At 32.2% G+C, this 57,671-nt stretch carries 47 protein-coding genes and 1 pseudogene (1 of these 48 running past the window's edge); 18 read left to right on the forward strand and 30 right to left on the reverse strand.

Annotated elements, in window-relative coordinates; genetic code table 11:
• Nucleotides 1–733: 733 nt before the first annotated feature.
• Nucleotides 734–1,060, forward strand: a complete 327-nt coding sequence (locus tag H277_RS0115740; protein ID WP_146810475.1) for a hypothetical protein — start codon at nt 734–736, stop codon at nt 1,058–1,060.
• Nucleotides 1,061–1,619: 559 nt separating this feature from the next.
• On the opposite strand, the gene H277_RS0115745 is transcribed toward H277_RS0115740, so the two are convergent.
• The 12 genes and pseudogenes from H277_RS0115745 to H277_RS0115805 all read right to left on the reverse strand — a co-directional run bounded on the left by H277_RS0115745 (nt 1,620) and on the right by H277_RS0115805 (nt 16,109).
• Nucleotides 1,620–2,201, reverse strand: a complete 582-nt coding sequence (locus H277_RS0115745) for an NAD(P)H-dependent oxidoreductase (protein WP_019976579.1) — start codon at nt 2,199–2,201, stop codon at nt 1,620–1,622.
• Between the two features lie 434 nt (nt 2,202–2,635).
• Nucleotides 2,636–3,853: pseudogene (locus H277_RS19510) on the reverse strand (TCR/Tet family MFS transporter).
• A 107-nt stretch (nt 3,854–3,960) separates the two neighbouring features.
• A complete protein-coding gene (locus H277_RS0115755) occupies nt 3,961–4,836 on the reverse strand; it encodes a helix-turn-helix domain-containing protein (protein WP_019976582.1) in 876 nt (291 codons plus the stop codon).
• An 85-nt stretch (nt 4,837–4,921) separates the two neighbouring features.
• Nucleotides 4,922–5,755, reverse strand: coding sequence for a beta/alpha barrel domain-containing protein (locus H277_RS0115760; protein WP_019976583.1), 834 nt, complete (start codon nt 5,753–5,755; stop codon nt 4,922–4,924).
• 243 nt (nt 5,756–5,998) lie between these two features.
• The gene (locus tag H277_RS0115765; protein ID WP_019976584.1) at nt 5,999–7,093 is read right to left on the reverse strand and encodes a hypothetical protein; all 1,095 of its coding nucleotides are present in this window, start codon (nt 7,091–7,093) and stop codon (nt 5,999–6,001) included.
• A gap of 328 nt (nt 7,094–7,421) precedes the next feature.
• Nucleotides 7,422–8,564, reverse strand: a complete 1,143-nt coding sequence (locus H277_RS19300) for a M20/M25/M40 family metallo-hydrolase (protein ID WP_019976586.1) — start codon at nt 8,562–8,564, stop codon at nt 7,422–7,424.
• A 39-nt stretch (nt 8,565–8,603) separates the two neighbouring features.
• On the reverse strand, nt 8,604–9,284 hold the full coding sequence (locus tag H277_RS0115780) for an SIR2 family NAD-dependent protein deacylase (RefSeq protein WP_019976587.1): 681 nt from the start codon (nt 9,282–9,284) through the stop codon (nt 8,604–8,606).
• Nucleotides 9,285–9,777: 493 nt separating this feature from the next.
• Nucleotides 9,778–11,580 (reverse strand): acyl-CoA dehydrogenase family protein, encoded by a 1,803-nt coding sequence (locus H277_RS0115785; protein WP_019976588.1) that lies wholly within the window; start codon nt 11,578–11,580, stop codon nt 9,778–9,780.
• 81 nt (nt 11,581–11,661) lie between these two features.
• A complete protein-coding gene (locus H277_RS0115790; RefSeq protein ID WP_019976589.1) occupies nt 11,662–12,843 on the reverse strand; it encodes a thiolase family protein in 1,182 nt (393 codons plus the stop codon).
• Between the two features lie 25 nt (nt 12,844–12,868).
• Nucleotides 12,869–13,228: a four helix bundle protein gene (locus tag H277_RS0115795; protein WP_019976590.1), complete on the reverse strand. Its 360-nt coding sequence runs from the start codon at nt 13,226–13,228 to the stop codon at nt 12,869–12,871.
• Between the two features lie 36 nt (nt 13,229–13,264).
• Nucleotides 13,265–15,664, reverse strand: coding sequence for a 3-hydroxyacyl-CoA dehydrogenase/enoyl-CoA hydratase family protein (locus H277_RS0115800; RefSeq protein WP_019976591.1), 2,400 nt, complete (start codon nt 15,662–15,664; stop codon nt 13,265–13,267).
• Complete coding sequence (locus H277_RS0115805; RefSeq protein ID WP_019976592.1) at nt 15,648–16,109, reverse strand: MarR family winged helix-turn-helix transcriptional regulator; 462 nt, start codon at nt 16,107–16,109, stop codon at nt 15,648–15,650. Before H277_RS0115805 ends, H277_RS0115800 begins: the two co-directional genes overlap by 17 nt.
• Nucleotides 16,110–16,433: 324 nt before the next feature.
• On the opposite strand from H277_RS0115805, the gene H277_RS0115810 reads away from it, so the two are divergent.
• Together H277_RS0115810 and H277_RS0115815 are read left to right on the forward strand one after the other, a co-directional pair.
• The gene (locus H277_RS0115810) at nt 16,434–18,383 is read left to right on the forward strand and encodes a KUP/HAK/KT family potassium transporter (RefSeq protein WP_019976593.1); all 1,950 of its coding nucleotides are present in this window, start codon (nt 16,434–16,436) and stop codon (nt 18,381–18,383) included.
• Nucleotides 18,384–18,501: 118 nt separating this feature from the next.
• The gene (locus H277_RS0115815) at nt 18,502–18,828 is read left to right on the forward strand and encodes a YegP family protein (RefSeq protein ID WP_019976594.1); all 327 of its coding nucleotides are present in this window, start codon (nt 18,502–18,504) and stop codon (nt 18,826–18,828) included.
• Nucleotides 18,829–18,937: 109 nt separating this feature from the next.
• Here the strand turns inward: H277_RS0115815 and H277_RS0115820 are convergent, their stop codons facing one another.
• Nucleotides 18,938–19,402, reverse strand: a complete 465-nt coding sequence (locus H277_RS0115820; protein ID WP_019976595.1) for a Dps family protein — start codon at nt 19,400–19,402, stop codon at nt 18,938–18,940.
• A 253-nt stretch (nt 19,403–19,655) separates the two neighbouring features.
• Here H277_RS0115820 and H277_RS0115825 point away from each other — a divergent pair, with 253 nt between their 5' ends.
• Nucleotides 19,656–20,192: a hypothetical protein gene (locus tag H277_RS0115825; RefSeq protein ID WP_019976596.1), complete on the forward strand. Its 537-nt coding sequence runs from the start codon at nt 19,656–19,658 to the stop codon at nt 20,190–20,192.
• Nucleotides 20,193–20,231: 39 nt separating this feature from the next.
• On the opposite strand, the gene uvrA is transcribed toward H277_RS0115825, so the two are convergent.
• Together uvrA and H277_RS0115835 are read right to left on the reverse strand one after the other, a co-directional pair.
• Nucleotides 20,232–23,063 carry an excinuclease ABC subunit UvrA gene (gene uvrA / locus H277_RS0115830; RefSeq protein WP_026357663.1) on the reverse strand — a complete coding sequence of 944 codons (2,832 nt, stop codon included), beginning with the start codon at nt 23,061–23,063 and terminating at the stop codon, nt 20,232–20,234.
• Between the two features lie 84 nt (nt 23,064–23,147).
• Complete coding sequence (locus tag H277_RS0115835) at nt 23,148–24,182, reverse strand: GyrI-like domain-containing protein (RefSeq protein ID WP_019976598.1); 1,035 nt, start codon at nt 24,180–24,182, stop codon at nt 23,148–23,150.
• A 106-nt stretch (nt 24,183–24,288) separates the two neighbouring features.
• On the opposite strand from H277_RS0115835, the gene H277_RS0115840 reads away from it, so the two are divergent.
• On the forward strand, nt 24,289–24,879 hold the full coding sequence (locus tag H277_RS0115840; protein ID WP_019976599.1) for a DUF937 domain-containing protein: 591 nt from the start codon (nt 24,289–24,291) through the stop codon (nt 24,877–24,879).
• A gap of 301 nt (nt 24,880–25,180) precedes the next feature.
• On the opposite strand, the gene H277_RS0115845 is transcribed toward H277_RS0115840, so the two are convergent.
• Both H277_RS0115845 and H277_RS0115850 read right to left on the reverse strand, forming a co-directional pair.
• Nucleotides 25,181–25,861 carry a response regulator transcription factor gene (locus H277_RS0115845; protein WP_019976600.1) on the reverse strand — a complete coding sequence of 227 codons (681 nt, stop codon included), beginning with the start codon at nt 25,859–25,861 and terminating at the stop codon, nt 25,181–25,183.
• Nucleotides 25,851–27,173 (reverse strand): sensor histidine kinase, encoded by a 1,323-nt coding sequence (locus tag H277_RS0115850; RefSeq protein WP_019976601.1) that lies wholly within the window; start codon nt 27,171–27,173, stop codon nt 25,851–25,853. Before H277_RS0115850 ends, H277_RS0115845 begins: the two co-directional genes overlap by 11 nt.
• 121 nt (nt 27,174–27,294) lie before the next feature.
• Here H277_RS0115850 and H277_RS0115855 point away from each other — a divergent pair, with 121 nt between their 5' ends.
• On the forward strand, nt 27,295–29,661 hold the full coding sequence (locus H277_RS0115855; protein ID WP_019976602.1) for an outer membrane beta-barrel family protein: 2,367 nt from the start codon (nt 27,295–27,297) through the stop codon (nt 29,659–29,661).
• 48 nt (nt 29,662–29,709) lie between these two features.
• Entirely contained in the window at nt 29,710–30,165 is a 456-nt protein-coding gene (locus tag H277_RS0115860; protein WP_019976603.1) for a GNAT family N-acetyltransferase, read from the forward strand.
• Between the two features lie 40 nt (nt 30,166–30,205).
• Here H277_RS0115860 and H277_RS0115865 read toward each other — a convergent pair whose 3' ends face one another.
• The 7 genes from H277_RS0115865 to H277_RS0115895 all read right to left on the reverse strand — a co-directional run bounded on the left by H277_RS0115865 (nt 30,206) and on the right by H277_RS0115895 (nt 36,549).
• Nucleotides 30,206–30,682, reverse strand: coding sequence for a DUF4252 domain-containing protein (locus H277_RS0115865; RefSeq protein ID WP_019976604.1), 477 nt, complete (start codon nt 30,680–30,682; stop codon nt 30,206–30,208).
• A 12-nt stretch (nt 30,683–30,694) separates the two neighbouring features.
• On the reverse strand, nt 30,695–31,384 hold the full coding sequence (locus H277_RS0115870; RefSeq protein ID WP_019976605.1) for a hypothetical protein: 690 nt from the start codon (nt 31,382–31,384) through the stop codon (nt 30,695–30,697).
• Complete coding sequence (locus tag H277_RS0115875; protein WP_019976606.1) at nt 31,356–31,865, reverse strand: RNA polymerase sigma factor; 510 nt, start codon at nt 31,863–31,865, stop codon at nt 31,356–31,358. The genes H277_RS0115870 and H277_RS0115875 overlap by 29 nt, the downstream gene beginning before the upstream one ends.
• Nucleotides 31,866–31,996: 131 nt before the next feature.
• The gene (locus tag H277_RS0115880) at nt 31,997–32,746 is read right to left on the reverse strand and encodes an SDR family NAD(P)-dependent oxidoreductase (protein ID WP_019976607.1); all 750 of its coding nucleotides are present in this window, start codon (nt 32,744–32,746) and stop codon (nt 31,997–31,999) included.
• Between the two features lie 5 nt (nt 32,747–32,751).
• A complete protein-coding gene (locus H277_RS0115885; RefSeq protein WP_019976608.1) occupies nt 32,752–35,577 on the reverse strand; it encodes a DUF748 domain-containing protein in 2,826 nt (941 codons plus the stop codon).
• Between the two features lie 61 nt (nt 35,578–35,638).
• A complete protein-coding gene (locus tag H277_RS0115890; RefSeq protein ID WP_019976609.1) occupies nt 35,639–36,265 on the reverse strand; it encodes a carbonic anhydrase in 627 nt (208 codons plus the stop codon).
• 5 nt (nt 36,266–36,270) lie between these two features.
• Nucleotides 36,271–36,549 carry a GNAT family N-acetyltransferase gene (locus H277_RS0115895; protein WP_019976610.1) on the reverse strand — a complete coding sequence of 93 codons (279 nt, stop codon included), beginning with the start codon at nt 36,547–36,549 and terminating at the stop codon, nt 36,271–36,273.
• 270 nt (nt 36,550–36,819) lie between these two features.
• Here H277_RS0115895 and dnaN point away from each other — a divergent pair, with 270 nt between their 5' ends.
• Genes dnaN through H277_RS19850 form a run of 3 tightly spaced genes read left to right on the forward strand, consistent with a single transcriptional unit; the run spans nt 36,820 to nt 40,852 of the window.
• Nucleotides 36,820–37,938: a DNA polymerase III subunit beta gene (dnaN, locus tag H277_RS0115900; RefSeq protein ID WP_019976611.1), complete on the forward strand. Its 1,119-nt coding sequence runs from the start codon at nt 36,820–36,822 to the stop codon at nt 37,936–37,938.
• Nucleotides 37,939–37,975: 37 nt separating this feature from the next.
• Nucleotides 37,976–40,405, forward strand: coding sequence for a phenylalanine--tRNA ligase subunit beta (pheT, locus tag H277_RS0115905; RefSeq protein ID WP_019976612.1), 2,430 nt, complete (start codon nt 37,976–37,978; stop codon nt 40,403–40,405).
• 12 nt (nt 40,406–40,417) lie between these two features.
• A complete protein-coding gene (locus tag H277_RS19850) occupies nt 40,418–40,852 on the forward strand; it encodes an META domain-containing protein (RefSeq protein WP_081623244.1) in 435 nt (144 codons plus the stop codon).
• 39 nt (nt 40,853–40,891) lie between these two features.
• Here the strand turns inward: H277_RS19850 and H277_RS0115915 are convergent, their stop codons facing one another.
• Nucleotides 40,892–41,287: a protease inhibitor I42 family protein gene (locus H277_RS0115915; RefSeq protein WP_019976614.1), complete on the reverse strand. Its 396-nt coding sequence runs from the start codon at nt 41,285–41,287 to the stop codon at nt 40,892–40,894.
• Between the two features lie 99 nt (nt 41,288–41,386).
• Between H277_RS0115915 and H277_RS0115920 the strand changes: the two genes are divergently transcribed.
• Together H277_RS0115920 and H277_RS0115925 are read left to right on the forward strand one after the other, a co-directional pair.
• Nucleotides 41,387–42,955 (forward strand): NAD(P)/FAD-dependent oxidoreductase, encoded by a 1,569-nt coding sequence (locus H277_RS0115920; protein WP_019976615.1) that lies wholly within the window; start codon nt 41,387–41,389, stop codon nt 42,953–42,955.
• A 358-nt stretch (nt 42,956–43,313) separates the two neighbouring features.
• The gene (locus tag H277_RS0115925; protein ID WP_019976616.1) at nt 43,314–46,226 is read left to right on the forward strand and encodes a M16 family metallopeptidase; all 2,913 of its coding nucleotides are present in this window, start codon (nt 43,314–43,316) and stop codon (nt 46,224–46,226) included.
• 73 nt (nt 46,227–46,299) lie between these two features.
• Here H277_RS0115925 and H277_RS19310 read toward each other — a convergent pair whose 3' ends face one another.
• Nucleotides 46,300–47,478: a ComEA family DNA-binding protein gene (locus tag H277_RS19310; RefSeq protein WP_019976617.1), complete on the reverse strand. Its 1,179-nt coding sequence runs from the start codon at nt 47,476–47,478 to the stop codon at nt 46,300–46,302.
• Nucleotides 47,479–47,685: 207 nt separating this feature from the next.
• Between H277_RS19310 and H277_RS0115935 the strand changes: the two genes are divergently transcribed.
• Nucleotides 47,686–48,447, forward strand: coding sequence for a GLPGLI family protein (locus tag H277_RS0115935; RefSeq protein ID WP_019976618.1), 762 nt, complete (start codon nt 47,686–47,688; stop codon nt 48,445–48,447).
• Nucleotides 48,448–48,471: 24 nt separating this feature from the next.
• Here H277_RS0115935 and H277_RS0115940 read toward each other — a convergent pair whose 3' ends face one another.
• Nucleotides 48,472–48,693 (reverse strand): PspC family transcriptional regulator, encoded by a 222-nt coding sequence (locus H277_RS0115940; RefSeq protein WP_019976619.1) that lies wholly within the window; start codon nt 48,691–48,693, stop codon nt 48,472–48,474.
• A complete protein-coding gene (locus H277_RS0115945) occupies nt 48,694–49,965 on the reverse strand; it encodes a DUF2851 family protein (RefSeq protein ID WP_019976620.1) in 1,272 nt (423 codons plus the stop codon).
• Nucleotides 49,966–50,070: 105 nt separating this feature from the next.
• Here H277_RS0115945 and H277_RS0115950 point away from each other — a divergent pair, with 105 nt between their 5' ends.
• The 5 genes from H277_RS0115950 to H277_RS0115970 all read left to right on the forward strand — a co-directional run bounded on the left by H277_RS0115950 (nt 50,071) and on the right by H277_RS0115970 (nt 56,229).
• Nucleotides 50,071–50,700, forward strand: coding sequence for a TetR/AcrR family transcriptional regulator (locus H277_RS0115950; protein ID WP_019976621.1), 630 nt, complete (start codon nt 50,071–50,073; stop codon nt 50,698–50,700).
• Nucleotides 50,690–51,985: a TolC family protein gene (locus H277_RS0115955; RefSeq protein ID WP_019976622.1), complete on the forward strand. Its 1,296-nt coding sequence runs from the start codon at nt 50,690–50,692 to the stop codon at nt 51,983–51,985. The genes H277_RS0115950 and H277_RS0115955 overlap by 11 nt, the downstream gene beginning before the upstream one ends.
• Before the next feature lie 12 nt (nt 51,986–51,997).
• A complete protein-coding gene (locus tag H277_RS0115960; protein WP_019976623.1) occupies nt 51,998–53,191 on the forward strand; it encodes an HlyD family secretion protein in 1,194 nt (397 codons plus the stop codon).
• Between the two features lie 21 nt (nt 53,192–53,212).
• Nucleotides 53,213–54,784 (forward strand): DHA2 family efflux MFS transporter permease subunit, encoded by a 1,572-nt coding sequence (locus H277_RS0115965; RefSeq protein ID WP_019976624.1) that lies wholly within the window; start codon nt 53,213–53,215, stop codon nt 54,782–54,784.
• 134 nt (nt 54,785–54,918) lie between these two features.
• A complete protein-coding gene (locus H277_RS0115970) occupies nt 54,919–56,229 on the forward strand; it encodes a DUF2268 domain-containing putative Zn-dependent protease (protein WP_033422768.1) in 1,311 nt (436 codons plus the stop codon).
• Nucleotides 56,230–56,289: 60 nt separating this feature from the next.
• Here H277_RS0115970 and H277_RS0115975 read toward each other — a convergent pair whose 3' ends face one another.
• Both H277_RS0115975 and prfA read right to left on the reverse strand, forming a co-directional pair.
• Entirely contained in the window at nt 56,290–56,940 is a 651-nt protein-coding gene (locus H277_RS0115975) for a phosphoribosylanthranilate isomerase (protein WP_019976626.1), read from the reverse strand.
• A gap of 86 nt (nt 56,941–57,026) precedes the next feature.
• Nucleotides 57,027–57,671, reverse strand: the 3' portion of a protein-coding gene (gene prfA, locus H277_RS0115980) for a peptide chain release factor 1 (RefSeq protein ID WP_019976627.1). It continues 447 nt past the right edge of the window; 645 of the gene's 1,092 nt are visible here — the last part of the coding sequence; its start codon lies off the right edge, out of view — the gene reads right to left on this strand; it ends in the stop codon at nt 57,027–57,029.

A 57,671-nucleotide genomic window follows, 5' to 3' on the forward strand; every position in this document is an offset into this window, starting at 1 on the left:
CGGTATTTATAAGTCCCTATGTCAACTACAATACTACTCGTCTTTCGTATTGGGATTGCAAATATACAACCCATTTTTCCGAAACTCCAAACGAAATTTACATTTATTTTACACAAAAGCCCTAACTCATTGTTATATCGCAAAATATTTTTTAAAAAATCATAAATTAAAACCGAAAAGTGGCCGGATCCCTGCTAAAACAAGCGCGAAATCTATAGAGGGTAAAACCAAAAAATGTCTAGCGATTTGTGATTATTCAACGAAAAGAGAGGAGAAACGGAGAAATTCGGGTTATTGAATCGTGGAAAATAAGTAGAAAGCAAGGTATTCGTTCTAAAAAAACCTCAAAGACCTGCTTAATGTCAATACATGGTATTTAAAATTGCCATGTTTTTTTTGATTTAAAGAGCTTTTAGTGTATATAATGTTTATATTTCTTGCTAGAGGTACAACAAAGTTGTTACAAATATTGAACTGACAATATTCTCTCAACAATCTTATAAGAGATAGCTGTTAAAATTTGTAGTTTTGGTATTGGAGTCTATTTAATAATTAGAACGTTTTCATGAAAATAAAGATTTTAAGTCAAAATTATTTAATGTATTCTTGTGTCATTTTTGGACCAATTGTGCTATTCGCTATGATGCTCATGTTTATCCTAGCTGAAGGAGATTTTATTTTGTTGCTATACCTAGCCATGTTTTGCATAATTTCTGTATCCCTTCTATCCATTATGGGATATTTTCGCTTAAAAAAGAACATTCATTTACACAAGGTTGTATTAGAAGAGCAGGGACTTAAGATTGATGATGTCTTATATCATGCGGATCAGATTGAACAGATAACGAGTATCGGACTTCGCAACGCAATCAATAAATACAATCTATACCTTATTGAGATCAAAATGAGCAATGGAGAATATCACTATTTCTTAGACAGACCCATGAGTTGGACATTTAAATCCCCTAGCATAAGATTATTGAAGAAGCATACATTGTTATCTTCAAAGGTAAATAATAAAGAAATAGAAAAAGATGGGTTCTCAAGTTTATATCAATAACATATTTAACATTCTATCGAAATAATTTAAGAAAAATGTCTCTTATTTTGGATGAATAATTAAAAATAAATCCCTTAAAATTAATGAAATAGTGGTGTATTTTAACTTGTAGTAACTAAATTTTGTTTGTAATCTAATTATTTATTATGAACACAACCATACTATTTATTACAACAATAATTGATACTATTATAATAGTATGTGTTTGTTGATCTTTAGATTTATCATTATTACACCAATGACACACTTTTCTATTAGATGGCGTTTGCTTTACACAATTGCTACATCTCATTTTGAATTTTTAATTATATAATATGTTATTTCTTAAGCGCAAGTTCTATTAAACTAACTGCCATATTTTTTGCTATTACTAAAATGACGTAAAACAAAACCGAAAGTTCTATTTAGACGACACATAGCAAAACCAATTTCGATTTTTACTCAATTATGAAAAAAGAAAATCCAAAGGACTTGTGCGAGAAAAAAGAAGAAACTAATCATTACACCCTTTTGCCTCGCTTTTTCGCCAACCTTTGTGAGCAATTCGTTATTTATGGAGCTATTTTTGTTTTCTTCCTAATGCAACAACTTTTTCTATCCACTTATTTCTTATTTCCGGTGTAGCTATTTTTACGACACCAATGTACGTTACTTTTACTGGTTTTATTCCACAAAATTCCAATGTTGATTTTTTTAGTTGGTTTACACTTGGTCGCCCATACACTAACCAATAGTACCAACTCGGCTGGTCAAGTGTAGTAATAATACGTGCCGTTTTACCTTTTAGTAATTTGTCCCACCAAACAGAGTTCTCTTTGTATTGAAAGGCAAACCCTGGTAAAAAAAGTCGGTCTATAAAACCTTTGGTTACGGCGGGAAGTCCGCCCCACCAAACTGGATGTACCCAAACCAAATGTTCTGCCCATTTAATTTTTTCCCAAGCCTCTATTAAATCAGGTTCTAATTCTGTCCTTTTTTGGTAACCGAATTGGAGATTTGGATTGAATTGTAAATCTCCAATTACAATTTCTTTTACTTCTGCTCCTGTATTTTCTGCTCCTGTTTTATATGCTATAGCAATTCCGTTATTGAAGGCATTTTTATTGGGATGCCCATTGATAATTAAAATTTTCTTACCCATTTCTTTTTCTAATTAAAGTACAAATATCTTCATTGGATATTTACTTATATAGGACATTTGTCTAAAAAGAAATTTCTTGTCCGACACAATTTAAATATCCTTGTGGAACACCTAAATAAAAAACCAACACACTAACGATCAGTTATTAACCTTAAAAACCAGCCAATTGAGACTTTGATTTGCTAAAAAGTCAATTATAATTTTTAGGAATCATTATCAATTCCACATTAGTAATAGTCTGAATATTTTCTTCGGTATATTACCCTGTGATAAATGAAGAATATTCTGTCATGAAATTTTCGGAAAAGTGATGCAATACGTTATTTCTTCTTTATCAAGATGTGTTTCTCTTCTTCATTAATCCTTTTAAGGATATTATAAATCACGTATACTACACAATATCCTTTTGTAAATATTCCATCCTAGATAAACATTTAGTTTTTATGTTTTTTAAAACGATAATAAATAAACACTGCACTTATAAACATCAATATAGCCGCTAATAAAAATGGAGCACCCGAAAATTCAAAAGGTGTACTTTCATGCGTAAAATAATAGAATAAATTAGTCATAATAAGTGGCCCTATAATAGAAGTAACACTTACTAAACTTGTTAATGCTCCCTGTAATTCTCCTTGCTGATCGGGGAGAATACTTTTACTAATTAAAGACTGGAGAGAAGGTCCACAAATCCCTCCTAAAGAATAGGGTATTAAAAGAACGAACATCATCCATCCCTCATTCGCAAAAGCAAACAATAAAAGTCCTAACGCATAAAACAATAATCCTAAATAGATGCTTTTTTGCTCTCCTAATTTAGGAGCACTCCATCGAATCAATACACCTTGTACCAATCCAATGCATAGCCCCAAAATTCCTAAAGAAATCCCTACTAGTCTTTCTGTCCAATTAAACGTATACATCGTAAAAAAATGTCAATTACTTTGAACGGCATGAAGTCCAATATAAACGAACACTAAAGCGAAAACCAAATTAGAAATTTTAGGATGTTTAAATAAAAACCTCAAAGAACCTATCGGATTAGCACGTTCCCACTCAAACGGTCTTCTTTTACTTTTATCTAAACTCTCAGGAAGCATAAAATACCCATACAAGAAATTCAGTAGACATAATACTGCCGCGACATAAAAAGGCACTCTCACTCCATAATATCCTAATAAACCTCCCAAAACAGGACCTATTATAAACCCTGAACCAAATGCAACTCCAATTAACCCAAAGTTCTTTGTTCTGTTTTCATCCGTAGATATGTCAGCAATATAAGCACTTGCTGTAGAAATACTAGCTCCGGTTAATCCTGCAATAACACGGCCTAGAAATAACCAGCCAATAGAAGGTGCAAGAGCTAACAAAATATAATCGATAGAAAAACCAAAAAGAGAGATCAATAAGATAGGACGTCTACCATACTTATCACTAAGATTACCAACTATAGGTGAAAATACAAATTGTGTAAATGCATAGGCAAAACCAAGCCAACCTCCATAGGTTGCTGCTTTGCTAATATCACTATGAATAAGTTCCCCTATCAGTTTCGGAACGACAGGAAGTATGATCCCCCACCCTATTATATCTAGCAATAGTGTAATAAATATAAATCTAACTGCCGCTTTTTTATCTGCTTTTTTCATGTGATAAAAGTAGACAGCGTTGCCAAATAGATTATTGACGATTTACTAGGTTTTAGGTAGTATTTCTAAACTATCTTTTATCCATGTACACACTCACACACCTTACACTACTCCTCCTCTCTATATAATTTGGGAGACCTACCTGTATTGCGTTTAAAATATCGACAAAATACGCTAGTATCTGTGAATTCTAATTCATGGCTAATTTCTTTTATTGATAAGCTTGAGGATTTAAGCAATGTTTTAGCATGCAATACTAGTACATGATCAATCCACTGTAAAGTAGATTTCCCTGTATTTTGTTTCAAAAAAGAAGAAAGATACTGCGTACTTAAGTGTAGTTCATCTGCATAAAACTGTACACTTCGTTGCTTGTGCGCATATTTAGAAACCAACGAATAAAAGTTATCGATAATTTCATGTGTTCGGTTTTTTGCTTGGCTTTTATGAGAAGGTGCATTCTGATATTTTTCAGTAATCAAATGAATCAATCCCATCACAAGATGCTTGAGCATTTCTGTTTTATGACTGCTTTGTTTCTTGTTGTATACTTTCTCAATAAGCCGGATGAATTCTTTTTGTAAAAGAAATTCATCTTGCTCCAATCTAATAATCGGCTGCCAACGAATCTGATCGTTCATGACAAATTCTCTTAAGATTGGAAATGTTGAAATAAAATCTAGAGAAAGACCTATCGTAACGATTTCTGCATCTTCGCTTAAAGACTTTGTTTCTATCATAACCTGTGGGGGCACAACAGCTATATCACCTTCTTTTACTTCATATTCAGAAAAATGAATTTGGGTTTTCATTGCACCTTTTAATACAACACCCAATAACAAGCCTTCAAATAGACGACTATGCTTCTTATAATTCTGATTTTCCTTATTGTGTTGATGAAAAACAACAATACCCTCTATTTTCTTTGTAGAATCAAGATCATATAAACTATAAACATTATCAAGCGTTATAAATAAAGCCATATTTTACACCTATTTTTAAATTTTATAAAGAAGTATTTCATTCTTTTCAATTTCGTGCTCGATTCAGTATTTTTACAAACTCCTTTTAACAGTTTATGACTTTTTTATTACTTCGCCCACGATATAAAATCAGTAATTTGTTTAAACCTCTCATATCTATATCGTAATCGTCAATTTGCAAATATTCTCTTCCGTCTCGATAATTATAAGTCAAGTAATAATGAATATGCTTTCCCGAAACCTTACTTATGACTTCTTCGTTTTCAATGTCATTCCAACTATAAAAGTCTGTTGATATAGTTTTAATTCCTTTGTCATTAATTATGATTTGAGGGTCTGTATTTGTCGATTCTTTGTACTCCTTGTAACCAAAATATGAACCAACTATTGAAAGAATTAAACCAATGATATAACTATCAGTTTTGAGAAGTAAATAGACACCAATACCTAAACAGCAAAACATAATCACCATTTCAACAGAATTTTTACCTTTTGAATAGTAAATAACAGTTTCATTTGCTACAGTTAAGTCGTCTTGAAAAAGGTCGTCTTGCTTGAATTTGTTTGATAAAGTATTTAATTTCTCTTTGTCTGTTACAGTACGAATCTCTGTCTTTTCAAAAACACTATTGTCTACCCAAATTAATTTTTCTTGAATAGCTCGTTTTTTTAGTTCGTGAACATTTCTAACATTTTCAAAAGCCCAAAGTCGCCACTTAGTAATCATAAAACTCCACCATAACCAAGCAAAAACAAGTGCAAGGACAAATCCAATTAGAAAACTCCAAGTAGGAATGAGTTTTTGAGCACCTAAATAAAGCGTAAGCCCAATGGTTCCACACATAATTATCATAACTGGATAACTGACCATTTTATGTCCTTTTGAAATCGCTTCGTCAACTGTTACTGTTTCGGTCATATTTTTTTATCTTTTATAAGGCTCGTTTTATAATAACCGCTAACATTTGAGTGATTTGCGGAGGAGCGGATAATCGAAGATGAAAGTTTCGATTTAGACGACACGTAGTAAAAGCCATTTGTCTTTTCTAATTTAATAAAAAAGTCCATGCAATTGGCTTTTTGCTACATAAGAAACCAAAAGCTTCCTATTTTATATTTAATCCGCCATTTTACAAAATCTTTGTTAGCGGAAGTATCTTTTTTAAGTTGTTCTGTTCATTTCGTTGTTTTCTTGAATTCCATTAATGGCTTCAAAAACTTCATTTTGATTTTGTTCGTTCGTCCAGCCTAAAAACGCTAGTTCTGTTCTAACTTGATGCTCATCTTTTCCTTTCACAAAATGAAAAAATGTAAAATCAATAACTTCTGTTGGTATTCTTTTTATGACATATGAAATTAAAAATCTTGTCAAGTTTAAGTAACCAAATACAAACGTTAGTCCTAATTGAATAATCCAACTAATTATTAATCCAACACTTCCAACATTTAAACTTTTGATTGTTAAACCTTGTTGAAGTCTAAGTTTCAAAAATTCAAAAAATCCAATTCTTTCAAAATTACTTTCAGTCAAGATGATATTATATTGAAATATTTGATTTCCAATAAAAACAATCAATATTGAACAAATCAAAATGTTTATTAATTTATTGAAGTTGGTAAAATTCCCTAACTTAATTCCAAGTTTTAAAGAAAACGCCAAAGCTAAACCAACAAGAAATTCAAATAAGACAATTATATATCTCCCTGTTAAGGATATTTTAGCTAATATAAATGCCAATATTATAGAAGAAACAATTGCAATTAGAATAGGAAAGATTATGTTAGGTTTTCGTATAGCTTTTGGCTTTGGTAATTCTGTTGGAATTTTATAATCATCCCAATTATCTTTTGATTCTTGTTCCTTTTCAAGCTGTCTTAATTCTTCTCGATTATAATTCCTTTCTATGTCTTGAATTACTTGTATGAAAAGATGAACTCTTTTTGAATTTCGCCCATTGTCCCACATTTCATTACCTAAAGATTCACTTTTTACAGCTACATTTCCATAATTGTAAGATACAATTATGGATTCTGTATATTGAGTCATTCCTAAACTTTTTGTCTTTCGCTTAGCCTCAATTGAATGTTCATCAACATAAATAATATCCCATTCTAATTTTTCAAAAGCTTGATTTGTAATAGCAAAAAAAGCTTTCCCAGAAAGTTGAGTGTGAAATTCAGTTTTATATTTTGGAGTAAAAGCAAATTTATGAGTTTTTTTAATTTGCTTTTCTATTTCTTTTAGTTCTGGATTCATTATTAAGATTAAGCACTGGTTGGGGAATATTTCCTCCAACGGTTCGGAGTTTGTCAATAGTAGCGGAAATAGAAGCATAAACTTTCAATTTAGCACCACAATAGCAAACCATTTACTATTTGCTAAATTACAAAAAAGGAAATAAAAAACGGCGTTAAAACTCTCAAGTTAAGAACATGTTTGAATGAAACGTTAACAAGGTTTATGTTCAAAAAGTTTTTCAAATCTTTAGTGATATGAAAACATTTTTAGTAAAGAAATTGACTGCTAAGCATTTTACATCAACATACCTAATTATGCTAGTCTATAAAATTTACACCAAAGAAGACTATTTTTTTAATATCTTAAAATTATAATGTTGATTCGAATTGATCGTAACGAAATAAACTCCGGGAACAAGATATTCTAAATTGATTTGAGACACACTTGTCTGAAATTTTTTATAAAAAACCTGCTTTCCAGATTCATCATATATAATAATTGTCGGCTGCTGTAAATTCTGAGAAAAATGAAGGGTTTCAACGACAGGATTTGGATAAACTTGTAAAGTAGAAATTGAATTTTCAATCGTATTCAACTTTTCTTGTGCAAATGAAAAATGCAATAAAGTCGCCAAAGCTCCTTTCACCACTTCTGTAAGATACTTTACATCCATACGATCAATTGTATCTTGAGGAGTATGCGCATAAGGCGTTTCATTTTTCTCGAAAAGCCCTGTTATAGGATAACCAACTGCTTGAAAAGGCATATAGTCAGAACTATACGCTCTCGAAATTTCAGTTTTTAAAGAAGTGTACAATGGAAAAATACGAGCCATTTGATTTGTCAATTCAGATGAAGCTGCATTATTAGAAATTGGATTACTTTCGTCTTGCTCACAAACAATTGTTGTATTCATCTTGTTTGCAACTCCCCCAACCTCATCAATATTAAGAACTGCTTTTATTTTTAGATTTTGAGGAACGGCAATTTTATTCACATATTCCTGACTTCCTATCAAACCACGTTCTTCTCCTGTAAAATGAATAAACTTTATCGAATAATCTGTTTCGACATCTGCTATTAATCTTGCTATTTCCAGTAACGTAACTGTTCCTGAACCATTGTCATTTGCTCCAGGACCATTTAACGTATCATAATGTCCATCGATAATAATAAATTCATCCGGATACTTTTTTCCAATTTTTGTAACAATTAAATTATATCCAATCTTCCCGAAAACACTCACAGATTGTTGTTCTATATTCGAATAACCATAGTTTGTATAATACAACTTCAACCAACTAAATACATTGTCATGTGCAGAAGATCCGACAGTTTTAATTCCGAAGTCTTGAAATTTTTGTAATTTCTGTTGAACCGAATCGAATTTCACTTGCGTAACAATCGATTGATAAAACGGATTAAATTCTTGAGCCTTTATACCAATTGAGACAATAAAAATAATTACCGGTAAATAGATATACTTCATCACATGAAAATTAATTTAACAAAATTAAAACGTAAAAGATTAAAAATTATTCAAAATAGTTTTTAATTCTTCAATACTTTCTGTTGCTTTTTTCTTAATGTGTGTAATTGAGGAATCTACAAAAGTCTCTGATGGATCTATATAGACAACAGGTACATTTGATTTTGCATAATCTTTAAGTGAAGCTGCAGGATAAACTTGCATTGATGTTCCGATTATAATCAACATATCCGCAGTCAGAACCTCATCGATTGCATTTTCTATTTCCGGAACCATTTCGCCAAACCACACAATATGAGGACGAAGTTGATTTCCATCTTCAGCTAAATCTCCAAGATTTATATTTTTATTCCATTCTATAATCAGGTTTTCATTTTTTTCACTTCTTGCTTTTCTTAATTCACCGTGCAAATGAATCACCTTTGAAGAATTTGCACGTTCGTGTAAATCATCTACGTTTTGAGTAATAATAGATACATCAAAATCGCTCTCTAACTCTTTTAAAAAAAGGTGTGCCGCATTTGGTTCCACTTCGAACAATTGTTGCCTGCGCTGATTATAGAATTCTTGTACCAATTCCGGATTTTTCAAGTAACCTTCGATAGAAGCGACTTCCATAATATCATGATTCTCCCACAAACCATTCGCATCTCTGAAAGTAGAAATCCCACTTTCAGCACTAATTCCTGCTCCTGTTAAAACCACTAATTTCTTTCTCATTTTTACATTTCGTTTCTGAAGTAAATATAGCGTTATAAATACAAAAACTCCATTTGTACAAATGGAGCTTCACGTTATTTCAATTTTTTAAATTCGTTTAATTTGACCAGACACATCACACTGAACGTCACGAACATCGTTACTGTTAAAATAGCTGCATTAATCATCATATTTTTCGTTTTTAGAATTAATATTTTTATTTAAAGTTACAACGATTCATTTCTTTACACTTGTATTTCAAAAAGAAAAACAAGTGTAACTCGCTTATTTTTAATGAATAAACTTTACTATACGACATGAAAAAACCTCAATTGGGAACAACTGAGGCTTTTCTCTACTAAAACTTAAGTACCATGAAAACTCAACTAACTTATATAAAGACTAGTACTTGAGCGAGATTAATCAAATGATATACCAAATTAAATATCAATATGTTAAAATAAAAAAAGCAGTCAATAATTGACTGCTTTTTTTTAGTTTAACTAAACGACCACTAGAAAGTGTATTTATTTTCTTTAATTAATAAATCTGCAATCTCAGTTTTTAGATTTACGACATTCGGATATTCATTGTAACGTGTAAATCTTCTTAATCCTGACAACATCATGCGTTGCTCGTCACCTTCTGTAAAAGAAATAATACCACGAGTCGCTTCTGTTTTGATAATTTCCACAGATTTGAACAATTGTAACTGAACTAATTTTACGGCATTTTTAGCAGCATCAGCACCTTTCGTCGTTGCAATTTTTTCTGCACGCAACATCGCTGATTCTACCATATAAATTTCTTGCATGATACGAGAAGCCGCAATAATTAATTGTTGATGTTGTTCCAACTCAGCTCCAAATTTTTGCAATGCTGATCCTGCTACCATAAAGAATGCTTTCTTTAGATTTGCAAGAATCTCTTTTTCTTGTGCAAATAATTCAGAATAATCCGGAATATCAAAAGAAGGAATCGACATTAATTCATTTGCCACATTCATGGCCGGCGACATTAAATCTAATTTTCCTTTGAATGCACGTTTTACTAACATCGAAACACATAACAATGTATTGATTTCGTTTGTACCTTCATAAATTCTAGAAATACGTGCATCTCTCCAAGCTGCTTCCATAGGCATTTCTTTTGAATATCCCATTCCTCCATAAATCTGAATTCCTTCATCTGCCGCATCCTGTGCAGCATCAGAAATCCAAACTTTCAAGATAGAAGCTTCGATTGCATATTCTTCAATCCCTTTCAATTCAGCTTCATTGTGCGGCATTCCTTTTGCTACATTATCTTCGATTGCATCTTGAACATCTTTCGCAGCACGATAAGCTCCCGCTTCTGAAGTAAACGCAGCAACAGCCATATCCGCTAGCTTTTCTTTGATAGCTCCAAAAGTATTAATCGATGTATTGAACTGTTTACGTTCTGAAGAATATTGTAGCGAATAATCTAAAATACGACGTTGAGCATCTAAACAAGCCGCACCTAATTTGATACGACCAACATTTAAAGCATTCATCGCAATTTTAAATCCTCCGTTTCTTTCTCCTAAAAGATTTTCTACCGGAACACGAACTTCGTTAAAGAAAACCTGACGAGTTGATGAAGAAACAATTCCTAATTTATCTTCTTCTTCTCCCAAAGAGAACCCTTCTCCTGCTTTATCTTTTTCAACAATGAAACCCGTAATATTTTTATCGTCATCAATACGAGCAAATACGATAAACAAATCTGCAAAACCTGCATTTGTTATCCACATTTTTTGACCAGTGATGATGTATTCTTTTCCATCTTCTGATAAAACAGCTTTTGTTTTTCCTGAATTTGCATCAGAACCTGCTTCAGGTTCAGTCAAACAATAAGAAGCAAACCATTCTCCTGTTGCTAATTTTGGTAAGTATTCTTGTTTTTGCTCTTCTGTTCCATATAGTAAGATTGGCATTGTACCAATTCCTGTGTGAGCTCCGAAAGCTGTAGCCAACGAACCTGTTGCGCCAGAAATATAGTCACAAACTAACATGGTTGTTACGAATCCCATTCCTAAACCTCCGTATTCTTCCGGAACAGAAATTCCTAACAATCCTAATTCACCAATTTTACGCATTAACTCCTCGATTAAAGCATAATCTTTTTTCTCTATTTGGTGTTTATTAGGAACAACTTCCTTATCGATAAATTCTTTTGCAGATTGCAAAATCATTTGCTGTTCTTCTGATAAATCTTCGTAAGTAAAGATATCATTGTAAGAGGCATCTTTGATTAGATATTGTCCTCCGATTAATCTATTTGGATTTGTAGACATTCTTGTAATTGTTTTATGGTTGTTATTTTGTAAAAAGAAGAGCCGGATCAGAAAGAAATCATTACCAACTCTCCTACCGCATTATTTTAAATATTCGAAAATTGAAGCCGCTCCCTGTCCGGTACCCACACACATTGTTACCATTCCATATTTCGCTTTACGCGCTTCCATTTCATGTAACAATTGAACTGTTAATTTCGTTCCTGAACATCCAAGCGGATGCCCTAAGGCAATCGCACCTCCATTTACATTCACAATATCCGGATTCAAATTCAGTTCACGCATAATTGCAACAGACTGAGAAGCAAATGCTTCATTTAATTCAATCAATTGGATATCCTCTAACTTCATTCCAGCTTGTTCTAACGCTTTAGGAATTGCAAACAAAGGTCCCATTCCCATAATACGAGGCTCTAAACCTACTGTTGAATAAGCGACTAAACGAGCAACCGGCTCAAGTCCCAGTTCTTTCACCATATCTTCTGACATCACCATTACAAAAGCAGCTCCATCAGACATTTGAGATGAATTACCGGCTGTAACTGTTCCGCCTTGTGCAAAAACCGGACGTAATTTTGCTAAACCTTCAACTGAAGTATCTGCACGTGGTCCTTCATCAACTTTGAAATCTATTTTCTTGGTTTGAACTTTTTCTTTGTCATCCAAAAAACTGTATTCAACATCAATCGGAACAATTTGAGATGCAAATTTTCCTTCCGCATTTGCTTTCAACGCTTTTTGATGCGAATTAAACGCAAACAAATCTTGGTCTTCACGAGAAACTTTAAATTCTTTTGCGACTTCTTCTGCCGTCAACCCCATTCCCCAATAATAATCTGGGTGATCTTTGGCTAAATCTGTTTCCGGAATTGGCTTGTATCCTCCCATTGGAATATACGACATCGATTCTGCACCTCCTGCAATAATACATTCTGCCATTCCTGTTCTGATTTTAGCAGCTGCCAACGCAATTGCTTCTGAACCTGATGCACAGTAGCGATTTACTGTAACACCTGGCACTTTATCTGTATCCAACCCCATTAATGAGATAAGACGTGCCATATTTAATCCTTGCTCTGCTTCCGGCATTGCACACCCAACAATTAAATCGTCAATACGCGCCGGATCTAAAGTTGGATAATCTTGCATTAAGCGTTTGATTACTGTAGCAGCCATCTCATCAGGACGCGTAAAGCGTAATGTCCCTTTTGGCGCTTTCCCTACAGCTGTTCTATATCCTGTAACTATATATGCTTGTTTCATTTTTTAAAAATTTAGATGTTAGATTCTAGATTCTAGATTTTAGTTTTTGTTGAAATACATAATTCATTTTCTGAATTTCATTTAATAATAAAATAATATGTTCTGTTTTATCTTTCTTGAATAATTGTAATTCTATCCCTAAAATTAATTGAGTCATTAATTCATAAGAAGATCCATTTGCAATTGATAAAAAATGAACAAATTCTTTATTTGAGTTTCTTCCAGCTCCTTCTGCAATATTTGAAGGAATTGAAATTGCAGCTCTTTTAATTTGACTATTCAGACCAAACTTTTCGTCTTGAGGTAATTCTAAACAAATCAAATAAACTTGTTTTGTAAGCTCAATTGCTTTTTTCCAAATTATTAAATCCTCAAGTTTATGCATCTCAATACTAATATCTAAAATCCCAATACTATAATTTTAATTACGCAAAGGTTTACCTGTTTTCAACATATGCTGGATTCGCTCTAATGTTTTTCTTTCTCCACAAAGCGATAAGAAAGTTTCGCGTTCTAAGTCTAACAAATATTGTTCTGAAACATAAGTAGATTCAGATAAATTACCACCTGTCATGACATATCCTAATTTATTCGCAATTAAACGATCGTGATCAGAAGCATAACGTCCGGCTACCATAGAATCAGTTCCTACATAGAACATACCCATCGCTTCTTTCCCTAACACCTCTACTCTACGTTGAATAGGTTGCGTATATCCTGCTTCTGCCATAATAATTGCATGTTTCTTTGCTTCTGCAATTTGACGTTCTGCATTTACCACGACAACATCTTGTTCACGAATAATTCCCATATTTTTCGCTTCATAAGCTGATGTCGCTACTTTGGCTGTTGCAATATTCATGAAGTTATCACGTAAATGATTTACTTTCACATCATCTTTTAATGCAAACTCAGTTGCGCGGCGAGCAAATTCTTTCGAACCTCCACCACCTGGAATTAATCCTACTCCAACTTCAACTAAACCAATGTAAGTTTCTGCAGCTGCAACAATTTTATCTGCATGCATCGACATTTCACATCCTCCACCAAGTGTCATTCCATGTGGAGCAACAACTACCGGAATAGATGAATAACGAACACGCATCATCGTATCCTGGAACATTTTGATTGCCATGTTTAATTCCCACCAATCTTGCTCAGCAGCCATCATCATAATCATTGCTAAATTTGCTCCAACAGAGAAATTATCACCTTGGTTACCTATCACAACTCCACGATAATCTTTTTCAGCAAGTTCAATCCCTTTATTAATTCCTTGTAAAACTCCACCTCCAAGCGAATTCATTTTTGATCGGAATTCAATGTTAATAATTCCATCACCTAAATCTTGGATAGAAGTTTCTTGATTAGACCAAACTTCATTTGTTTTACGGATATTATCTAAAATGATAAATGCATCTTGTCCCGGAATTAATTCGAATTGTTTTGAATCCTGGTTATAGAAAAGTTTTTTGCCATTCTCTATTTTATAAAAAGAATCTGCACCAGTTGCTGCTAACTCTTTTACCCAATCAGCCACTTTGAATCCTTCAGATTCTACTAACTGAATTCCGTTTTTCACCCCAACTAAGTCCCATGTTTCAAATGGACCATATTTCCAAGCATACCCTGTTTTTAAAGCATCATCTATTGGATACAACACATCTGTAATTTCCGGGATACGTTGCGAAACATACGCAAATAATGATGCAAAATGTTTACGGATTAATTCTCCTGCTTTACCAGAATCTTTCAATAGAACGCCTAATTTATTACGCATAGAGCCTGCATTTTTCGCAGTTTCAACAGCAGTAACTTTAGCACGTGCCATAGGACGATAGTCTAATGTATCAAGGTTTAATGCAAAACGTTTTGTATTTCCGTCTTTATCAATTTCTTTGTAATAGAAACCTTTTCTCGTTTTATCACCTAAGAATTTATTTTCAATCAAGAAGTTCAAAAACTTTGAATCTCTCAAACCTTGAATCATCTCGTCGTTTGGTGCATTTTGCTGTAACCCTTTCGTTACATTGTACGCTGTATCCAAACCAACCAAATCCCCTAATTTGAAAGTTCCTGTTTTTGGGCGACCAAGAATAGATCCTGTTAATGTATCGACCTCTTCAATTGTTAATCCTATTTCCTGTGCCAATTCCATCACTTTCGCCATCGAGTAGACTCCTACTCTATTCCCTATAAAACCTGGTGTATCTTTACATAAAACCGGTGTTTTACCTAGAAATAACGACGCATAGTTTTGGAAAAATTCAACGACAGATTGATCTGTTTGAGGAGTTGGAATGATTTCGAATAATTTTAAGTAACGTGGTGGATTAAAAAAGTGCGTTCCACAAAAATGTTTTTGAAAATCTTCTGAACGACCTTCTGCCATCAAATGAATTGGAATACCAGAAGTATTCGACGTTACTAAAGTTCCTGGTTTGCGGAAATTGTCTACACGTTCGAAAATTGATTGTTTAATATCTAATCGTTCGATTACTACTTCTATTACCCAATCCGAGTTTTTAATTTTCTCGAAATCATCATCAAAATTACCAACAGTTATACGAGAAGCAAATGCTTTGTCATAAATTGGTGAAGGGTTGCTTTTTAAAGCAGCATCTAAGTGAGTTTGAGCAGTTCTGTTACGAACTACTTTACTCTCTAAAGTAAGTCCTTTCGCTTGCTCTTGTGGTGTAAGCTCGCGAGGAACCATATCCAGCATCAAGACTTCGACTCCGATATTTGCAAAATGACATGCAATACCAGAACCCATTACTCCTGATCCTAATACAGTTACGTGTTTAACGTGTCTTCTCATAATTGTTTTTAAATATTTTTTTGTCCGATATTAATTGATTAATCTTATAAATCACTTCTAAGAAAATCTGCATTTTCTCAGGTTCGATATGATTATTAATTGATTCGTTGAACTGTAAAACAAAATGTTTCGAAATATCTCTCATCCGTAAACCTTCTTCTGTTAACGTAATTAAAACGCTTCTCCCATCTTCCGGATTTGGTTTTCGTACAATAAAATTTCTTGCTTCTAAGTTTTTTAAAGTTCTAGACAAACTTGTCGGTTCAATTCCCATTTTTGGTCCCAATGAAGTACTTGGTGTACCTCCTTTCGGGTCAATCGATAATAATGTAAATGCATACACCATTGTGGAATCGTAAGCTCCTGCTTGCTCATTATACATTTTCTGCACAGAAAGCCATGTTGAACGCAATAAATAATCTATCGTTAAATCTTCTCTTAACATATTTTAGTGTATGTCTAACAAATATAATCTTTTTTTATTATGCAAGCATAATAACATTTTAAAATTTAATATCTCTTAACATAATTTGATACAATATACTATTTATCAAAAACATATAAGATTAAATTAATCTTAAAGAAATAAATATGATGAATAAATAATAGTTAATTTTATTCAATTAAATCCAAAACAGAAAAAGTAGTGTATAAATACGCCATATTAAAATCGAAAATAAATATAAAGTAGCTTTATGATTATAAATAAATAAGATTGTTTAATCTCTTTTCAACGGCATACATTCGTAGAAATTTTAAAATAGTGCTTATGGAATCAAAGCATACGATGAATAAAGTAACGGCAGCAACCCTCTTAATCGCATTTGGAATCATTTACGGTGATATTGGAACAAGTCCATTATATGTAATGAAAGCGATAATCGGAGAAAATCGTGTAATTGAAGAGAGCATTGTTTATGGAGGCGTATCGTGTGTATTTTGGACTTTATGTTTTCAAACTTCTATTAAATATGTATGGTTGACACTAAAAGCAGATAATGATGGTGAAGGAGGTATTTTTTCGTTGTATTCACTCATCAAGAAAAAAGGAAAAAATCTTATTATCCCAACCATTATTGGAGCATCCGCCTTATTAGCAGATGGAATTATTACTCCTCCCGTTTCGGTTTCTTCCGCCGTAGAAGGTCTACGAATGTTAAACGGACTGGAAAACCTCCCTACTATACCAATTGTCATTTTTATTCTTTCTGCATTATTCTTTTTTCAACGATTCGGAACAAACAAAGTCGGTAAAATATTTGGTCCTTTTATGGTCTTATGGTTTACTATGCTTTTAGGATTAGGAATTTACCACATTGTTCATCATCCAAGTATTATCAAGGCTTTAAATCCATATTACGCCTACAATCTTTTGATGAATTACCCACATGGATTTTGGATATTAGGAGCTGTTTTCCTTTGTACAACAGGTGCGGAAGCATTGTATTCAGATTTGGGGCATTGTGGACGAAAAAACATCCGTATCAGTTGGATCTATGTTAAAATTTGTTTAGTTACAAACTATTTAGGGCAAGCTGCTTGGTTAATGCATCAAGATGATCCAATATTAGACGGTAGAAATCCATTTTACGAAATGATGCCTGACTGGTTTTTAATTCCGGGAATATGCATTGCGACAGGAGCTGCAATTATCGCATCTCAAGCGTTAATTACCGGTTCTTTTACATTAATCAATGAAGCAATCAATTTAGGTTTCTGGCCCAGAACATTGATTATTCAACCAAACGAACATAAAAGCCAGGTGTACATCCCTACCATCAATTTCATGCTATGGGCCGGGTGTGTATTTATTGTTTTATACTTTAGAGATTCTTCTCATATGGAGGCGGCATATGGACTTGCAATTACCGTCACCATGTTAATGACCACTTTTTTATTATCCTATTACCTCAACTATTATACAAAATTCAACAAAGTATTTATTGTTGCAATTCTATCTGTTTTTGTTGCAATCGAATCATCATTCTTTGTTGCAAACGTTGTCAAATTCATAGACGGAGGTTATTTAGCCCTACTAATGGGGTGGTTGTTCTTCATCATCATGTACTGTAGTTTTTATGGGAAAATTCTTAATTCACGAAACCTGGAGTTTGTAAAAATTAAACGTTATGCAAATATTTTAACAGAATTAAGTGAAGATAAAACAGTAAACAAATACTCGACATTCTTATTTTATTTAACGAAGTCGACAAATCCAAAAACGATAGAAAAATACAGTATTCAATCTATTTTATCAAAACGACCTAAACGTGCAGATGTGTATTGGTTCGTCAACATTAGCCGAGACAGTGAGCCGTATACATTGAATTATAAAATTTTGCCAATTGTAGACCAAAAGATTTATCGAATTACATTCAACATTGGATTCAGGGTTCAACCAAAAACAGAACAATATATTAAAAAGGTAATTAATGATATGTATGCAGATGGAGAATTACAACTCAAGTATTTAAGTCCTTGTCTGAAAAAATACAACCAAGATCCGGATATGAAATTCGTTTTAATTGAGAAATTCCCTTCTATTGAAACTAAATTAAGTATGAAAGAGTTCTTCACTTTGAAAGTATATTACATTTTAAAGAAGATAGAATTCAATATTCCAAAATCATTTGGTCTTGAAAAAAATGATGTTGTCGTAGAACACATCCCTTTATATGTACACAAAGACAATGTCGACGATTTAAAAAGAATTCAATAAAATTTAAAATCCTGAAAGTTTTTCAGGATTTTTTTATGAATCTAACTTCTTAATTCACAACTATCAAATAATTTTTATAAATTTATATTCATCATAAACTATTAAAATTCTATTCATTATGTTTGAAATTTATCAAGACAAAGCAGGAGAATATCGTTTTCGTTTGAAAGCTAAAAACGGGCAAAACATTTTAGCAAGCGAAGGATATAAACAAAAAGCAAGTTGTGAAAACGGAATCGAATCCGTGCGCAAGAATTCGCAGGATGATGCTAAATTCGAATTAAAAGAAGGTGCTTCCGGGAAATGGCATTTCAATCTGAAAGCTTCAAATGGACAAATTATCGGAACAAGCCAATCGTATGAAACAGAATCTGGTGCTAGAAACGGAATTGCTTCTGTCAAAACAAACGCTTTAGAAGCAAGTGTAAAAGAAGTTGAGGGATAAAACACAAACCTCTATAAAAAGCTGAAGCCTTGGAAAATCCAAGGCTCAACCTAATTAACACTAATATGAATTAACACTAAAAACTTATGAAGTAAAATAATGTTCAACTTTATTTTAGATGCGATCTAAGCATCCAAGCAGTTTTTTGATGTTGTTCTAACAATCCAACTAAGAAATCCGAAGTTGAAATATCATTGAACTTTTCAATTTCTACTACAGCTTCTGCCAAAAAATTAATAATAATTTCGTGGTCGTGTAGCAAATCAGCAATAAAACTTAAACTATCTTTGTTTTCCGTTTTTCTTGCTTCTGACAAATGAGCTAACTGCAAATACTCTGCCATTGTTGCTGGTGCATAAACATCTTTTTGACGAATTTTTTCCGCAACATCGTCTATGACAATTTGTAACTCGTTGTATAACGATTCAAAATACACATGTATAGTCTGAAAATCTGGACCTTCAACATTCCAATGTGCATTTCTTGTTTTTAAATATAAAATGTGTTCGTCTGCTAATAATTTAATTAAAATATCAGCAATCTTTTGTTTCTTTTCTGGCGATAATAATTTCATTTGTTTAAATTTTTATATTGTCTATTTTGATTAACTTTACTACTGCAAAGATAAAACCAGAAAGGGTAGATGGTATAGATTTTTTAAATCTTATTTCTATTCCTTTATAATTAAAAACTATGAACGACTCTTTACAACCAAAACGTGATAAGATGTTTTTATTAAAACAGAATTATTAGTTTTGTTGGGACAAATTTATAGTGGTTTTTTCAATTAAAGCCACTTTTAAAAGTTAAAAATTAATTAAATTTCTATGAAAAATTTTCTTTTATTTATCATTTCTTTAACCCTAGGTACTACTGCTTTTTCGCAAATTAATCAAAATCAAACCCTTACTAACAATTGGAGATTTGGAGGTGGAATTGGTCTGTCTTTTGGAAACAACAGTTACTTTGGTTTTAACGTATCTCCAAGTGTTGGTTATATGGTTTCGAATAATGTAGAGTTAGGCGCAACAGCTGGTTATCAATATGCAAAAAACGATTATTCTAAATTAAATTTATTTAATGTTGGTCCTTATATCAATTTTTTCCCAATCGAGAATATATTCCTGAGAGCGAATTATATGTATTATACAGGAAAACAAGAATACAATGATCGTACTCCTTATTACAATACTATGTATGAAGCTAATTTAGATGAATCTGCTTTATGGCTTGGAGCCGGATACCAATCCGGAGGACCGGTTAGATTTCAGGCAGGTGTCATGTACAATGTTTTATACAAGGAAAATGAAAGTATATTTTCATCAGGTTTTCAACCATTTATGGGTGTTTCTATCGGTTTATAACATAAAAAAAGCACTCTAAATTTAGAGTGCTTTTTTATGTTATTTTAATTCATTTTTCAAGAATTTCCCCGTTACACTTTTCGGATTTTTCGCAATTTCTTCCGGTGTCCCTTCCGCAACAATTTTCCCTCCTTTGCTTCCTCCATCAGGACCGATATCAATTACATAATCGGCTAACTTTATCACATCTAAATTATGTTCGATAATAATAACGGTATTTCCAAATTCAACAATTTTATTGATAACTTTCATCAAAACACTTACATCTTCAAAATGCAAACCTGTTGTTGGTTCATCTAAAATATAAATTGTTTTTCCTGTTTGTTTTTTCGCTAATTCCGTCGCCAATTTTACCCGCTGCGCTTCTCCTCCACTCAATGTTGTTGATTGCTGTCCAAGTGTAATATAACCCAATCCTACATCTTGTAGCATTTTTACATATCGATATATTTTCGGTATTGCTTCAAAAAACTCTACAGCTTCATTTACCGTCATATCAAGCACGTCTGCTATAGACTTTCCTTTATAACGAATCTCTAATGTTTCGCGGTTAAATCTTTTTCCGTTGCACGTTTCACACTCTACATGAATATCAGGTAAAAAGTTCATTTCAATTACACGCAAACCGGCACCCTGGCAAGTTTCACAACGACCACCTTTTACATTAAATGAAAAACGTCCCGGTTTGTATCCTCTAATCTTTGCTTCAGGTAAATTTGTAAATAAGGAACGAATATCTGAGAAAATTCCTGTATATGTTGCAGGATTAGAACGAGGTGTTCGTCCGATAGGAGATTGATCCACTTCGATTACTTTATCCAAATGTTCCAAACCTTCAATTTTTTTATAAGGCATCGGATCTTTTTCTGCTCTAAAAAAATATTGATTCAGAATTCTGTATAAGGTTTCATTAATCAATGTTGATTTTCCGCTTCCGGAAACTCCTGAAACCACAACCAGCTCACCTAATGGAATCGTAAGGTTTACATTTTTTAAATTATTTCCTTTTGCCCCATAAAGTTTCAATTCGTTTCCGTTTCCTTTTCTACGTTTTTCCGGAATCTCTATTTGTAATTTATTATTCAGGTAATTAGAAGTCAATGTATTTGATTTCAACATTTGCGTTGGTTTTCCTTCCCAAACAATTTGTCCTCCTTTTTTACCAGCTTTCGGCCCCACATCAATCACATAATCTGATTCCAGAATCATATCTTTATCATGTTCTACTACCAAAACAGAATTTCCTATATCACGCAGTTTTTTCAATGATTCTATTAATCTGACATTATCACGTTGATGCAATCCAATACTCGGTTCATCTAAGATATAAAGCACATTTACTAATTGCGAACCTATTTGCGTAGCCAGACGAATACGTTGTGCTTCGCCCCCGGAAAGCGTTTTAGAAGAACGATTAAGGCTCAAATAATCCAATCCTACATCTAACAAAAATGATAAACGCGTATAAATTTCTTTTAGAATTTCGTGCGCAATTTGTTGTTGATTTGAAGTCATTGAAACCGGTGCTTCCTCAATCCATTTTTGAAGTGATTTAAGATCCATTTCAGCAACTTCTCCAATATTCTTATCATCAATACGGAAGAAAAGTGATTCTTTTTTCAAACGCTTTCCTTCGCAAGTTGGACAAATTACTTTTTTACCAAACTTTTTACTGATTGAATTAGATGAAGGATTATTCTTATCCTCCATAATTTCAGCAAGAAACATGTTTAATCCTTCAAAATCTATCTTGTATGTTTTTTTTACTGATGCAAATTTCAAATCGACATTCAACGTCTCCTTTAAACCATTCATTACATCATCAATCAATTCTTGCGGCAATTTTTTGAAAGCTGTTTTTTGATCAATATGATACTTCACAAAAATGGCTTCCAATTGTTTTTCGATTCGAGAAGACGTTTTTAAGGCTTCAAACAATTCTTCCAGATTGTCGAACAACGACTTTTCTTTATCTTGAAATAATTTTTCAAGATTCACCACTTTCAATTCTCCTAAACCTGTACATGTAGAACAAGCTCCTTTTGGTGAATTGAACGAAAATGTATTTGGCTCAGGCAACGCATATGATACTCCGGAGCTCGCACACATCAGCGAACGAGAAAAGAAGCGTGTTTCATTGGTTTCATAATCCAAAACCATTGTAATTCCGTTTCCTTGCTGCATCGCATGATCGATGCTTGAACGTAATCGTTGGTCATTCACCTTGTCGTTCAAAATCATTTTATCTACCAGCAATTCAATGTCGTGTGTTTTGTAACGATCCAGCATCATTCCAGGCTCTATATCTTTCAATTCACCGTCAATACGCATTTCCAGAAAACCTTTCTTCGAATAGGTTACAAAAATTTCTCGATAATGCCCTTTACGTGAACGAACAATCGGTGCTAAAATCGCAATTTTTTTACCTTCATATTGCGTTCGAATCAATTCAATAATCTGATCATCCGAATAGGCAACCATTTTTTCATTTGTTTCTACTGAATATGCTGTTGAAGCACGGGCATACAACAAACGAAGAAAATCATAAATTTCAGTAATTGTTCCTACTGTAGAACGTGGATTTTTATTCGTTGTTTTTTGCTCAATTGCAATAACAGGTGACAAACCATCAATTTTATCAACATCAGGGCGTTCCAAACCTCCTAAAAATTGACGTGCATAAGCCGAAAAAGTTTCAATGTAACGACGTTGACCTTCCGCATAAATTGTATCAAAAGCCAGCGATGATTTTCCACTTCCGCTCAAACCGGTGATAACCACTAGCTCGTTGCGAGGAATTTTAACATCAATATTTTTTAGATTATGTTCACGTGCACCGTAAACTTCAATAAAATCTTTGTCCATGTTCATTTGTAAGAAGTTGCAAAAATACAAAAAAAGCCACATTCTTGTGGCTTAGTTTCATTTTAAAAATTGTTAATTCTTAATGGTTTATTATTTAATAATAGGAAGATAAATGCGTGACATCAGTTTTAAACTATCCGTTTCTTTTGGATCATTCAACATCACCTCTAGTTGCCTTGTTCCTAACTTAATTTTTTTAGATTGCGCATAACTGTTCATTCGTTCTATTGTTTGATTTCGCTTAGAACGAGGTCCAATATGCAAGGTTAATAAATATTCTCCTTCCGGAACCACTACTTTCTGCATTCCTTTCTGCAAAGGTAAATCCTCTATCAGTTGTATACCGGAGAAAAAAGTAACCTGGTCTTTTTCTTTATTAAAATCAGTAAAATAGATATATGGAAAACCTAAATCAAAATCAAGCCCACCTTCATCTTTATTCATCAACGATTTATAAATGATTTCGAAAGAAGCATCTACTTTTTCCATAATCAGTTTATCTGAAATCTTCGTTTGTTTTTTAATGGCTAACAAATTCGTTTTTCCTAAGAATCCAATTCGAAACTCCCCATAATTTAACCTTCCTTCTTTTTTATCTTTATCTAAACGAATTTTCACTCGTTTACTTAACTCATCCAGAGATTCTTCAAATTTTGATTCAGGGTTTTTGAAATAAGCAAAATAACGATAGAAATAAGGGATTTTCTGGCTCAAATAATTCAACTTCGCAATGGTTTTACCATTTTCATTTTGATCAAACTTCACATTCAAACTATCCAGTTTTTCCCATCCATCGTATTTGATTGTATAATTAACAAAACGATTCACCGAAAAATTATCGATTGTGATTTTTCCTGAAGCAATAGCAGCATCTTCTGAATCCCAAGTCATCGAAATTTCATCTTCTTCTTGTGTATTTGAAAATTTTTTGGTTGTTAACGAATCTGCAGCCGTGAATTGTTCCCATTTAGAAAATTGGCGAAGGTTGTAAAATTCATCATAAACTAACCCTACAGGTGCATCAAATTCGTATTCGATGTCTTCATCAAAACGGTCAGGTAATACGATTGGCAAAACAGCTAAAATCGCAATAAGAATAACTAAAAAAAGATTTACTTGTTTCATTTACAAAATTGAATGTACAAAAATAGAAATACTTTACAGCACTCGTTATATATTCATCGAAATTAATCTTCTAAAAGTACTATATTTGATTAAATAATATAAACTTATGGACTTTACAAATTTAATTCAAGGAGCTATTGGCCAACAAGTAGTTGGTTCTGCCGCAAAACAATTGGGCATAAACGAATCTCAGGCGCAAACTGCTGTCGCTGCTGCTATACCTTTTTTACTATCTGCGTTAAATAAAAATGCACAAAACGGTGGTGCTGAAGGAATTTCAAATGCTTTAAATCAGCATGACGGAAGTATTTTAGATAATCTTTCTGGTTTTTTAAACCAAGGAGGAAATCAACAAGATGGTTTAGGAATTTTAGGACATGTTTTAGGAAATAAACAACAAAACGTAGAAGCTGCAATTTCTCAACAATCCGGATTAAACATGCAACAAGTGACTCAAATTTTAGCTCTAGTAGCTCCTATTGTAATGGGGTATTTGGGAAAACAAAAACAATCTGAAAGTTTAGATTCTAATGGAATTGCAGGATTATTAGGTGGTTTAGTTGGAGGATCATCTGCACAAGCTAATCAAGGAGGAATAAACTTAGGAGGATTTGAAAAATTGTTAGACCAGGATGGTGATGGACAATTAGGTCTTGGAGATGCAATGGGCTTATTAGGTGGCTTTTTCAAAAAATAGTCATTTGTCTTAAAAAAATTAAAAAACATAAAATTTATTAAGCAGGAAATTTTCTTGCTTTTTTTGTTTCAAAAATTATCAACCTAAAGGTTTAGAGGTTTTAAAATTATCAATTCTTTAAATATTCGAAATTTTAATTAAAAAAATCATTCTATTATTTACTCTTCAATGTATTTTTATCAACACTCAATTTTATCAAAAGAATTAAATCTAAAAAAATCCATTTATAGAATTCGGTCTTTTTGCTGAATTCAAATTCAATTGTTTGTTATGAAAAGTCGAGAAATTCTCGGCTTTTTTTTTAATTTAGAGGTAAATCTATTTTAAAACCTACTCCTCGAACCGACTCAAATTTCACACTTTTATCATATTGAAAATATTTTCTTAGACGCGTCATAAAAACATCCAAACTTCGCCCCATGAAATAATCATTTTCACCCCAAATTTTTTCTAAAATTTCTTTTCGAGTCACTAATTTTTGATTGTTTTGAATAAAATAATTCAATAATTCTGTTTCTTTTTCTGTTAATTGAAAAACCTCATCCTGAAAAGTCAACGTTAATTGGTTTCGATTAAACATATACGTTCCTATTGAAATCACTTCTTCTAAAATCGGTTGGTTTCGTTTTAAAATATTTTTAATTCTCAACACCAATTCTTCAGGATCGCAAGGTTTCGTGATATAATCATCAGCACCTAATTTCAATCCCAAAACACGATCAAAACTTTGTGCTTTAGCAGTTAAAAATAAATAAGGAATTGTAATGCTTTCTCCTATTTTTTTAGCTAATGTAAACCCATCTATTTCTGGTAGCATTACGTCCAAAATAATCAATTGAACAGCAGGTAATACGGATAAATCTTCTAGTAACTGTTGTGGATGACTGAACCATGTTACTTCAAAATCAGAAAATTCGAGATATTGTTTCAAAACTGTTCCCAAATCCTGGTCATCTTCAACCAAAATCAATTTAGTTTTCATTCGGCATTCTAATTAAAAATTCAACACCTTTTTCTTTATTTTTCTGTACATGAATCGTTCCTGAATAACGTCCAACAATATTCTTCACCAAATACAAACCTACTCCTAAACCATTCACATTTTGATTAATTGATCGGTTTATACGGTAATATTTATCAAAAATAAATGGAATTTCATTTGATGGGATTCCAATTCCATCATCTGAAAATTTCAAAATAATTTCATGTTGAAATTTTAAATTTAGCTCAACTCTAGATGCGCCGTATTTTACGGAATTTTCTATTAAATTTTGAAATATTTGTTGAAAATCATTTCCTTGCAACTTATTATTTTTTTCAAACAAGATTTGACTAATGATCTCAATTGTATGAAATTGACGTTTCGCTTTCTGAATAATTTCACTCAAAATAATTTCATTTAACAACTCATTATTTTCTTCATTTTTTGCAAAAATGGAATCGACCGTATTCTCCAAACGATTGATTTGTCTATTCATCATCTCTTTTGTATCTGAATGTTGAATTTGATGCAATGCAAATTTCATGGTCGTAATTGGTGTGTTCAATTCATGTGCAATGGAATCTATTGTTACATGTAATTGGTTAATCTTCTCTTCTTGTTTTGCTAAATTCTGCATACTTTTCCAGTATAAAAAAATTATCAATATAACAATCAATACACTCACTATAATAAGTGGAATAATTTTCTTTAGAATTAAGAACCTAATATTCAATAATTCATAATCCGTTTTTCCTTTTATTTTGTATTTATGTCGTTCATTCGACTCAATTCCTCGGTCGGTATCTCGCTCATTGCTAATATCATCAGAAGACCATATACTTTGATTAATATTAACAGGATGGCTCATTTTCCTAGTCGATTCGTAAATGACATAATTTTTGTTTTGTAATAATTCTTTATGATTTAATCCGTCATAAACAGAAAAAACATCTGTACGGAGTGAAATTTCAAAGCCTTTATCTTTCGAATAAACTTCCAATAAAGAATCGACAAGAGGTGTAAATATTTTGTAATTATAATCTACTTTTTCCCGAATCATTTGCAACTCATTAAACTGCTTTTTTTCATCATGATTCAATTTTTTAAAATACTGTATAATCTTATCATCATTGTTATCCGTTTCATATTTCTTCATGTAATCCATCACCTTATTTGCAATTTCCTGCGCCTCTTTGTTCAAATCTTTTGTGATTAATCGATACGAATTATAAATGTAATAAGCTTGCAATGCAACTAAAATTGTCAGTGCAAAAGAGAAAATAAGTGTATAATATTTTTTGGAAAGTTTCATAAGCTTTTCATCATCTCAAAAATACATTGATTTTTTTCATAAATCATACGTTAACTCATCGTTAACCATTCATTAACTGACAGGATTTGTTTTTAAAATCAACTTTGTTAAAAATAATTACATGAAAGCAACAGCCTATCTTCTACTCTTTTTTCCTCAGTTAATTTTTGCTCAGTTAACGACAGGAAAATTGATTGATGAACAGAATCAAGCCATAAAAAGTAGTTCCGTAGAAGTCGAAATTCCTTCGTTAGAACCTATTGTACTAGAAACAGATGAAAATGGACAATTCAGTTTTGAGCTCAATCAAGCCAAATCATTCACAATTTACATCAAAGAATTTGGTTACCAGGAATTTGAAGAAGTTTATCAGACTGACAACCTAAAACCACTCACAATTACATTAAAAAAAGATGAAAGCATCCAACTAAAAGACGTAATCGTCTCAAGTCAGAAACCTTTATTAAAACGTAAAATTGACCGGATTGAATTCAATGTTGACAATACGCCTTTACAAAATCTTAGTGCTTGGGACATTGTAAAGAACACGCCCAATGTTATCTTAAAAAATGATCAGTTAAGTGTCCGTGGAAACACACAAATTTTAGTTACAATAAACGATAAAAAAACATTGATGACACAAGACGAACTGAAACAATTGTTAGAAAACACTGATGGCACTACTGTTTCTTCTGTTGAAGTGATTACCAATCCCCCTGCGAAATACGAAGCATCCGGAAGTGCAATTATCAACATCAAAATGAAAAAAAATGTACTTTCCGGCTATAAAGGCCAAGTTGCTACCCGTTATCATCAATCTATTTATAGCAAAGGAATGCTAGGCACTTCACAATCTTATAATACAGACAAATGGCAATTAACCGGTAGTTATTATTTTGTGAATGGAAAATATGTTCGCAAAAATTTTGATGTAACCACTTATGAACAAGATAAATCTCGCTGGGAAAGTGATATGATTCGCCGAACTGTTGCAAAAGAACAGCACGTATACAACTTTGCTTCTCAATATACAATTGATAGTTTACAAAATCTACAATTTGGAATGAATGGATATAGAAATCCTGCTTCTATTGGAAATTACAATGTTCCGACCAATATTTACAATATAGACAATAATCAACTCGAATCTTATTATGTCACACAAAATCATCGTCGCGAATCTTCAAACAGTTTTAACAGTTATTTGGTATATGACAAAAAATTTGGAAATAATAATTTGACTTGGTCCAATAATTTCAGTCACCGTTATTACAAAGAGAAACAAGATGTCCTGACGCAATTAAATTTCAACGATAAACCTTATGAAGAAAACAGGTTTTTGAATAATGCGCTTCAAAAATTAAATCTTTATTCAACACAAATAGATTACACCTTCACCAACAAAGATTTTGGTTTAGAAACCGGTACAAAATATAGTTTCGTGAAAAACGATAATGATTTAGATTTTTTCGAGTCCATCCAAAACACTATCGAATATCAACCTGATAAAAGCAATGTTTTCAATTACAAAGAACAGATTTTCGCCCTTTATATTTCGTCTAACTACAAATGGAAAAAATGGGAAGCAAAAGCCGGTTTGAGATCAGAAACAACTTGGATCAATACTATTTCGGATAATCCCATTACAAAAAACAAACGAACAAATACAGGTTTCTTTCCGACATTCTATTTAATGTATAGTTTCGAAAATGCAGGACAAATTGGATTGAATTACGGAAAGCGAATCGATCGTCCCGATTACAACTTTTTAAACCCTTCAAAATCATATTATAATATGTTTTCTTATTTTCAGGGCGATGCAAATGCCATTTCAACGATTATCCATAATTTAAGTTTATCATACACACTAAAAGACTGGAATTTTGAAACTTATTATCGCTACGAAAAAGATCCTGCCATGGAAATTTCTATCCAAAACCCTGAAACTTTTGAAACAGTTTACCATTTTACAAATATCAAAAACGGAGAAGCATTTGGAGCTAACCTTTCGAAAAATTTCAATCTCAAATCCTGGTGGAAACTAAATTTATTTGCAATGGGAGAATACAATGAAAATTATTATTTCGGTCCGGATCAAAAACAATACAAAAATGATGTGTTTTTTTATCATCTTTCACTCAGTACACAATTGGATTTGGATCAGGCAAAAACATTTAATCTTTCGGCAGGATATCGCTACAATTCAAAGGCTATTCAAGGATCTTTCAACATTAGTTCCTCTCAAAATACATATGTGATTTTAAACAAAAAATTATGGGATAAACGTTTTGAAATCGGATTAACTTTTAACGATATTTTCAAAACAGATCGTGGAACCATTTCAACTAAATATGCGGACCAAAACCAATATTTCAAAGATTATCGTGACACACAATATTTTATTCTTAACCTCAAATACAACTTCGGAAACCTAAAAGTGAAAGACGCGAAACAAATTGAGAAAACAAGTGAGCAAAATAGAATTTAACCTGTAAGATGTATATGTTTTTATTAAATTTGAGAAAAGATTACTTACATGAATTCTATCAAATTAAGTCGTACCGATTCTACAAATAGTGCTTTTCAAGAACTCGTTCAGGAGTTAGATATTGACCTAAGAAAAAGAGATGGAGAATTTCATTCTTTTTTTGCACAATACAATAAAACAGATTTAATTCAACATGTCATTGTTGCTTATATCGAGAATACTGCTGTTGGCTGCGGAGCTATAAAACATTATTCCGATACAACAATGGAAATAAAAAGAATGTTTGTAAATCCCGATTTTAGAGGAAAAAGAATAGCTGCAAAAGTTTTGAATGAGTTGGAAAATTGGGCTACAGAATTAGGATACGAAAGATGCATTTTAGAAACAGGATTGAAACAACCTGAAGCAATCGCCTTGTACGAAAGATGCAATTATCAAAAAATTAAAAACTATGACCAATATGAAGGGATAGAAGAAAGTGTCTGTTATGAGAAGATTTTATAATAAAAAAAGAAGCTGAACAAATGTTCAGCTTCTTTTTTTATTATTTATTGGATTCTTTTACCATTTTACTCATCTCGTCAGCAGAAATTTCGCCATCCATAATCATATACATTTGTTGATTATCACTGTTGATACTCATCAAAACATTCTTAAAGATTTTAGCACTGGCATTTTCTGTCAAAAAACGAATTTTACTCCCTTCTTTATTGATTGACATCAATTCTTCCAATTTCATTTTATCAAAAGCTGTTTTTAATTGATTTTTGGCTTCGTTATTTTCATTATCCACCATAATCATTTTGATTGAATTCATTTTTTTGAACAAACCATCCAAATCTTTCAAATCCGAATCGTCTGTCGAAAAATCTCCCATCATATTAAACATTGCCTTATTAATTGTAATGGTTGTAACTCCTTTTTTATCCTGAAATTGATTATATAATTCAACAAATTTATTTGTTTGCGCATTTGCAAATCCTACGATAAACAGTGTTAAGATGAATACATATTTTTTCATATTTTCTTTTTTTTAAAGTTCTATTGATAATGATTTTAATTGTCCGATTGCTTTAGCTCCTTGATCAATATTTTTTGAAAATAATTTCATAGTCGTATAAGCTAAAACTTTTGCCTCATCAAAATTTTCAACTGGTTCTCCATTTACAACTACATAGTCTGACGAATATTCATCTGTACTTTCAGATTTTGCTATAGATAAACCAACTGATTGAATTGTTGACTTTTTATTTTCATTTTTGATTGATTTTGTAACTTTCGATAATTGTTTTTCTTCCTCTTTTATTAGAAAATTTTCTGATGATGGAATATTCTCTACATCTTCTTTTACAACTATATTCTCTCTTTTTTCGGTTGATTTTTCAGGTTCAATAATTTTAACAACCGTTGAATCTTTGTCGACTTCGTTGTATTCTCCTAAGAAAAACATCATTCCGATTCCAATTAAAACTGAAGCTGCAATTCCTGAGATTTTCCACCACAAAAACCTCTTTGCTTTTGGTTCTTCTACAATCTCTTGTTGATTCGTTTCAACCTTTGTCATAAAATCATCAAAACTTAGCTCCATTTTTATTTCTTTTTCCTTTTTCAAAATTTCAAAAAAAGGATCTTTTTCATTATTTCTCAGCTGTTTTTCTTGCTCTTCGGTCAACTTTCCGGCAAAAAAATCATCTTTATTTATAATTGATTGCTCTTTCTTCATGTTCAAAAAAAACTTCTAATTGTTCCCTTACTTTTTGTCTTGCCCGCATCAGATTGACTCGAATTGTATTTTCTTCCATTTCCAAAATTCCTGCAATCTCCTTTATTTCAAGTTCCTCAACATCTTTTAGATGCATTACTTTGCGCTGTTTATCTGGCAATTGGTCAATTAAATTGAGAATAAGCGGTTTTATTTCTTGTTGCTCGTGTTGAATACACCAATCAGTTTGTACTACGTTTTTATAATTCTCCCGAACATCAAATTTTCTCAATCGATTAACACATTCGTTATTTACCATTCGCATCGCATACGCTTCTATATTGCTCACCTCTGCCAATGAATTACGTTTTTCCCATAATTTCATTAAAATTTCCTGAACAACATCATAAGCTTCATCGTCACTTACCAGGATTCTTCGTGCAAAACGAAACAGCTTATCCTTATGGACAAATACCGATGTTTTAAACGTTTCCTGATTCATATTTAGTGCTTTTACTAATAAGACATCTAAGTGCTACGAAGTGTTACATCTAAATTTAAACTTTTTTTGAACAAAATAAAAAAGCCCCTAAAAAAAGAGACTTTATACATAAAAATATTTTTCGAAATAAATTATTTTTTCAAGAAAACAGTTCCTCCTGCTTGTGCTTTCGGAAAAATTGTTACATCAGCAATTTGTACATGCTCCGGTTGCTGCAACAAATAGTCGATTGTATTGGCTACATCATCCGCTTTCAAAGGTTCGAAACCTTTGTATACATTCTCAGCACGATCTTTATCTCCTTTGAAACGAATCAAAGAAAACTCTGTTTCCACTGCTCCAGGTGCAATATTCGAAACTTTAATTCCGTAGGGTAACAAATCGTATCGCATCCCTTTACTCAAAGATTCTACAGCAGCTTTCGAAGCACAATAAGTTCCTCCGTTGGGGTAAACTTCTTTCCCAGCAATTGAAGAAAGATTAATAATATGCGCATTATGAGATGCTTTCAACAAAGGAATGATGGCTTTTGAAACATAAATCAATCCTTTTACATTGATATCAATCATTGCTTCTAAATCTTCTAAATCCGCAGTATCAAAAGGAGCTAATCCATGTGCATTTCCTGCATTATTGACCAAAACATCAATACTTTTCCACTCGTTCTCTAAACTTTCTACTGCATAAAAAACAGCTTCCTTGTCACGAACATCAAATTGAATTGTTTTTACTTCTGTAATTTGATTTAATTCTGCCTGAATTTCATCTAATCGTTCTTGACGGCGACCACATAAAATTAAACGATAATTTGGGGCCAACTTCTTTGCTGTCGCCATTCCTATGCCAGATGTTGCTCCGGTAATGAAGACTGTTCTTTTCATGTTTCTTAAATAATTAAAAGTGCTTTTTTAAGCCCTCCTAAGATACAAGCTAAAAAGAAATTAAAAAATGACTTATCTTGTTTTCGCTCGACATTTTCTACTTTTTCTTCTTTCATTTTTCCACGTGAATCATTTTTAACCGCCGCATTTCCTACAGCTGACAAAAGCTTGCGTTTCGAACCATCATCTCGTAAAACATTTACTTTCAAGTTCTGGTAGTTTATACCAAAATCTCCTCCTGCTATTTTATCATTTCCATCAAAATTAAAGTTGATTCTATTGAAGAATCCATCAACAGAAACTTTGAGATAAGGTTTTACAAAAGGGTCCAGATTTTTCGCAGGAAGATCCGTAATCGAACCATTGATGTTAAATTTTTCTGACCGATTCATTGGATTAAATGTCCAATTTGCACGTAAATCTCCATTCATAAACTCAGAACGCCAATTCACATCCACATCTGGTAAAGATTTTTTCTTATAACCAGAATTTACATTTTTGACTGTAGCATTCACAGAAGAAAAAGTCAACTTTCCTGTTCCATTACTTTTGGGTGTTTCTTCTTCATATTCTAATTTAGAATTTACCAAGTGTAATTGTTTTACTCCTAAATCAAACTTCATTTCCCTAAGTTTTTCTGAAAACATTGTTTTACGTTTTGTATCATCAGGCGGCACTAAACTTCTGTAGATATTTGCATAAAGACGGTCTAATTTAAACTGATTTGCTTTCAAAAAGAAATCTTTGGATGGCGAAATCCCCCATTGAATACCATTTCCTGTTAACTGCTTGACAGAAACTGTGTACAAATCGGCTTGCTTTTTCAACGAAGAAGTATATGTCTTTCGAGAAACCTTTGGCGTTAAATTCAGTTGATTCAAGACTAGATTTCCGTTCTGAAATTGCAATCCTCCGGTACTTAATCGATATGTTTTTCCCAAACCATAGTCAATACCAGATGAATTCAATAAAACCGAATGGTAAGAAAACGGAATTGCTTCCTGTATGGTTTTCGGATCAACATTAATTTGATTAAACACCAGTTGAATCTGTTTTAAACTCAAATTTGGATTTTTTTGTTGATAAGGAATAACATCTAAATGACCATTTACCAGCGATACTTTATCAACTTTTATAATGTCGTTAAAATCTTTTGACATTTTCCCTTCACGCTGAGCAACTCGTCTTGGTTGACCATATATTGTAAATTTTGGATTTTTGAAAATAACATGTTGAACATGCAATTCTTTACCATATTCATTTCTAAATCCTAAAACAGTTAAATTAACATTATTGAAATCAAATTTTTGCGAAGCAATAAATCGGGATTGTTTCACCTGGATAGTATCTATTCCGAGGTTAAAATTGATCAAAAATTTTTGTGTTGCTTTCTCCGCTTTTTCAGCAATGACTTTTTCATTCTTTTGATCGATGATTTTTACATTTACTTCATCCAACTTAATTGAATTCGAATGGAAGAAAAAGTTCCCGTTTTTGATTCCCCAACTGTTGTTATTTAAAGTTAGGATGGGAGCTTCAACATCTAGCAACGTATTCGATTTTGTAAAATTTTGATTGAATTGATTTTTTGAAATCAAGGGTTTCATTTTAAAATTCTTCAACGTTAACTTCTTTTCTGTCAAATCAAAATTAGAAGCCGTCAACGTGTGCATTTCATTCAAACGATAATACATCGAATCCAGCTTTATTCTGAATGTCTTATAATCTATCGGAATATCATTTGTTCGGGTTAATGCGTTCATTTTTATACCTTCTATGTTCAAGGCAACATGATTCACGGCATACTGAACTGTTTGTGCATTGGAAAAAAGTGATCGGATTTTTCCGTCTTCTATTTGTAGTTTTTTAATATTAATCAGCTCTGCATCATCTGTTTTTATATTCACTTTTTTAATTGGCTGTTTTTCAACTTTATTTCCGGGATTTGCAGTGATTATAGTAATCTTTGGTTTCTTGAATTTAATCAAATCAGTCTTGAAATAGAATTTATCCTCTGAAGTAAACCCCCAATCCATTTTTGTAAGTGAAAGTAAAGGCGTTTCGATATCCAATAAATCTGCTTCAGAATCATTTGGCACATACAATTTACCATTCATTTTAAGCGGTTTCATCGAAAAATTATCTAACTCAAAATCTGTTTCGTTGAAACGAACTTTTCTAGCTTTAATCAGCTGTTTGTCTTTTACGACAAAAAACATTGAATCTAATTTGATCTCAAAATCAGAATATTTGAATGGTATTTTTTTATCCGCTGTTTTTTCATTAAAACGAACCCCATCAAAATCGATACTAAAGTTGGAAACATTTGCAATGTGTCTTTTACCTGAGTTGGAAAATAAATTGAATTCTCCGTTTTTGATGTTTACATTTGATACGTCAATACTCTGTCCTACTTTTGGTTGAACGGTATCTTTTTGAATTGAATCTGTTCTTTCTTTCAAATAATAATTTACTGTTGGATTTTTAATGTTGATTGAATATGCCGCTACTTCTTTTTGAGTAATTAATTTGAAAAAATTAATCCCGACAATCTTTATTTCTTTGACTTTTCCAGTCGCATCAATAGAATCTTTTATCATCAAAGAATCTTTGGGAGAAACTTCAACATTTTTTAAGGAAAGAGATGAATTAAAGACCGAGAAGCTTAAATCTTCATACGTTAAATTGTAAGCTGTATCGTTTTTTTCTGCAATGATTATTGGAAGACGGTCATTGAGAAAATAGCTGATATAAAAGCTTAAAATAAAAAGTATCGCAATAATAGATATTAGAGCGATACCGATTCTTTTTATCCAACGGTTCTTAATCATTGATATAGTTTGGTTAATACAAGTAAAACAATTATTATACCAAACTAAAAAAATGTTAAAATTATTCGTTGATATCGTAAATTTCTTTAATATTTTCCAGAATTAAATCGAAGTTTAAATTCAAATCAATTAGTTTACCTGTAAACAGATCGAACACCCAGCCGTGAATTTGTAAACCATTTTTCATTGCACGTTGTACAAAAGGATTTTTCACAACATTTACACATTGTTCCTGTACATTTAGTTCTACTAAACGGTTATAACGCATCCCTTCATTTTCAATCGCATTTAATTCTTCTGAATGTAAACGATAAACATCCCGAATGTTTCTCAGCCAGGGATTCATAATTCCAAGATCTTTTGGAGTCATGGCAGATTTAATCCCTCCGCAATTATAATGTCCACAAACGACAATATGCTTTACTTTTAAATGTTCAACGGCATAATCCAAAACAGAAGTGGTATTCATATCTAAACTGATCACCATATTTGCAATATTACGGTGAACAAAAACCTCTCCTGGTTCTGCTCCTAATAATTCCTCTGCTGTAACGCGACTATCTGAACAGCCTATATAAAGAACTTCCGGATTCTGACCAGCAGAAAGTTTATCAAAATAATCAGTATCTTGACTTAATCTTTTATTGACCCACTCTTGGTTGTGTTCAAAAACTTTTTCTAAATTCATAATTTTTAAATTACATCCTGCACTTCAGGGTGTTTACCAACGTAAACACTGACATAACTACAAAATGGTATAATTTTCAAATGATTTTTTCTTGCATAATCTACCGCTTCTAACACTAATTTTTCGGCTAAGCCTTGTCCTCTCAATTCAGGATTTATACCCGTATGATTGATTAACATTTGTTCCTCTTTCAGCATAAAAGTTAACTCTCCTACTTCTTTGTTATTCTCATCAAGTAAGACAAAAACTCCATTTTTACCCTCTAAGTTCAATTCGATTTTCATAAAAACTTATTTTGAATTTAAATTAGCCTTTTTAGACGAGATTCAATTAAAATTAATTGTTAAAAGTCTAGCTATACAAGACAAATTTAAGGGCGAAAAGTTTCTTATTCAAAGAAAACTTGTATAAAAAATAATACTTTCTTAACAATCAGCTTTCTCCTTGATTATCAACAATAAACCATTCTATATAATATTTAATGTATAGGGATGAGTTTTTTTACTTGATTATTTCATACATTTGTTAGATATTTTAAGGAAATTATTCTTCATATGAAATTTATTGTATCGAGCAACACGTTATTAAAAAATGTTAACTTAATAGGTGGAGTTATTAACTCTAATAATACTTTACCAATCCTTGATAATTTTTTATTCGAATTAGATGGAAGTCAATTAAGAATTACAGGTTCAGATTTGGAAACAACAATTTCAACAACATTAGAAGTTGAATCTAATGACAATGGAAAAATTGCGATCCCATCAAAAATCTTAACAGATACGTTGAAAACTTTTCCAGCGCAACCTTTAACTTTTATTCAGAAAGAAGGAAACACACTGGAGATTGTTTCTGAACAAGGAAATTATCAGTTAGCATTTGAAGACGCAAATGAATATCCTCAAACGCCGGATATTGAAGACGCCAGCTCTACAACACTTGGTGCCAGCATTTTATCTGAAGCGATTATCAAAACTATTTTTGCTACTGGAAATGACGAATTACGTCCTATTATGACTGGCGTTTTCTTCCAAGCTAGTTCAGATATTTTCCGTTTTGTTGCGACAGATGCCCATCGTTTGGTAAAATATACGCGCAATGGTTTAAATGACTTACAAGCAGCAGAATACATTATGCCAAAGAAACCGCTTAACTTATTGAAAAATATTTTAGGAGGAAATAATGACGATGTTACAATTGAATATAACAATACAAATACACGTTTCTCTTTTCAGAACATTGTATTAACATGTCGTTTAATTGATGGTAAATACCCAAACTATGAAGCGGTAATTCCAAAAGAAAATCCAAACGTATTAACGATTAACAGAAATTTATTCTTAACATCTTTAAAACGTGTAGCAATTTTCTCCAACAAAACAACAAATCAAGTTCGATTAAAATTAGTTGGGAATTCGTTGACAATTTCTGCAGAAGACATTGATTTCGCTAACAAAGCTGAGGAAAGACTTCCTTGCGATTACAACGGAACAGATTTACAAATCGGCTTCAATTCTCGTTTCTTAATTGAAATGTTGAACAATTTACAATCAGAAGAAATAACATTAGAAATGTCTGAGCCTAATCGTGCAGGAATCATCAAACCAGTTGATGGACTTGAAGATGGAGAAGAAATCTTAATGTTAGTTATGCCGGTAATGCTAAACGCATAATGATCAAGAATACATAAAATTCATTTTTAGAAATACAATGAAAATTTCATACAATTGGCTAACAACCTATATTGATACTGACATAACACTTGATGAAGTGTCTTCTACACTGACAAGTACAGGTCTTGAAGTAGAAGGTGTAGAACAAATAGGTGGGGCTAAAAACTATTTGGAAACCGTATTAGTTGGTAAAGTTTTATCAGCAGTACCTCATCCAAATGCAGATAAATTAAAAGTTACTAAAATAGATTTAGGAGACGGAAAAGAAACGCAAATTATTTGTGGTGCTCCTAATGTTACTGCCGGACAAAATGTTCCCGTTGCAACGGTCGGAACGATTTTACCTTCACCAGATGGAGAATTTAAAATCAAAAAGGCAAAAATTCGTGGCGAAGAATCTTTCGGAATGATTTGTTCTGAGGTTGAATTAGGAATAGGAACAGATCATTCAGGTATTTTAGTTTTGTCGGAAGATCTGAAGCCGGGAACTTCTACATTTGATCTTTTTGGAAAAAATGATGAAATTGACCACGAAATTGAAATTGGCTTAACGCCAAACCGTGCAGATGCAATGTCTCATTTTGGTGTAGCACGTGATTTACACGCCGCATTAAAAACCCGCGATATTGCCTCTACTTTCAAAACATATGATGTATCAAATTACCCAACAACAGATTTTGGTCAAAACCCAATTTCTATCGAAGTGAAAGATACAAAAGCAGCTCCTCGCTATGCAGGTGTTTATTTAAAAAATGTAAAAGTTGCTGAATCTCCGGATTGGTTAAAAAATCGTTTGAAAGTAATTGGTTTATCTCCAATTAATAATATTGTTGATATTACAAATTATATTTTACACGATTTAGGTCAACCTTTACATGCTTTTGATGCGGATAAAATTGAAGGAAATAAAGTTATCGTTCAAAAATTAACTGAAGGGACAAAATTTATCACTTTAGATGGTGTAGAACGCAGTTTGAAAGGACTTGAGTTAATGATTTGCAATGAAAACAACCCCATGTGTATTGCAGGAGTTTTCGGAGGAAAAGATTCAGGAGTTTCAGATTCTACAACAAATATATTCTTAGAATCAGCATATTTTGAACCTGTAACAATTCGTAAAGGAGCAAAAGCTCACGGATTAAACACAGATGCCTCTTTCCGTTTTGAACGTGGAATCGATCCTAATATCACCATTGACGCCTTGAAAAAAGCAGTCATGATGTTAGTTGAAATTGCCGGAGCAGAAATTGCTTCAAATATTGACGATATTTATCCAACTCCTATCCAAAACTTTAATGTAAAATTACGTTTAGGTAAAGTTGTTGAATTATTAGGAGTTGAAATTGCTGAAACGAAAATCAAAGCAATTTTAGAAAACTTAGAAATCAAAATTTTGTCAGAAAATGATGGTATTTTAGATTTAGAAGTTCCGGCTTATCGTGTAGATGTACAACGTGACGTAGATTTAATTGAAGATATTTTGAGAATTTATGGGTATGACAATATCGAAATTCCTTCAAAATTCTCGTTTTCTTATATTCCAAATCAAAAAGTTAGCCCCGATAAAATTGAAGATTTTATTGCACGTCAATTGATCTCTTTCGGATTCAATGAAGCAATGAACAATTCATTGACAAAAAGAGAATATGAAGACGTTTTCTTTTACCCTGAAGGAGAGAGTGTTGCCATGTTAAATCCGCTTTCTGCTGATTTAGCGGTTATGCGTCGTACATTATTAAATGGTTTATTAGAAAATGTAGCATTCAATATCAATCGTCGTAATTCAGATGTCAAATTGTTTGAATTTGGCAAAGTTTACCGCAAAATTGATGGAATCTACGAAGAAAATAAGTGTTTAGGCATTGTTCTTTCGGGGAACTTTAACAGCGAATCTTGGACAGGAAATTTACGCAAATCTACTTTTGCTGATTTAAAAGGTTTAGTCAAACAGATTTTCGTTCGTTTAGATATTCAAGTTACAGATGAAATTCCTGCGAAGGATGATAATTTCTTAGACGGGATTGAATTCTTTTCAGGTAAAAAATCATTAGGAAAACTTGGAATCATCAGTAAAAAGTTAGCGAAAAAATTAGGTGTTAACCAAGATGTTTTCTTTGCTCAGTTAAATTGGGAAACAATGATTGCCTTAGCAAGTCAACATAATTTGAAATACAAAGATATTTCTAAATTCCCCGGTTCTCGTAGAGATTTAGCTTTACTGATTGATTCTTCTGTAAAGTATGAAGAGTTATTTAAAGCGACGAAGGAAGTTAAAACAAACTTATTGAAAGCCGTTAATTTATTTGACGTTTACGAAGGAGATAAATTAGCTGCTGGTAAAAAATCATATGCACTAAGTTTTATGATTCAAGACGAGAATAAAACATTAAGTGATCAAGAAATTGATGGTTTAATGAATAAATTAATCAAATTGTATCAAGAAAAATTCAACGCCGAGTTGAGATAAAATGTTCCGAAAATGAAAAAGATTGTAACCCTATTTTCAGCTACTATTTTGATGAGTTTTGTAGCCACATCTTGTTCTACAAGTGCAAATACTGCAAAATTAAAACCTAAAGCTGAAGTTTCACTTTCAAATCAAAATTGGTATTTGATAAATGACAACGATGTAGTAAAAGGTTTGTATGAAAAAGATGTTATGCTAACAATCGATGAAGCAAATTCAACTGTAAGTGGTTTTGCAGGTTGCAATAATTTCAATGCCGCTTTCACAAAAGTAGGTGGAGTCACAAGCTTTGTCAATTTTTCTGAAACAAAAATGGCATGTCCTAACATGCAAGAAGAAAAAGCATTTTTATCAATGTTAAAAAATGTAAACCGTTACGAAATAACGGGAAAAGAGTTACATCTTTATAAAGGAAATATTTTATTAATGAAATTTAAAACAATTTAATTTTTATCATAAAAAAAGCTCCCGAATCGGGAGCTTTTTTTATTTTACATTAAATGTAATTTGTTTCGTATTAGACGGAGCTACATTTTCCCATCCTCTTTTGTAATCAAACTGTATCGTGCATTCTCCTTTTTTACCAGCTTTCACTGTATAAATATTTTTACCGGGAGCACCTACTATTCCCTCTTGTTGATTACGTACATTCGATTTATTAACAATTTTTACACTACAATCTTCTGCCTCAGAAGTAAACCAGTCGTATCCCGTAGATGGATTAGCAGTCACTTCTAATTTAACCTGATCTCCAACGTTTAAATTAATTGTTCTCTCATTTTCGATGGTATCTAAATTGATTGTTTTCTCATTGCTTGTACTTGTTGCACAAGCACTCAACAAAGTTATACTTCCAATAATTAGTAAACTTTTTTTTATCATAATTTATTATTTTGGTTATTTTTCTCAAAAACTGTTACAAGATTATTCATTTAACTCCTTTTTCAACTAATTTTGTATTTTATTTTTTAGACAATAATTATGCCTCAAAATGTAACAATACGTATTTCTCCGGCAGAAGCTGCTAATGAGAAAGTCTTGAAACAACGTTTAGCAGTTGCTGCAAAAACAAAACCGGAAAATATAAACGCTTATCAAATTATCCGCCGTTCATTAGATGCTCGAAGTCGAAACATTGTGACTCAATTACAAGTGAATGTTTTCATCAACGAAGAATTTTCTGATGCATTCGAGTTCCATCCAAATTTGCAAAATGTAGAAAACAAACACGAAGTTTATATTGCAGGAGCTGGTCCTGCTGGATTGTTTGCCGCTTTAGAATTGATAGAGCAAGGACTAAAACCTATCATTATTGAACGTGGAAAAAATGTTCGTGATCGTCGCCGAGATTTAGCTGCAATGAATAAAGAAGGGAAAGTAAACCCTGAGTCAAATTATTGCTATGGTGAAGGTGGTGCCGGAACTTACTCAGACGGAAAATTATACACACGTTCTACAAAACGTGGAAATATCTTAAAGTCATTGCAATGGTTTGTTTATTTTGGAGCAACTGAACGAATTTTACAAGAAGCTCATCCACATATCGGAACAAATAAACTTCCTGGTATTATTGCTAAAATGCGAGAAACTATCATTGAATGTGGTGGAGAAGTTTGGTTTGATACTAAATTAACAGATATTCTAATCGAAAAGAATCAAATCAAGGGAATCGAAATCAATCATGATAAAAAAATTAAAACTTCATCACTTATTTTAGCCACAGGGCATTCTGCTCGTGATATTTTTAGAATGTTGGAGAAAAAAAATGTTTTGATTGAAGCTAAGCCCTTTGCCTTAGGAGTTCGTGTAGAACATCATCAGAATTTGATTGATTCTTCTCAATACCATTGTCCAATTGGAAGTCAACGTAACGAACTTCTTCCTCCTGCTTCTTATTCACTCGTTTCGCAAGAAGCTGGTAGAGGAGTTTTTTCTTTCTGTATGTGTCCCGGAGGAATTATAGCGCCTGCTTCCACAGATGAAGGAGAATTAGTAGTCAATGGCTGGTCTCCTTCGAAGCGTGATGGCCTTTTTGCCAACTCAGGAATGGTTGTGACGGTAGATGAAAAAGATTTTGCCAAATATGGTTTTACAGGACCATTGGCCGGAATGAAATTTCAGCAAATGATTGAACAAAAAGCATGGCAAGTTGGTGGTGGAAATTTAAAAGCTCCTGCTCAACGTATGACCGATTTCGTTTCAGGAAAATTATCCAATTCATTGAATGACTGTTCTTATTTACCAGGTTTAACATCCGGCCTATTAAATGATATTTTGCCCAAAGAAGTTCATCAATCGTTGAAATTAGGTTTTCAAACATTCGGTAAAAAAATGAATGGATATTTTACAGAAAATGCAAATGTCGTTGCAACAGAATCACGAACATCATCACCTGTTCGTATTCCTCGTAACGAAGAAACTTTAGAACATGTACACGTTTCAGGACTATTCCCTTGTGCAGAAGGTGCTGGTTATGCCGGTGGAATTATTTCTGCTGCAATGGACGGAGCAAAAGTTGCAAATGCTGTCAAATATTTTTTAGAAAAGTAATATACTCATTTACAGGAACTACTAAACATTTTATATTTTGAATACAGCACATCTGAAGAAGATAAAATTATCAAAATATTTCATTCTCTCTATTTTAATGATTTTTTTAGGTTATCTCATTAATTTAGTTGGATGGTCAACTAAATTAGAATATTTGCCTTTTGATTATCTTATTTATGCAGGTTTAATTTTTATATACTTGGGGTTTACATTTGGTATAATCATTTTACTTTTAGTTGTGATAAGATTAATTTCATACCTATAATACACATTTTAAACATTATAAATCAAAACATCAAGGTTAAATCTCATAGATGATAAAAAAACATTATTTTTAACGAAATAAAAAAATTATCACATGAGGAAATCTATTTTGATCTGCGGAATCATACTTGGTTCTGTATTTACTCACGCACAATTAAAGACTGTGAAAAAAACTGACAACAAAGGTTACACCTACGAAATCGTAGAAAATGACCCTTCAAATACTAGAATTTATACCTTAAAAAACGGGTTAAAAATTTATTTGGCTCAATTAAAAGATGAACCAAGAATTCAGACGCATATTGCTGTAAAAACAGGCTCTAACAATGACCCGGAAGACAATACCGGTTTGGCTCATTACTTAGAACATATGGTTTTCAAAGGAACTTCCAAAATCGGTACCCAAAACTGGACAGTCGAAAAACCTTTGATTCAACAAATTTCTGATCTATATGAACAACACAAAGCTGAAAAAGATCCAGCTAAAAAGATTGAAATTTATAAAAAAATAGATCAGGTATCACAAGAAGCGTCAAAATATGCTGTCGCAAATGAATACGATAAATTAATTTCTTCTTTGGGCGCTTCAGGAACAAATGCACATACTTCTTTAGAAGAAACCATCTACCATAACAATATTCCAAACAATGAATTAGAAAAATGGTTGAAAGTAGAAGCTGAACGATTTGATGAATTGGTCTTAAGACTTTTCCATACAGAACTAGAAGCTGTTTACGAAGAATTTAATCGTTCACAAGATAACGATGGTCGTTTGGTTTTCTATAAAATGATGGAAACCTTATTTCCTAAATCACACTACGGTACGCAAACAACAATTGGAACTTCAGAACATTTGAAAAACCCTTCGATGGTAGCTATTCATAATTATTTTGATAAATATTATGTCGCAAGTAATATGGCCGTTATGCTAATTGGTGATTTCGATTTTGATACAGCTGTTCCTATGATTGACAAATATTTTGGTAGCTATGCAACAAAACCTGCCCCAAAGCAATATGTAGCAAAAGAAGATCCAATTAAATCTATTGTAACAAGCGAGGTTTTTAGCCCTTCATCAGAACGTTTACAGTTCGCATATCGTTTCAATGGAGCAAATAGCAACGATGTAAAATATGTAACATTGATTGATTATATTTTAAGTAATTCTACGGCAGGATTAATCGATTTAAATATCAATCAACAACAAAAAGCCTTAGGTGCAGGAAGTGGTGCTTCTTTTTTCCGTGATTTAGGGATGCATTCTTTTTCAGGAACGCCGAAGCAAGGTCAAAGTTTAGAAGAAGTTCGTGACTTGATTTTAGGACAAATTGAGAATATTAAACAGGGAAAATTTGAAGACTGGATGATTGAGGCAGTTGTCAATGATTTAAAAAAATCTCGCTTACAAAACTGGGAAAATTCTCGCGCTTTAGCGGCTAATTTATACAAATCCTTTATTAACGAGACTCCTTGGGCGAATGTTGTAGGTGAATACGATGAATTATCAAAAGTTACAAAACAACAATTGATGGACTTTGCAAAGAAAAATTACAACGACAATTATGTCATTGTCTACAAACGCCAAGGAGAAAACAAGGATTTAGTTCGTGTTTCTAATCCCGGGATTACTCCTATTCAGTTGAATCGTGATGCGGAATCTCAATTTTACAAAGATTTCATGAAAATGGAAACAAAGGAAATTCAGCCTGTTTTTGTCGATTTCAAGAAAGAATTAAAAGAAAGTAAAATTAAAAATACAACTTTTACTTCAATCAAAAATAACTCAAATGACTTAAGCTCTGTTTATTATATTTTGGATATGGGATCTGATCACAACAAAAAATTAGGATTAGCCATCAATTATCTGAATTACTTAGGAACTTCAAAATACTCGCCAGAAGCATTGAAAAAAGAGTTCTATAAAATCGGAGTTGAATACAATGTAAATTCCGGTACAGACAGAAGTTTTGTCTATTTAACAGGATTGCAAAAGAATTTACCGGAAGGTATCAAATTATTTGAACATTTATTGAATGATGCTCTAGCAGATCAACAATCTTATAAAGAGTATGTTAAAACTATTCTGAAATCGAGAGAAAATTCAAAGAAAAATAAAAATGCAATTGCTGTAGCACTTAATAATTATGCACAATATGGAGAAAACAATCGTTTTAGAGACATTATTTCTGAGCAAGAATTAAATACAATTAATCCGAATGAATTAACTCAAATCATCAAAGAGGTATTGAACTACAAGCACCAAATTTTTTATTATGGAAATGATGAGGCTGCAACAAAAAAAACATTAGAACAATACCATAACTTTGGAAAAGGGTTAGCTTACCCTCAGAAAAAAGATTATCCACAACCTGTTACAGATGGTAAAGTTTATTTCGCTCCTTACGATATGGTACAGGCAGAAATTAATTTTATTGCAAGAGATAACAAGTTTGATAAAAACTTATTGACGTCTTCAGGTATTTTCAACGAATATTTCGGAGGTGGTTTATCTTCTATTGTTTTTCAAGAAATTCGTGAATCAAAATCATTGGCTTATTCCGCACGTGCAAATTATGCAAATGCAACTAAAAACGATTTATACAACTATGTAAGAGCTAATATTGGTACACAAGCGAACAAATTGCCACAAGCGGTAGAAGCAATGAATGAATTGATGAATAATATGCCGAAAGCACCAAATCAGTTCGAAAATTCAAAGCAAGCTGCTTTGAAACAAATTGCGACGAAGCGTTATACAAAATCTAATATTTTCTTTTACTGGTTATCTCTTCAAGATCGTGGATTAAATTATGATATCAACAAAGATATTTATACACAAACTTCTACTTTAACTTTGGATCAATTGAATGATTTCTTTAATCAACATATCAAAGGGCAAAAGTACAATGTAGGATTAATCGGAAATAAAGCAAACTTAGACTGGCCTTCTGTTCAAAAATTAGGTCAAGTAAAAGAATTGACATTAGAAGATTTATTTAATTATTAAAATCTATTATTGATAAACGCGTTTTAGGAAAGTCTAAAACGCGTTTATTTTTACCCCATAAAAACTGAACATATTATTCGAAAACAAGATAAGGCTCTAATTCTTTAAATTTTTCCTCACTTATCGCATAGCATCTTTTTAATATTTTTGCATCCTTAAAACGACCTCCTAACGAACGTTTAAAATTTAGAATTGTATTCACTTGTTTCTCTGTAAAACCAAGTTTTAACCAATCATCACGACTCAAATCATTTGGATTAAACTTTTCATTTAATTCAATTCTATCAACACTCTTTTCTATTGTCTTTTGTTCAATTTCGTCTACTGTGCTCTCTGAAAAATAAATATAGGGTTCCATTTCAGCATATTTTTCATCCGAAATCATATAACATTTTCTCAACTGTTCCTTTGATTTAAACCGACCTCCCAAAATAGTTTTATATTTCAGAATAGATGCTGCTTGTTTTGAAGAAAAACCTAACTTTTGCCAATCTTTCAACGTATAGTCATTTGGATTAAATTGTACATAGTAAACCTTTTTAACGGTTTGTTTATTCAACAACCTGTCATCTTCTTTCGACTTTTCGGGTAACAAAATATACGCTTTCATCTCAGTATATTTTTCATCATCAATCACAAAACATTTTCTTATTTGTTCTTTACTTGTAAATTTCCCACCTATAATTTGTTTATATTTCATGATTATTTCTGCCTGTTTAGGTGAAAAACCAAGCTTCATCCAACCTTGTTGAGGCAAATCATTCGGATTAAATTTTTGATAAACAATCTTCGATTTTAAAGAAGATGACTCTATAAAAACGGATTCTGATTGCTCAGGTAAAAGAATAAAAGATGCTAATTCATTATATTTTTCTTCATCTATAACATAACATTTCTTGATTTGCTCTTTCGAGGTAAATTTTCCACCAACAATTCCTTTGTACTTCAGAATGACCTCTGCTTGTCTTTCCGAGAAACCTAAATTCATCCAATCTTTTAAGGTTAAATCATTTGGATTAAAAGGTTGAATTGAATCTTTACTATTATTTTTAAAAGAAGAATTAGAAAAATTTTTAGAAGTTTCTCTGTAAGATTCCAACAAAATCTTATCTGCTTCTGATAATTGATAGGTGTTTTTCTGAATGGATAAATTCTGAAAAACTTCAAATAACAAAATCAGTATAAATAATAAATACAATCCAAATCGTTGCGATTTATTCAGATAAAAAGTAGATTTTCTTAAATATTTCATTGGGTTCCAAAAGAGGTGAAAAAATCAAGTTGTTATCACACACTTACATTATCGAAAAAACGATATAACCTTCTCAACGGTTTAACAAGTTAAGAAATGAAAATTTAATAATAGGTTTTAAGTATTTGTAAATAATTACTTTAAACACCAAAGAGTGAAATATTGAGATTTTTTTTATCTTTATTACAAACTCAAAACATCTACTAAATGAAAAAAATATTTTTACTTATTACAGGCTTCGTTTGCGTTTCTTTATTCGCACAGGAAAATAAAACAATGTTAATAAAATTTGAACATCGGCAAGAAATAGATCCAAAATCTGTTACAGTAAATGGTGTTTCTGGAAAAGAGGTAGAAAAAGAACAAATAAAATTTGCAAATGAAATTGCGAACGAAATTTTAGCTTATCAATTAACATTGAATCAAAATGAATCTTATTATGAATTTTTACCGAAAATCAGCAATAATCAAGATGGCTCTATTACGACCTATGGGGATGATGGTGAGATGTTATATAAAAATTTACGCGAAAACTTCTCTATAAAAACGGTTAGTTTTCCTAAGAAATTTTTAATCCGAGATTCTTTAAGAAATTACAATTGGCAAATACTTAACGAAACAAAAGAAATTTGTGGGCAACAAACACAAAAAGCGATTTCAGAATTAGGAGATTCTATAAAAATTGAAGCGTGGTTTTCGCCTAAATTAAATTATAAAAATGGTCCTGATTTGTATGAAGGTCTTCCTGGATTAATTCTAAAAGTCAATAAAACAGCTGAAAGTAAAGTAGAAGGCTGGTCTAAAGAAAAAATCATCTGTACAACAATTGAAATCATAAAAGAAAAAAAATCGTTTAAAAAACCGAATAAAGGAAAAGTTGTAACCCCAAAAGAATACGATGATATTTGTGATGAATTTGAAGCCAAATATTTAGAAAACAACAATAATGGCGTAGAAGTATCCATATAAATAATTGGTAAAAAAACTAAAATCTTACAAATCAAACACAGATTTTCGTTTGATCACAAAACAATCTTTCACCCAAAAGAAGAACAACATGATGAAATACCCAACGAAAGCCAAACCAAAGGTTGCGAATGTCAAATAAATGAAAATTAAACGTAATTTAGCTACACGAATTCCCAGTTTATCTGCAAATCGTGAAATCACATTAAACCACTCTGTTTCGGTAAAATTTCTAATTTTGTCTTTCATTTAACGTAAAACTTGTTGTCCGATAGCGCAATTTAAACATTTTTTCTCGGAGCAATACCTTTTTTTGAGTTGAATTAATTGTTGCGAATCTTTTGCTGTTTTATTTTTAAAACCAATCCGTTCAAAGTCATCTAAAATCGTGTTCTTTTCAGCGTCTATTTCATTCAATAAGTCCAAATAGAAATCAATTTCGACCTCTTCTTTTTGTCGCTCAAACGCATAACGAATCGGAATAATCGAATTAATCAATAAATTATTGATTTTATCTTTTGAAAGATGCTTCGATTGAAATTTTGATTCATTTTTGAACGTGTAATGTGTATGCCAAAATGGATTTAATTCTACTTTTTCAAAAATTCTGTAGAAGTCCTTTAATTTATTAAATTGAGTAATTTCAGAAAATAAACTCAAATATTTGGTATAAACTGAAGCCAGCTGTGCCAACCGAATGGTCGGAAAACCTCGAGGACGCATTTTAGAAAACCGAAATAAACTAGCGGAAATCGGCTGCAATTGATATTTATTTTTTAGGAAACTATATTCATTTTTTAACTGTTTAAAATAGATATCTTCATGATTTTCTTCTAAAAATCCTGCTTGACCAAAAAATAAAGCTTCAATTTTTAATGGATTAAATTGTATTTTTTGTAAAACGCTGAAAGGAAAAGAATTTGACCAAAGTTCAAATGCCTCTACATTCACCTTCAATCCGAAATTCTTTGCTAAGCTTTTGAACAGTGTTTCTTCCCAATTGGCCTGATTTTTAATTAATATTTTCAAGATCTCTTTTGTTTTCTCTTCGAAACGTTCGATTAAAATACGTTCAAACCAGAAAGAAAATTGCCCCAAATCAATTGATCTCAACAATTCTTCACAATAAATTTTATCTAACTTCGTGTTAATTATATTCTGGTAATTGAATACAATTTCAGGTTTTACAAAATCCTGCAAAATCAATGTTTGAACATTTTTCTGACGTAAAATATCCACCTCACAATCGTGATTCCATACCACATGTAAAATCACATTTTGGTAAGCCAAATTACCTGAATGTTGGTGAATGTTCCAATCGGAAGAGTTGACATGTATTTCAACACTTCCAATCCATAATTTATCTCCAATTATAATTTCAGCCTCTAAAAAATCTGGCCCGGCATGGTGATTCAACTTCCCTATCTTCACTATTTCAATAAAATCTCCATGAAAAGTTTGCAGATTTTGATGTGAAAACTGATTCAATTTCCAGATATAATGTAGAAAAATTTCTTTCATAGCTAAAAGATAATCAGATTATTAGAATAAATTTTAGAAATAAATACTTAAAAATTAAAAATTAATTAAACGTTTGTTTAACTTTGCGCATTCAATTTTAATACGATGGAATTAAGCGATAAACAAATCGAAATTTTGATTGCGGCTGAAAAAGTATTTGGAAGAAGGGGAATTGATGCTGCAAGTGTTCGTGAAATTGCGAAAGAAGCAAACATTAATATTGCCATGATCAGCTATTATTTCGGGTCGAAAGATAAATTGGTTGAAAATTTATTCAGTTGGCGTATTTCAACTTTTAATACGGCTTTGGAATTGATTTCACAAAACACAACTTTATCACCTTTCGAAAAGTTACAAGGAGTTTTGAAAGCGTATTTGAATAGAATTTTGGATAAACCAGAATTTCATCGAATTATGGCTAGAGAATACTCGAAACGTGACTCTATTTTAGAAGTTGACAATAAAATCAATGAATTAAAAATCAAGAACCTGGACTACATCACAAACATTATTCATGAAGGTAACTCAAAAGGAATTTTTAAGCGAAAAGCTCCTGCTGAAGCTGTTGTAATGGTTGTAATCGGAGGAACTTCATACCTGATTTTAAACGAAAAAACATATATGAAACAATGGGGATTAACTTCACATGAAGAGTTCACTGAACATATTCACAAAGAATATTATCCTTATTTAATAGATTCTTTAAAAGCAATTTTACTATACGATGAAAAATAAAATTTTCTTACCGATTTGTTTAGTTGTTGCTACTTTCACTCAGGCGCAAGAAACCAATGTTTCTTTACAGGAAGTCATTCAACAAAGTTTACAGAACAACAAATCTGTGAAAGTTGCCGAAGCTGCGAAAAATACAAGTGAGTATAAAGTACAAAGCGCTAAAAACAATCGTTTACCAGACATTTCGTTAAGTGGACAATATATGCATTTGTTTACGACAACAAATGTTGACATTAAACTCCCAATGCAAACCTCTGGCGGAGGAATGGCTGTTGAACCAAATCAATTATTATTAGGCCAGGCAAGCGCTTCTGTTCCTGTATTTGCCGGATTTAAAATTAAAAATTCGATAAAAAACAGTGAACTGATGGTTGATTTATCAAACCTACAAGTCGAAGCAACCAAAGAAAATGTCGTTTGGCAAGCAATCAACTTTTACTTTGGTTTATACAAAACTCAGCGTTCTATCGATGTTTTGAATGAAAACTTAGTGAGAGCAAATCAACGCGTAAAAGATTTTCAAAACTTTTTGGATAATGGCATTATTGCCCGAAATGATTTACTACGAGCAAAATTACAAGCTTCTAATGTTCAAATTGCGATTGATGAAGCAAAAACACAATACCAAAATATCAATTACCGATTAAACTTGCTAACTGGTCAAGAGGAAAATAAGATGGTACACGTTGAGGAAGTGGAAACATTAAAAACACTCCATCAAAATGCTGCAGATTACTCAAATCGGACAGATGTAAAATCATATGATTTGAAAAATCAAATCGCAGATAATCAGATCAAAATTGCGAAAGCGGCCTACTATCCACAGATAGCTGTTTCTGCCGGTTATATTGCGATGGATCTCAACAAAGTTGCGACCATTACCAATGCAACAAACGTTGGTGTTGGATTGAAATACGATTTGTCTTCTTTGTATAAAAACAAAACTGAAGTTGAAATTGCGAAAGCGCAGAAACTAGAAAATGAGCTGCAAAAAGAAACAACAATTGATCAAGCTAAAGTAGAAGTAAATGAAGCTTATCAAAAATATGATTTAGCTAAAAAGAAAAATAGTGTTTACAAAGAAGCTGTGGAACAAGCAAATGAAAACTACAGAATTGTAAAAGACAAACATGATAACGGATTGTCTGATACAAACGATTTACTAGAAGCTGATGTGCAGCAATTACAAGCAAAAATCAATCAAGTTGTAGGAGAAGCAGACGAGCAATTAGCTATTTATGAATACTATTTTACTACCGGAATTTTATTAGAAAACATACAATAAGCCCCTCTGAATATGGAAGAAAATAATCAAGAAAAGAAAAAAATAAATTCAAAATTTATCATCGTTTTAGGAACATTAATTATTCTGGGAGGTGGTTACGGAATTTATAAGTATTTGCATGGACAAGCACATGAAATTACAGATGATGCACAAGTTGAAGCTAAAATAACACCGGTTATTCCAAAAGTATCTGGTTACATTCAAAAAATTTTAGTTGAAGATAATCAAATGGTTCACAAAGGTGACACATTAGTTGTTTTAGATGGATCTGAATTTGCGTTGAAATTACAACAATCTCAAGATGCTTTATCTCAAGCAGAAGGTCAATTAGGTGTTGCACATGCCGGAGTTTCTCAAGCCGGAGCAGCAATTGGTGTGACAGAAGCCGGAGCGGTTGCTGCAAATACAACAATAGAGACAGCTCAGGCAAATGTTAACACAGCTCAGGCAAATGTAGAAGCGGCAAAAGTGCAAGTTTGGAGAACAAAAAATGATTTTGACCGTTACAATAAATTATATCAAAATCAATCGATAACAAAACAACAATATGAACAAGCTTTAGCTGCAAAAGAAACTGCAGAGAAACAGTTACGAGTTGTACAAGAACAATTAGGTGTTTCGAAGGCTCAATTGGCTTCTACTGCAAAACAAGCACAAGCAACTGCAAAACAAGTGAATACTTCTAAAGCACAAGCTGACGCTTCAAGAGCACAAATTAAAGTTGCCGAAGCTACAATTGGTCAAAGTAAAACCAATATTGAAAATGCAAAATTATATTTATCATATACGTATGTTATTGCTGCAGAGGATGGGCAAGTTTCTAAAATTAATTTACAACCCGGTCAATTGGTTCAGGCAGGTCAATCATTATTTAATATTGTTACTGTTAATAATCTTTGGATTGTTGCAAATTACAAAGAAACACAGTTAGAAAAAATCAGAGAAGGACAGGAAGCAATAATCAAAGTCGATGCTTATCCAAATCATGAGTTCAAAGCGAAAGTAACTTCTTTATCACCGGCTACAGGTGCTAAATTTGCGTTATTACCTCCGGATAATGCGTCTGGCAACTTTGTAAAAACAGTGCAACGTGTTCCTATCAAAATTGAATTTACCGATAAAAAAGACGAAATGTTGAAACTAATTCGTCCAGGAATGAACGTAGAAGCTGATATCCTTTTAAAATCGAATACTTCTGTAAAATAATAATACCTATTCAGAAAAATTATGGAAGAAAATAATTTAATAGAATATGGGTCAAGACGTGTAATCATTACCATTACCGCCATCATGTGCGCATTGTTAGAAATTGTGGATACAACAATTGTTAACGTTGCGATGAATGACATGAAAGGTAGTTTGGGTGTTTCTTTAACAGATATTGCGTGGGTGGTTACCGCTTACGCAATTGCAAATGTTATTGTCGTTCCGATGACCAGTTGGTTGTCACAACAATTTGGCCGACGCAATTATTTTGCTGTTTCTATTATCATATTTACTGCAGCCTCTTTCCTTTGTGGAAATGCGACCACTTTGTGGGAAATTATATTGTTCCGATTTATACAAGGTCTAGGAGGAGGTGCATTATTGGTCACATCACAGACTATTATTACCGAAAGTTACCCACCGGAAAAAAGAGGATTGGCACAGGCGATCTATGGAATGGGCGTAATTGTGGGACCTACACTTGGTCCTCCTTTAGGAGGTTACATTGTTGATAATTGGTCTTGGCCCTATATTTTCTATATCAATATTCCAATTGGAATAATTGCAGTATTATTAACCTTATCATTTGTAAAAAGTCCGAAATATGCTGAAAAATCAAAATTGAGTCAAGTCGATTTCCTTGGAATTATTTTGCTGGCAATTGCAGTTGGTTCTTTACAATATGTATTAGAACACGGACAGCAAGATGATTGGTTCTCAAATTCAACAATTGTTATTTTGAGCATCTCAAGTTTTTTTGGTTTTATTTTGTTTATCTGGAGAGAGTTGGTTTTTGACCATCCTATTGTTAACCTACGCGTCTTAAAAGATAATAATTTAGCAGTAGGAACAATCTTATCCTTTGTGTTGGGATTCGGATTATACGGCTCAACTTTTATTATTCCGATTTATACACAATCTATTTTAGGTTGGACAGCGACTGATGCAGGATTATTGCTAATTCCTTCCTCATTAATGACAGCCTTTATGATGCCGATTATTGCCACTTTATTACAAAAAGGGGTTGAACCTAAATATTTGGTAGCCGGAGGATTTTTTATCTTCTTCTGCTATAGTTTTTGGTCATTCAAAATCTTAACTCCAGATACCGGTTCTGAACATTTCTTTTGGCCATTAATTGTTCGAGGAGTAGGATTGGGATTATTATTTGTACCTATAACGACACTTTCTCTTTCCAATTTAAAAGGACAACAGATTGGTGAAGGTGCTGCATTCACAGGTATGATGCGCCAGTTGGGAGGATCATTCGGGATCGCCATTATTACAACCTTTATTTCTCGCTGGACAGTTGGTCATCGTACCGATTTGGTTTCTAATCTGGACACTTCTGATTTTGATGTTCAAAAACATGTTCAGAGTTTACAAATGAGCTTCATTGGTAAAGGTTTTGCACCAAATGAAGCCTTAAATAAAGCTTACAATCTACTCGATTTACAAGTAACCAAACAAGCCACAGTATTGACGTACATGGATGTTTTTTTGTATTTAGGAGTTATTTTCCTTATCTGTATTCCATTTATCCTATTCTTTATCAAAAAAGGAGCGGGTAAAGTAATCAGTGCAGGACATTAAACTATTATTTCAGCCGTTTAAAACTTTTTATAAATGTGAAAAATCCATCTCTAAAAATGAGATGGATTTTTTTTGTTGAATTAGTTATTTTTATTGAGCAGAAATACATTATTTTTAGAGCTTTAATACTAATTATGAAAAACTCTATATTAACATCTATTACAGCTTATTTCCTCTTTTCCTTTTCTTCTGTCAATGCGCAAAAAGTTTTCACATCAGATATCGATAATTTTTGGATTGCTTATGATAAAATCACTCAAACTAAAGATTCTGTCTTGCAATATAAATATTTGAATGACGACTATTTTTCAAAAGGTACAGAAGGTTTAAAATTAATTAGAGAAGCAAGAAATTATTCTGATAAAGATTATATTCATGCTATTCATGCATATCCTAAGTTTTTGAATTCAATACGAAAAAATACGTTGAAATCGAAAAACATTTCAAAAGATTTAAAGAAAGGAATTGACAAACTTCGTTTGATTTATCCTGAATTGAAGCCAGCAAATATTTACTTTACGATTGGCGCTCTTAGAACAGGAGGAACTTATAGAAACGGACATGTTTTGATTGGAAGCGAAATTGCGATGACGGATAAAAATACCATTACAGACGAATTCCCTGAAAATATACGCAACGCAAGACGCTTGTTTTTTGACAGCGAACCTATTAATGATTTGGTCTTATTAAATATTCATGAATATGTTCATACACAACAAAAGCCATTTGTAGACAATCTTCTTTCTTACGTTATTCATGAAGGTATAGCTGAGTTTGTCTCTGTAAAAGCGATGAATGTCCCATCTGCAGCTCCAGCAATTGCCTACGGTAAAAAAAATAATGAAAAGATTAGAGCGCGATTTGAACAAGAAATGTTTAATATCAATAACTTATATAAATGGCTTTGGGGAGATTCTCCCAATGAGTTTGGCGTACGAGATTTAGGGTATTATGTAGGCTACCAAATGGCAGAGAATTATTACAATCAAGCTGAAAATAAAAAAAATGCCATAAAAGAATTGATCGAATTAGATTATTCAAATGAAGCTGCAATTGAAAACTATGTAATAAAATCAAATTATTTTTCTAAATCATTAAATGAAATTCAAAAAGATTATGAAAGCATAAGACCTACTGTTATTGGAATAAAACAGTTTGAGAATTTTAGTAAAAATGTTGATCCCAAAACAAAAGAAATTACAATCAATTTTTCCGAACCTCTAAATGGATTTAATACTGGTGTAGATTATGGAGAATTAGGTGAAGCTGCATTTCCTAAAAATGATATTAAGAAAAGATATTGGTCAAATGATAACAAAAGTTGGACAATTAGTGTAGAATTAGAAACGAATAAAAAATATCAGATTATGATTACAAGTAATTTTAGGTCTAAAAATAATATTCCATTAAAAAATTATTTGATCGAATTTGAAACCTCTAAATAAGGATCAAAATAAAAAACACTTCAAAATAAATGAAGTGTTTTTTTTGTATAACCAATTGATTTAATCATTAATCACTCTAAAAAAAGCCTCTAATTTCTTTTCGTCTAATTTTCCATCAGTTCTTACACCACTGCAAATATCAACGCCAAAAGGCTGGACAGCATCAATTGCTTCACAAACATTATCAGGATTAAGACCTCCTGCCAAAAATAACGGAATAGTAATTTCTTCTCTAATTTTTTTACTAATCGCCCAATTATGTGTGCGTCCTGTTCCGCCTAATTCTTTTACTTGCAAATTAGGATTTCCACTATCCAATAAAATTGCATCTACAAACTGAGATTTCTCCACAGCTTCTGTTACCGAATTTTTATCGATTACATGAATCACTTGTACCAACTTTACCCAAGGTAATTCCTTTCTCAAAATTTGATATTCTTCGTTTTTCAGTTCATCAACCAACTGAATTGTATTCGTATAAACTTTTTTATAATGCTGAATAATCGCATCAGCAGTTGTTTCACTTGTTAATAAAAAAGAAGCTAATGTTGGCGGAATAATTTGTGTAATATCTTTGATTAAATCATCACCAATTACTCCAGGTCCGCTTGGCATATTACCCTCCAAACCTAATCCATTCGCTCCATATTTTATCGCTTGTTGTGCTTCTTCTTTGCTACTAATACAACAGATTTTAACTCTTGTTTTCATCACCTATTTTAATTTTAATATTTTTAAATATAAAAAAAACACCTCAATTTCTTGAAGTGCTTTTGCTATTTTAAGATGGAATAAGATTAAAAATCTTCTTCTGCTCCTTTTAATTTTTCTGCATTTTCTGCCATTTTCAATGCATCAATCATTTCTTGAATATCTCCATTCATAAAGTTATCCAAATTATAAATTGATTTATTGATACGGTGATCCGTTATACGTCCTTGCGGATAATTGTACGTACGGATTTTAGCTGAACGGTCACCAGTAGAAACTAAAGATTTACGCTGAGCCGAACGTTCTGAGTGTTTTTTCTCAAACTCAATTTCATACAGTTTTGTACGTAATAATTGTAAAGCTTTCTCTCTGTTTTTCAGCTGAGAACGAGCTTCCTGACAAACAATTACTATTCCGGAAGGTTTATGCGTCAATTGTACTTTTGTTTCTACCTTATTTACATTTTGTCCTCCTGCTCCAGATGAACGAGATGTTTGATACTCCAAATCTGCAGGATTGATTGTTACATCAACTTCCTCTGCTTCCGGTAAAACAGCAACTGTAATTGCCGACGTGTGCACACGCCCTTGTGATTCCGTTTCAGGAACACGTTGTACACGGTGAACACCAGATTCATATTTCAAAGTTCCATAAACAGCATTACCTTCAACTTGCATAATAAGTTCTTTGAACCCCTTACCTGAAGCCTCAGATGAATTTAAAATTTCATG

Origin of the sequence: Empedobacter brevis NBRC 14943 = ATCC 43319 (genome assembly GCF_000382425.1) — a bacterium.
Classification (GTDB): domain Bacteria; phylum Bacteroidota; class Bacteroidia; order Flavobacteriales; family Weeksellaceae; genus Empedobacter; species Empedobacter brevis.

What these genes read in the sequence shown, in the direction of transcription:
- H277_RS0115915 (WP_019976614.1), bottom strand. Translation starts at nt 41,287, where the DNA reads ATGATAAAAAAAAGTTTACTAATTATTGGAAGTATAACTTTGTTGAGT.
- H277_RS0115755 (WP_019976582.1), bottom strand. Translation starts at nt 4,836, where the DNA reads ATGGCTTTATTTATAACGCTTGATAATGTTTATAGTTTATATGATCTT.
- H277_RS0115970 (WP_033422768.1), top strand. Translation starts at nt 54,919, where the DNA reads ATGAAAAACTCTATATTAACATCTATTACAGCTTATTTCCTCTTTTCC.
- H277_RS0115780 (WP_019976587.1), bottom strand. Translation starts at nt 9,284, where the DNA reads ATGAGAAAGAAATTAGTGGTTTTAACAGGAGCAGGAATTAGTGCTGAA.
- H277_RS0115870 (WP_019976605.1), bottom strand. Translation starts at nt 31,384, where the DNA reads ATGAAGAAAGAGCAATCAATTATAAATAAAGATGATTTTTTTGCCGGA.
- H277_RS0115920 (WP_019976615.1), top strand. Translation starts at nt 41,387, where the DNA reads ATGCCTCAAAATGTAACAATACGTATTTCTCCGGCAGAAGCTGCTAAT.
- uvrA (WP_026357663.1), bottom strand. Translation starts at nt 23,063, where the DNA reads ATGAACATGGACAAAGATTTTATTGAAGTTTACGGTGCACGTGAACAT.
- H277_RS0115875 (WP_019976606.1), bottom strand. Translation starts at nt 31,865, where the DNA reads ATGAATCAGGAAACGTTTAAAACATCGGTATTTGTCCATAAGGATAAG.
- H277_RS0115795 (WP_019976590.1), bottom strand. Translation starts at nt 13,228, where the DNA reads ATGCATAAACTTGAGGATTTAATAATTTGGAAAAAAGCAATTGAGCTT.
- H277_RS0115785 (WP_019976588.1), bottom strand. Translation starts at nt 11,580, where the DNA reads ATGTCTACAAATCCAAATAGATTAATCGGAGGACAATATCTAATCAAA.
- H277_RS0115895 (WP_019976610.1), bottom strand. Translation starts at nt 36,549, where the DNA reads ATGAAAATCGAATTGAACTTAGAGGGTAAAAATGGAGTTTTTGTCTTA.
- H277_RS0115890 (WP_019976609.1), bottom strand. Translation starts at nt 36,265, where the DNA reads ATGAATTTAGAAAAAGTTTTTGAACACAACCAAGAGTGGGTCAATAAA.
- H277_RS0115935 (WP_019976618.1), top strand. Translation starts at nt 47,686, where the DNA reads ATGAAAAAAATATTTTTACTTATTACAGGCTTCGTTTGCGTTTCTTTA.
- H277_RS0115850 (WP_019976601.1), bottom strand. Translation starts at nt 27,173, where the DNA reads ATGAAACTTTCCAAAAAATATTATACACTTATTTTCTCTTTTGCACTG.
- H277_RS0115835 (WP_019976598.1), bottom strand. Translation starts at nt 24,182, where the DNA reads ATGAAACAAGTAAATCTTTTTTTAGTTATTCTTATTGCGATTTTAGCT.
- H277_RS0115950 (WP_019976621.1), top strand. Translation starts at nt 50,071, where the DNA reads ATGGAATTAAGCGATAAACAAATCGAAATTTTGATTGCGGCTGAAAAA.
- H277_RS0115955 (WP_019976622.1), top strand. Translation starts at nt 50,690, where the DNA reads ATGAAAAATAAAATTTTCTTACCGATTTGTTTAGTTGTTGCTACTTTC.
- H277_RS0115745 (WP_019976579.1), bottom strand. Translation starts at nt 2,201, where the DNA reads ATGGGTAAGAAAATTTTAATTATCAATGGGCATCCCAATAAAAATGCC.
- H277_RS0115805 (WP_019976592.1), bottom strand. Translation starts at nt 16,109, where the DNA reads ATGTTAAGAGAAGATTTAACGATAGATTATTTATTGCGTTCAACATGG.
- H277_RS0115810 (WP_019976593.1), top strand. Translation starts at nt 16,434, where the DNA reads ATGGAATCAAAGCATACGATGAATAAAGTAACGGCAGCAACCCTCTTA.
- H277_RS0115965 (WP_019976624.1), top strand. Translation starts at nt 53,213, where the DNA reads ATGGAAGAAAATAATTTAATAGAATATGGGTCAAGACGTGTAATCATT.
- H277_RS0115945 (WP_019976620.1), bottom strand. Translation starts at nt 49,965, where the DNA reads ATGAAAGAAATTTTTCTACATTATATCTGGAAATTGAATCAGTTTTCA.
- H277_RS0115800 (WP_019976591.1), bottom strand. Translation starts at nt 15,664, where the DNA reads ATGAGAAGACACGTTAAACACGTAACTGTATTAGGATCAGGAGTAATG.
- H277_RS19850 (WP_081623244.1), top strand. Translation starts at nt 40,418, where the DNA reads ATGAAAAAGATTGTAACCCTATTTTCAGCTACTATTTTGATGAGTTTT.
- H277_RS0115855 (WP_019976602.1), top strand. Translation starts at nt 27,295, where the DNA reads ATGAAAGCAACAGCCTATCTTCTACTCTTTTTTCCTCAGTTAATTTTT.
- H277_RS0115760 (WP_019976583.1), bottom strand. Translation starts at nt 5,755, where the DNA reads ATGACCGAAACAGTAACAGTTGACGAAGCGATTTCAAAAGGACATAAA.
- H277_RS0115960 (WP_019976623.1), top strand. Translation starts at nt 51,998, where the DNA reads ATGGAAGAAAATAATCAAGAAAAGAAAAAAATAAATTCAAAATTTATC.
- dnaN (WP_019976611.1), top strand. Translation starts at nt 36,820, where the DNA reads ATGAAATTTATTGTATCGAGCAACACGTTATTAAAAAATGTTAACTTA.
- H277_RS0115865 (WP_019976604.1), bottom strand. Translation starts at nt 30,682, where the DNA reads ATGAAAAAATATGTATTCATCTTAACACTGTTTATCGTAGGATTTGCA.
- H277_RS0115740 (WP_146810475.1), top strand. Translation starts at nt 734, where the DNA reads ATGGGATATTTTCGCTTAAAAAAGAACATTCATTTACACAAGGTTGTA.
- H277_RS0115845 (WP_019976600.1), bottom strand. Translation starts at nt 25,861, where the DNA reads ATGAAAACTAAATTGATTTTGGTTGAAGATGACCAGGATTTGGGAACA.
- pheT (WP_019976612.1), top strand. Translation starts at nt 37,976, where the DNA reads ATGAAAATTTCATACAATTGGCTAACAACCTATATTGATACTGACATA.
- H277_RS0115840 (WP_019976599.1), top strand. Translation starts at nt 24,289, where the DNA reads ATGGACTTTACAAATTTAATTCAAGGAGCTATTGGCCAACAAGTAGTT.
- H277_RS0115790 (WP_019976589.1), bottom strand. Translation starts at nt 12,843, where the DNA reads ATGAAACAAGCATATATAGTTACAGGATATAGAACAGCTGTAGGGAAA.
- H277_RS0115925 (WP_019976616.1), top strand. Translation starts at nt 43,314, where the DNA reads ATGAGGAAATCTATTTTGATCTGCGGAATCATACTTGGTTCTGTATTT.
- H277_RS0115975 (WP_019976626.1), bottom strand. Translation starts at nt 56,940, where the DNA reads ATGAAAACAAGAGTTAAAATCTGTTGTATTAGTAGCAAAGAAGAAGCA.
- H277_RS0115815 (WP_019976594.1), top strand. Translation starts at nt 18,502, where the DNA reads ATGTTTGAAATTTATCAAGACAAAGCAGGAGAATATCGTTTTCGTTTG.
- H277_RS0115860 (WP_019976603.1), top strand. Translation starts at nt 29,710, where the DNA reads ATGAATTCTATCAAATTAAGTCGTACCGATTCTACAAATAGTGCTTTT.
- H277_RS0115820 (WP_019976595.1), bottom strand. Translation starts at nt 19,402, where the DNA reads ATGAAATTATTATCGCCAGAAAAGAAACAAAAGATTGCTGATATTTTA.
- H277_RS0115825 (WP_019976596.1), top strand. Translation starts at nt 19,656, where the DNA reads ATGAAAAATTTTCTTTTATTTATCATTTCTTTAACCCTAGGTACTACT.
- H277_RS0115885 (WP_019976608.1), bottom strand. Translation starts at nt 35,577, where the DNA reads ATGATTAAGAACCGTTGGATAAAAAGAATCGGTATCGCTCTAATATCT.
- H277_RS0115880 (WP_019976607.1), bottom strand. Translation starts at nt 32,746, where the DNA reads ATGAAAAGAACAGTCTTCATTACCGGAGCAACATCTGGCATAGGAATG.
- H277_RS0115765 (WP_019976584.1), bottom strand. Translation starts at nt 7,093, where the DNA reads ATGAATCCAGAACTAAAAGAAATAGAAAAGCAAATTAAAAAAACTCAT.
- H277_RS19300 (WP_019976586.1), bottom strand. Translation starts at nt 8,564, where the DNA reads ATGAAGTATATCTATTTACCGGTAATTATTTTTATTGTCTCAATTGGT.
- H277_RS19310 (WP_019976617.1), bottom strand. Translation starts at nt 47,478, where the DNA reads ATGAAATATTTAAGAAAATCTACTTTTTATCTGAATAAATCGCAACGA.
- H277_RS0115940 (WP_019976619.1), bottom strand. Translation starts at nt 48,693, where the DNA reads ATGAAAGACAAAATTAGAAATTTTACCGAAACAGAGTGGTTTAATGTG.